Consider the following 42409-nt stretch of genomic DNA (forward strand, 5'->3'; position numbering starts at 1 on the left):
GCCCTGATGGGCCCGCCCTCTGTACTGGCCACGCGAGTGCCTAGCTTCGGCATGGCATTCCCCCTGCACATGCGCGGCGAGGGTGCTCCCCATGGGGAGGGAGCGGGCAGGTGGTTTCTGCTCCGCGCGGAGGGCGTGATGGCGACGGGCAAGGTGCTTCGGAGAGCAGTCAAGGCGGCGGCGGCGGGAGTGATGCACTACAGCGGACTGCGCAAGGCGATGGCGGCGTACCGCCGCTCGCAGTCGGGTGGGCGGCGCATCCTCATCGTCAGCTACCACCGCGTGGTGAGCGACTTCACGGGGGAGCTGCAGCGCTCCATCCCCGGGCTGCTCATCTCCCAGGAGACGTTCCGGCGTCACCTGGAGGAGGCCCACGCGGCGGGCTTCGAGCTGACCTCCATCGGTGACGCGGTGGACGTCATGGCGGGGCGGCGGGTGGCGAAGAAGGACCTGTGCGTCATCACCTTCGACGACGGCTACCGGGATGTGTACCGGTACGCCTACCCGGTCCTCAAGCAGATGGGCGTGCCGGCCATCACCTATCTGCCCACGGCCTTCATCGGGACCGAGAAGCGCTTCAACCACGACCGGCTCTTCCACCTGCTGCGGCGCATCCAGGAGCGGCGCTACCGGCCCGTCTACGACACGCTGCCCGCGCCGTCGCTGGAGCTGCTGGGGCCCATCCTCTCCGGACAGAAGACGGTGTCGGCCGCGCTGGACGACTTCATCGGCGACCACCCCGCGCGCACGCTGACGGACATCATCGACGCGCTGGAGAAGCAGCTCGGCGGCGGCGAGGACCTGGTGCCGGAGCAGGGTGACGTCATGAACTGGGAAGAGGTGCGCCGCATGGCGCGCGACGGCTTCGAGTTCGGCGCCCACACGCTGGGCCACACCGTGCTCACGCTGGAGCCGACGGAAGTCGTCGAGCGTGAAATCCTCGAGTCCAAGCACACCATCGAGCGCGAGGTGGGCATCACCGTGCGCGACTTCGCGTACTGCAACGGCTGGTACTCGGACGAAATCATCCGCGTGCTGTCGTCCAACGGCTTCCGCTCGGGCGTCACCACGGAGGACTTCCCCAACCGCATCGGTGGCGACCCGTTCACCCTCAAGCGCAAGGTGCTGTGGGAGAACTTCAGCCTGGGCATGACGGGCGACTACTCGTCGTCCCTCACCGCCTGCCAGTTCGACGACTGCTTCGGCGTGCTGGGCATGAACCACCCGGTGCCGGGCAAGCGGCCCCACATCACCCGCGGCGGCACGGCGGTGAACGAGCTGGTGGTGAGCGAGGCGGTGGCCAGCCCGGCCGAGCCGAACCCCGTCATCGTCCCGAGCGCGGAGGTGCCCGCGCCCGCGGTGGCGGCGAACGTGCTGAGCGATGAAGCAGTGTCGACGGTGAAGGAGGTTCCGTGAGCGGAAGTCCCACACCGGCCGCGTCCGGGGGTTCGTTCCTCGGGCGCGCCGGTCCCCTGGTGTTGGCCCGGCTGTTCACCGCCGGGCTGACGCTGTCCATTCCCCTCGTGCTCGCCCGGGTGCTGCACCTGGACGAGTACGGCACGTACTACCAGCTCTTCCTCATCGCCACGACGCTCTACTACGTGCTGCCGTTCGGCGTGGCGCAGAGCCTCTACTACTTCCTGCCTCGCGCGGAGGTGAAGCGGCCGTACCTCGGGCAGACGATGCTGTTCATGACCGCCGCGGGCCTGCTGGGCGCGGCGGGCGTGTACGGGCTGCTGGGGTACGTGGCGGGCTGGTTCTCCAACCCGGCGCTGGCCGGGTACCGGCTGCCGTTGGCCGCGTACACGGCCTTCCTGCTGGGGAGCCTCCCGCTGGAGCTGTCCCTCACCGCGCAGGGGCGCACACGCGCGTCCGCCGTCGTGTACCTGGTGTCCGACGCGGTGCGCGCGGGGGTGATGGTGATACCGCCGCTCTTGGGCGCGTCCCTGTACGGGATGATGGTGGCGGTGGCGGCCTTCACGGCGCTGCGCTACGTGGCCACGTGGGTGGTGTCGCTGCGCGGCGTCTCCGGTCCGCTGGTGAGCCGCGCGCTCTTCCGCGAGCAGCTGGCGTACGCGGCGCCCTTCGGCGCGGCGATGCTGCTGGCCATTCCCCAACAGAACGCGCACCTGTTCGCGGTGGCGGGCGCGGTGGCGCCGGCGCTGTACGCGCTCTACCGCGTGGGCTGCTTCCAGCTCCCCATCGTGGACCTGCTCTATTCGCCCACCAGCGAGGTGCTGATGGTGCGCCTGGGCGAGCTGGAGCGCGAGGGCCGCCTGGAGGAGGGCGTGGAGGCCTTCCGCGAGGCGGCGGGGAAGCTGGCCTACGTCTTCCTGCCCTTCGCGGCGTTCCTCTTCGCGGCGGCGCCGGAGTTCATCGCGGCGATGTTCGGCGAGAAGTTCCTGCCCGCGGTCCCCATCTTCCGGGTGAGCGTGCTGGGCGTGGTGCTGTCCATCCTCCCCATGGATGGGACGCTGCGCGCCCGGGGGGAGACGCGCGCCATCTTCGTTTCGTACGCGGTGAAGGCGGCGGTGACGGTGCCGCTCGTGTGGCTGGGCGTGAAGTACCTGGGGCTGATGGGAGGCATCGGCTCGTGGGCGGTGGCGGAGGTGGTGGGCAAGGCGACGCTGCTGGCGAGGGTGCCCGCGGCGCTGTCCACGCCCCGGCTCAAGCTGGGGGTGATGGACGTCATCCCATGGCGGGAGCTGGGCAAGGGCTCACTGGCCGCCGCTTCCGCCGCGGTGGGCGTCTTCCTGCTGCGATCCGCCGCGCAGGCCGCCTTCAGTCACCTGCCGGAGGGCTTCTTCTGGCGCGTGCTGCCGCTGGCCTCGGCCGGGGTGTTGTTCCTGACGGTGTACCTGGTGGCGCTGCATGCCACGGGTGTGAAGCCGCTGAGCGTGATCGGGGGACTGCGTTCCCGGAAGAGCAGCGTGAGCGTCGTGTAGCTGACGCGTGGGGAGCACTTCCCTCCCCACGGTGGGGTACCTAGTTTCCTGGCCGTCGGGAAATGGGGTGAGGGAGGCGTGATGGGTGTCGACGCGATGACGTTCTACCGGCTCGCGCGCGGGCTGAAGAAGCGGGGAATTCCCCTGCTGCCGGCGATTCTGCGCAAGGCCATCTACTATCTGCACAGCTCGTACATCCCCGAGGATGCCGAGATTGGCGAGGGGACGCAGCTGGGCTACGGCGGCATCGGCGTGGTCATCCACAAGGCGGCGAAGGTGGGGAAGAACTGCCTCATCTCGCAGCAGGTGACCATCGGCGGGCGCTCGGGGCTGGAGGGCGCGCCCGTCATCGGTGACTACGTGCGCATCGGCGCGGGGGCGAAGATTCTGGGCAACATCCGCATTGGCGACTTCGCGGTGATTGGCGCCAACGCGGTGGTGCTCAAGGACGTGGCGCCCGGCGCGGTGGTGGCCGGTGTCCCGGCGAAGGTGATCCGCGAGGACCCGGATCCGCTCACGACCTATCAGCGGGAGATGGGGCTGCTGCCCCAGCGCGCGCACCTGACGGCCGTGCCTCCCGCGGCCTCCATGCGGCAGTAGACGGGGGAAACGGATGAAAGTGCTCCTCGTCGGGGACTACCCGCCGCCCTACGGCGGTGTGGCCATCCATGTACAACAGCTTCACGGTTACCTGCGCGGCTGCGGGGTCGAAGCCAGGGTGCTGGACATTGGAAAGGGCGGCCGGCCGGCTCCGGACGTCCTTCCGATGCGAAGCCCCACGCACTTCGGCCTCCGGCTGGCGGGGTTCCTCTCCTCGGGGTGGACGGTGCACGTCCACACCAGCGGCAACAACCCGAAGTCGTGGGTGCTGGCGGGCATGGTGGGCGGGATGCCGGGTCTCCGGGCGTCTCGCGTCATCACGCTGCACTCGGGGTTGTTGCCGGACTATCTCGCGGCCTCGGGTGCACGGCGCAACTTCGCTCGCGTGGCGCTGGCCGGCTACGCGCGCGTGGTGGCCGTGTCCGGGGCGGTGAGGGATGCGCTGCTGAGCTGCGGCGTGCCCGAGGAGAAGGTCGTCGTCCTGCCGGCCTTCTGCGCCTCGCAGGTGCGGCCGGGCCCGGTGCCCGCCGTGGTGGACGCGGCGCGCGCCCGGCGCAAGCCGCTGCTGGCCATGGCGCACCACCCGTCGCCGGTGTACGGGCGCAAGCTGGCCTTCCGCGCGCTGCGGCGGCTGGCGGAGGCGAACCCCCATGTGGGGCTCGCGCTGTTCGGCCCGGGAACGGACTCGGAGGAGTTCCTCCGCGACGTGCGTGATTTGCACGTGGCGGGGAACCTGGAGGTGCTCGGGGAGCTGGAGCACTCCGCGGCGCTGGGGCTGATCGCCCGCAGCGACGCCTTCCTGCGGCCCACCACCCATGACGGGGACTCCATCTCCGTCCGCGAGGCCCTGGCCCTGGGCGTGCCGTGCGTGGCGAGCGACGTCTGCGCCCGGCCCGAGGGGACACGGGTGTTCGCGGCGGGCGACGCGGAGGACCTCGCCCGCGCCGTCACCGAGGCCGTGGCGGCGGGGCCGTCGCTGCATCCCTCGGTGGACGCGGGGCCGGAACTGCTCGCGCTCTACGCGGAGCTGGCCGGCACGGCCAACCCTTCCAAGCAGTCACACGAAGATTTCGACACGGGAGAGACGAGACATGCGGCGCAGTGATGACATGGACCTGGCGCGCCGGGCGCTTCGCGGACGCGACCTGGTGGTGTTCTCCAACGACTGGGATGGGGACCCGCTGTCCAAGGTCCACATCATGAAGATCCTCGCCCGGGACAACCGCATCCTGTGGGTGAACAGCATCGGCAACCGCGCGCCGCGCGCCAACGCGCACGACGCCAGGCGCATCATCAACAAGCTGGAGAAGTTCACCGAGGGCATCAAGGAGGTGCTGCCCAACCTCTTCGTGCTGTCGCCCCTGGCGATTCCCTTCTACGGCTCGGAGCTGGTGCGCAACGCCAACCGGCACCTCTTGCGGCTCCAGGTGCTTCGGGCCATGAAGCAGCTGAACTTCAAGCGGCCCATCTCCTGGAGCTTCCTGCCCGCTTCCGCGCCGGTGTCCGGCACGCTGGGCGAGGAGTTCGTCGTCTACCACTGCGTGGACGAGTTCTCCGCCTTCAGCGACACCAACGGCCGTCACATCGCGGAGCTGGAGGAGCGGCTGCTGCGCCGCGCGGACCTCTGCATCACCTCCGCCGAGCGGCTGCGGGACAACAAGTCGAAGCTCAACCCGCGCACGGTGCTGGTGCGGCACGGCACGGACTTCACGCACTTCGTGAAGGCGTGCGACCCGGCCACGCCCATCCCCGCGGACATCGCGAACCTGCCCAAGCCCATCATCGGCTTCTTCGGGCTGGTGGCGGACTGGGTGGACCAGGAGGCCATCATCGCCACCGCGCGCGCCCATCCGGAGGGCTCGGTGGTCATCATCGGCAAGACGACGCCGGACTGCGATGACTCGGCCCTGCGCAAGGAGCCCAACATCCACCTGCTGGGCCGCAAGCCGTACGCGGACCTGCCCGGCTACAGCAAGGCCTTCGACGTGGCGCTCATGCCCTTCAAGGTCAGCGAGCTGACGCTGAACGCCAACCCGCTGAAGGTGCGCGAGTACCTCGCCGCGGGCCTGCCGGTGGTGTCCACGGACCTGCCCGAGGTCCGCAAGGTGGGGCTGTGCAAGATCGCCTCGGACACCGAGGACTTCGTGCGCAAGGTGGACGAGTGCCTCGCGGAGGGGCCTGGCCCCAGCCGTGAGCGCGCGGAGAAGATCTTCAGCGAGAGCTGGGACGCGCGCGTCGAGGAGATCCGCCACCACGTCGGCGTGGCCATGACGGCCGCCGGCAAGCAGCTCTAGGCGCGCCCCGTCACGAGGCGCTCCAGGTGGGCGTAGCGGCGCACCACGCGCGCGTAGTCGGCCGGACGGATGGCCGGCTGCGCGTGCGTCTTCGTGAGGTCCGCCTTCGCGTCCAGGTAGTCGTTGCCCCCTCGCTCCATCAGGCGCGCGGCATCCGCGTCGGAGAGGGTGAGGGGGATGCCGAGCCGCTCCTGCATGAGCTGGCGCAGCGAGCGGTCCAGCTCCGGCAGGAGTTCGCGCTCCACCTTCGCGCGGCGCATCAGCCAGCCCATGCCGCGCACGTACTCCCGCGTGGAGCGGTGGCGTTCCACGCGCAGCGGGCGGGGCGCGCCGAAGCGCGTGCCCCGGGACACGGTATAGAGCAGCCCCACGGCCAGCACCTGCGCCACGAAGACCCAGATGCCGCGCGACAGGGGCGGCGGTGGCGCGAGCTGGTGGTGGAACTCGTCGAACACCAGCGGGCCCCGCGCGGAGAGGGCATCCCAGAAGCGCAGGTTGTCCACCAGCTCCAGGCGGCGGTTCTCAGCGAGGTCCGCGCCCGCGAGCACGTACACCTCGCCCGAGCCGAGCGGCCAGCGCCACACCGCCGTCGCGCCGCCCAGGCCCGCCAGGGGCACGGCGTCCTCGTGGCCCATGCGCACGCCCCTGTCTCGGGACACACGCAGCGCGGACAGACCTCGCAGCGGCCCGGAGGCAATCCACACGTCCAGCGTGGTGCCGCCCGCGTCCGCGAGGTTCGAGTCCAGGCCCCGGTTGCTGGCCGGCATCAGCGGGCCCGACTCCAGCCTCAACCAGTCCTCCAGCGCCGCCTGGTGCTGCCCCAGCTCGCGCGGGGACAGGTACACCAGCGTGCCGCCGCCGCGCACGAAGTGCTCCAGCGCGGCGACTTCCTCCTTCGACACCGGCTGTCCCTGCGGAGCGGCCACCACCAGCGTGCGCGTGGCCAGGGCGAGCGACTCCAGCGAGGTGGTGTGCGCGTCCACGGCGCGGCCGCCCTCGCGCAGGTAGAGGTAGAGGGCACGGAGGCCCTGCGGGCCGGTGTTCTCCACGGTGGGCACCAGGGACTCCGGTGCCTCCTCGCGCGTGGCGAGCCCCACCGCGAGGGCCAGCGCGATGAGCACGCCGAAGACGAGCGACGTCCGGAGGTTCTTCACCGGGGAGCCTCCACCGCCAGCGTGCCGTTCAGGCTCTCCACCGCCGCCACGAAGCGCGCCGCCTCGTCCGCGGGCACCGGGGCCAGCGAGTAGAAGGCCCGGTCATACCAGCCCACCAGCCGCTCCACCTCGCTCACCACCGGCGCGGGGGCGCCCCGGCCCGGCAGCTCCGCCGCCAGCTCGCGGTTCGTCTTCACGCGGTCCGGGCGCGCCAGCCGCCGCTGCTCCAGCGCGGACAGCATGCCCAGCAACCCCTCGCGGATGGCCTCGCGCGCGTCCGTCGTCAGGGCCTCCCTCGCGCGGCGCAGGTGCTCGCCCGGCGAGTCCAGCACCAGCGGCGCGTTGGCCAGGGGCGCCGCGCTGACGGCGGTGGCCTTCCGCCGGCGGCGCGCGCTCAGCGTCAGCACGCCCCACAGCACCACCGCCAGGGCCAGTCCCAGAATCAGCGCGCGCGTGGCCACCGCGAAGCCCTGGGCCCCGCTCGACTCGAAGAGCCCCTCCAGCCAGGACTCCAGCTCGCGCATCAGCCGCTTCAGCAGGTCCCCGTGGCGCTGCCGCGCGCGGGAGAACTCCGGCCGGTCGAGGATGGCGCGGAGCCGCTCCGGTTCGCTCGGAGGCAGCGCCTCGGAGGCGGTCCTCTCGGCCTCCGCCTGGAGCGCGCAGGAGCGCTCCAGGAACGCGGCCACCTGCTTCGCGCGCTCGGACGCGGAGGCGTCCTCATCGGCGGGGGGCAGCGGCATTCCGCCCAGGCGCGCGGCCAGCCCGTCCACCACCGAGGGGAGCTCCGAGGGACGGGACGTGGCCGTCTCCTCCATCAGCCGGGTGGTGGACTCGCGCTCGGCGCAGGGCAGGGCGGCGAGCAGCATCAGCAAAGACAGGCCAGGCACGGCGTCCTCTCGGTGCGGGGGGGCGTCAGGCGGCCTGGGGCGAGGCGGGCGGCGCTTCCATCCGCCGCTCCAGGTCGAGCGCCTCCCGGCGCACGCGCATGTCCAGATAGAAGAGGGAGCAGAAGACGAAGTAGATGGGCGTGAGGCCCGCCTGCACGAACACCTGCAGCAGCTCCACCGGCACCAGCACGTACTGCGGCGTGCGCGACATCGTCGCCGCGTCGAAGGGGCTGCCGTACTGCGCCATCACCACCCACGAGGGAATCTGAGACACGAGCTGCACCGAGATGAGGATGAGGCTCATCACGGTGTAGAGAATCATGGCGCGCACCACCACGCGGCCCAGGAAGCCCGGCTCCACGCGGCCGGACAGCAGCGCCCCGGAGCGGCGGAAGGCCTCCCACGCGCCCACGTCTTCGGTCGCCATCACCGGCGGGAGCAGCATGAAGCGCAGGAAGTACCAGAGCATCGCGGCGATGGCGCCGAGGCCCGCGAGCAGCGCCGCGATGATTCCGAGGGCGGCGCCCATGACGTTGGAGCCGTTGACGGCCGCGGCGAAGGCGAGGCCGCCGAAGAGGGCCCCCGGCACGAGGCACAGCACGGTGACGAGCGTCGACCAGCCCATCGAGATGACATACGCGCCCGTCATCGGCACCACGCGGGAGAAGGCGCGGCGCAGGGCGTCCGCCGGGCCCACGGGCTCGCCGAGGTGGACGGACACCACGTACTTCGACGCCGTCATGGTGGCGAGCCAGTAGCTCCAGAAGAGGAACACGAAGAGCACGCCCCACAGCGCCATGGCCACGCCGGCCTGGCCCATGAGCTGGGTCGGGTCCATCTGCCCGCGGGACTGCGCATCCCCCGTGTAGAGCAGCGGGGCCAGCCGCTGGGTGGTGAGCATCGCGACCTTCGTCACGATGTAGTTCACCAGCGAGAAGCCGAAGCTCATCACGAACAGCGGCTTGAGGTGGGCACGCCAGAAGGTGGCGGCCCGGTCGATCATCTCGCCCATGGCGAGGGGGCGAAGCTCGGGGACGGCGGGGGTGGGGCTCACGGTGCGCGCAGCATAGCCCGCGCCGCGGCCGCCGGGTCGTCCGCGTCCAGCACCGCCGAGATGACCGCGAAGCCCGCCGCGCCTCGGACCTCTCCCGCCCGCTGGGGAGTGATGCCGCCGAGCGCCAGCGCGGGACAGGGCAGGGCGGCCGCCAGGGCACGGAAGCCCTCGGGGCCGAGCTGGGGCCGCGTGTCCCCGGGCTTGGAGCCGGGAGCGAACACCGGGCTCACCAGCGCCAGGTCCGCCCCACGCGCGGCCCGCGCCTCCTCCAGGTCATGGACGGCCACGCTGACGAGCCGCCCGGCGGGCAGGTGGGGGCGCACGTCCTCGGGCGTGGGCCCCCGGGCGGGCAGGTGCAGGTGCGCGCCGACGAGCAGCGCGACGTCCAGGCGGCCATTGACGAACAGCGGGTTGCCGCGCTCGCGGCACAGGTCCGCGAGCAGGCGGGCCTCTTCCAGGAAGCGGCGCCCGGTGGCCTCGGGGTGGCGGTGCTGCACGGCCACCTCGGGGCCGGCCTCCAGTACCCGGCCGAGCGCGCCCAGCAGCCGCTCGGGCGGCAGGCGCCAGTCGGTGATGACGACGAGCCGGGGCAGGGCGGGCGGCGCCACCACGGTGGCTCCCGGGACTACTGGTGGACGAGCCCGTCGATGGGGCTGGACGCCGAGCCGTAGGCCTTCCGGGGAATGCGGCCGGCGAGGTACGCGTCGCGGCCGGCCTCGACAGCCTTCTTCATGGCCACCGCCATGCGGACCGGGTCCTTGGCCCCGGCGATGGCCGTGTTCATGAGGATGGCGTCCACGCCGAGCTCCATGGCGATGGCCGCGTCGGAGGCGGTGCCCACGCCCGCGTCGACGATGACGGGCACCTTCACCGTCTCCAGGATGAGGCGGATGTTGTGCGGATTGCGGATGCCCAGGCCGCTGCCGATGGGGGCGGCCAGCGGCATCACCGCCGCGCAGCCCGCGTCCTCCAGCTTGCGCGCGGTGATGGGGTCGTCGCTGGTGTAGGGCAGCACGGTGAAGCCCTCCTTCACCAGGATGCGCGCGGCCTTCACCGTCTCCTCGACGTCCGGGTAGAGCGTCTTCTCGTCGCCGAGCACCTCGAGCTTCACCCACTTGCTCATGCCCAGCTCCTCGGCGAGCCGGCAGGTGCGCACCGCGTCGTCCGCCGTGTAGCAGAGGGCCGTGTTGGGCAGCAGCCGCAGGCGGTTGCGGTCGATCCAGTTCATCAGCGACGCTTCGCCCGTGGCCTTCAGGTCCAGGCGGCGCACCGCCACGGTCACCATCTCGGTGCCTGAGGACTCGTGGCAGCGCTTCATCACCTCGTGGCTGGGGTACTTCCCGGTGCCGAGGATGAGGCGTGAGCCGAAGGTGACTCCGGCGATGGTGAAGGGCTTGTCCTGGATGCTCATGGCAATCTCCTAGCCGCCACCGACGAAGGTGACGATCTCCACGCGGTCGCCGGCCTGGAGGCGGTGCTCGGGGTGGCGAGCGCGGCGCACGACCTGTTCGTTGACCTCCACGGCCACGCCGGGACCGCCCACCTGGAGCGACTCCAGCAGCGACGCGAGGGTCATGCCCTCCGGCACCTCGCGCGTCTCTCCGTTGACCTGGACCTGCACGGCGTCGTGGCTCCTGTAGTTCCTGGTCAGATTCAATCGGTGAATCTGAAATCGGAACACGGACTATAAGGGGCACCTCGCGCTGTCAACGCGCTCTCCACTGGAAGCGTCCGCCGCGTCGCAGTGGTGCGGAAGAACCCGGAGCCAGGAAGTGGGAAACCGCGTTCCCACTGCCGGTGCGTGCCTTTCCATTCTTCCCCACCAAGCAGGCTGCCGGCCGGGCGCTCCGAGTCTGGGATGGAGCCCCTATGTCGTCCCGCGTCCCTGCCAAGCCCTGTTCAAGGTCCAGGGCGGGATCCACTTTCAACCCAACGCCGGGGGAAACGAACTCCTGGCCTACTGGAAAAGGAGCAGGACGACATGCGCAAGCTCATGATGGCGGTTACCGCGGTGGCGGGTCTGGCCCTGGTCTCCGGGTGCAAGCAGAACAACGTCGAGTCCGAGCGCCGAGACGTCGCCGAGGCCCAGCAGGAGGCCCAGCGCGAGACGGCGGAGGCCACGCAGAGCGCTCGTGAAGAGACGGCCAGCGCGCAGCAGAACGCGCAGGAGGACATCGCCAGCGCCCAGCGCAACGCGCAGGAAGACATCGCCAGCGCCCAGCAGGACGTCCGCGAGGAGGAGAAGGACCTCGCCGAGGCGCAGCGTGGGCAGCAGGAGGAGCTCGCCGAGAATCAGCGCGAGCAGCAGGAGGAGTTGCGCGAGGACTCGGCGCAGGGTGGCTCCGGCACGGCCGGCGCTGCCGCGGCGGCCACGAGCGTCAACGGCCGCGTGCTCTCCACGGGCGGGGACTCGCTGACGGTGGTCGACACCACCAGCAACAAGCAGCTCAAGCTGAAGACCAACGACCAGACCCGCATCATGCAGAACAACGCGCCGGTGAAGCTGGATGACCTCACCGAGGGCAGCCAGGTCCGCGCCTCCTACGTCATGGAGGGCAAGGACATGGTGGTCCGCGAGCTGACCGTCACCCAGCCGGCGCAGAAGAAGCAGTAGTCCGCACGGAGCAGTGGTCGGTCCGTTTCCTCGCGGGCCGGCTCGGACGGCTCCCGCTCCGGCGGGGGCCGTTCCCTTTTTTTCCTGAGTCCGTGCTGGGAGGTCGGGAGGGTGTGTCGGACGTGGGTGGTAGGAGGAACCCGTGAGGTTTTCTCACGCCTTCCCAACCCAGGGGAGGACTTCCCCCCCAGGAGGCTTATGCCCACCCACCACCCGGAGCACCCCACTTCGAAGCCCTTCATCCTCTTCACCGCCGGAGCCACGGCCTATGAGCTGGTGCGCTTCCTCGGGCCCCGGGGACCGGGGGAGATGCTGCTGGCGCGCCGGCACTACGCGGGGATGCCCGGTGACCTGGTGGTCATCAAGCGGCTGCAGGACTCCGGGGACGAGCGGGGGCGCGCGCGCCTGCGCGAGGAGGTGAAGCTGCTGATGCGGCTGAGCCACCCCGCCATCGCCCAGGTGTTCCTGGTGCGCGTGCACGAGGGCTCGCCGCACCTGGTGATGGAGTACGTGGAGGGCCACAGCCTGGAGACGCTCACCAGCTTCGCGGCGCTGCGGCGCAGGCCCTTCTCGGAGGCCTTCGCCGCCTACGTGGGCTCGGAGGTGGCGGACGCGCTCCACCACGCGCACACCCTGGAGGACGGGCGGGGGCAGCCCCTGGGCATCGTCCACCGGGACGTGTCCCCGCGCACGCTGCGCCTGGACGTGCACGGCCGCGTGAAGCTGGCGGACTTCGCCATGGCGTGGGCGAAGCTGCCGGGCCGCGTGGGCACGGAGGGCCATGTCGTCCGGGGAGACCTCGCGTATGCCTCCCCGGAGGCGCTCCTGCGGCGCCCCCTGGACGGGCGCTCGGACTTGTTCTCCCTGGGCGTGGTGCTGCTGGAGCTGCTCACCGGGCTGCACCTGTTGGACCTGGAGGACGTGGAACGCGCCGCGCTGGCCACGGGGCCCCTGCCGGAGGCGGAGTCGCTCCTCGCGGAGGTGCCCAGCTGGCTGCCCGCGCCCATGATGGCGGCGCGCATGGCCTGCCTCACCCCGGCGCACGTGGAGCACGCCACCCGGGGGCTGTCCGGGGCCATGCGCGCCATCCTCGGGCGGCTGTTGCGGCGCGAGCCCGCGGAGCGATTCCAGTCGGGGCTGGAGCTGCGGGACGCGCTGCGCGGCGTGCTGGCCGGAATGGGCTACACCTACGGGCCCCGCGAGGCGGAGCGCGAGGCGGCCCAGGTGCGGCGTGACGCCCGCTCGCGCCGCCGGGGCGCGGACGTGTTGCGGTGGGAGGACGTCCCCCGGCCGGAAGAGGCCCCCCAGCCGGCCGCTCCCGTGGAGCCGTGAGCGGGCGCGGTGTCGGGCATTGGCTTCCGGAGCGTGGGTTGCGCTTGTCTCGCGCTCCGGGCCGGGCAGACTGCCGCGCATGGTCGACGTGAAAGAGTTCCATCAGCGCTGGTGCATCGCGGACGGACACGCGGACTCCCTCATGTGGAACCGCGACCTGTGTGCCCGCTCCGAGGAGGGCCATGTGGACTTCCCCCGCCTGAAGGAGGCGGGGATGAAGCTGCAGTGCTTCACCATCGTCACGCGGGGCTTCCCCTTCATCGGCGGCTTCCCGGTGTTCGCCGCGTGGCGCGGGTGGCCCCGCGAGGCCCGCGCGAGCGAGTGGACGCGCGCCCTCTGGCAGATCGAGCGCATGGACGCGTTCTGTCAGGCCTCCGGGGACGCGGTGCGCGTCACCACCACCGGGGCGGCGCTGGAGGACAACCTCGCTCACGGCCGGCTGTCGGCGGTGCTGGGCATCGAAGGGGGCCACGCCATCGAAGGCCGGGTGGAGCGGCTGGCGGAATTGCACCGGCGCGGTGTGCGCTTCATGGGGCTCACCCACCTGTCCAACAACGACCTGGGCGGCTCCTCGTTCCCGATGATGGGCAACCGCGGGCTGACGCCGCTGGGACACGAGGTGATGGAGGAGATGGCCCGGCTGGGACTCAGCGTGGACGTGGCCCACGCGTCGGAGCGCACGCTGGAGGACCTGCTGGCTCACCCCACCGTGCGGTTCTTCTGTTCACACACGGGCGTGCGGGCGGCGGGCGGCGGCTGGCGCAACCTCACCGACGAGGCCCTGCGCCGCATCGCGGACCGGGGCGGGGTGGTGGGCATCATCTTCGCCCCCGTGTACCTGGGCGGGGACTCCGTGGACGACGTGGTCCGCCACATCGAGCACGCCGTGGACGTCATGGGCGAGGGCGGCGTGGGTCTGGGCTCCGACTATGACGGCATGGTGCCCCTGCCCAAGGGGATGAGGGACGTCACGGACCTGCATCTGCTCACCGCAGCGCTGTTACGACGGCATCCGGAGTCATGGGTGGAACGTGTCATGGGTGGAAACTTCCGGCGTTTCTTCCAGGAGACACTGGGTGGTTGACCGGGAGCGGGACGCTCGAAATATTGGCCGGAGCCCATGACACGCTCTCTCTTCGTCGCCGCGTCCCTTGTTGGTTCCTTCCTCCTCGCCGGCTGCGGCCAGAGCGCGGGAGACAGTTGTGAGGGGAGCGGTTTCGTCTGCCAGGAGGAGGTCCTCGCCCTGGAGTGCCGCAATGGTGTCTGGCGCGAGGTCCCCTGCCGCGGGCCGCTCGGCTGCCGCGAGACGGACGACGCCGTGCGCTGTGACACGTCGAACAACCGGGCCGGTGACGCCTGTGCCTCCAGCGCCGAGGGGCGGGGGCTGTGCCGCCCGGATGGGCTGGCCGTCCTGGAGTGCCGGCAGGGCGTGCTGGAGGAGACGGCCACCTGCTCCGCGTGCTCGGTGACGGGTGACCAGGTGACCTGTCAGCCCTGAGCCGTCAGGAATCCGCCGCTCCGGGCGTGTGGTAGCGTGGGAGTGCCGCTCGCGGGACTCCGATGCGACTTCCGATTCAAGCCTTTGGAGCCTGACCCGCTGGTCGTATCCCTCTTCCCCGAGCGGCGCTTCCGTCTCATGCCGGAAGCCTTGGGGAGGCAGTGCGAGCGATGGCAGCCGTCACGCAGGTCCGCATCGACCAGGTCGCCCGCGAGGACCTGGTCATGTTCGTCAACGCGTGCTTCTCCTGCACCGGGCAGCGCGAGTTCTACGGCGACGCGCGAGGCCAGTCCGTCTCCATCGAGTTCCTGCACCAGTACATCCTGGGCAACTACCGCCGCCTCTACGCGCGCACGCTCGCGGCCGGCATCAACCACTTCAACCAGGCGCAAATCATCCTCAACCTGCTGGCGGCCGGAAGCCCCGCCGCGGAGGAGGACCGGAGGGAGGAGGGCGCCCTCATCGCCGCCACGCTCCGCGCGCTGCCGCCGCCCCGCGCCTGGCGCGTCCTGGAGTCGCTGCGCGCGCGGCGCATCAACAACCGCCGCGCCCGCGCGATTGCCCGTGAGTATTTGGCGGGGCGCGCGGACCTGGCCTTCGACGCGGTGAAGTACCGCTCCAAGCTGCGCGCGGCGGTGGTTCACGGGCACGTGAAGCTGCCCGGCGAGCTGGGCCCGTTCCTCATCCACGGCTGGAAGAAGCGGACGTACACGCAGCCCCTGCTGGAGGCGTTCCGCCAGGCCCACTACACGCAGGAAGCCGTCTATGCGCTGCCGTACACCGTGGCCGAGGGGCTCGCGGCGAGGCACGGCATTCCCAGGGACGTGTTCCTCCAGCGCATCGAGCCGCGCCTCACCGCGGCGGAGCGCCTGCGCCTGCAGGAGTCCGCCGCGCGCGACAGCGGCCAGGCGCCGCCGGTGGACCTGGAGCGGGCCTCGCTGACGAAGCTGGCCCTGTACGCGTTGGCGCTGAAGCCGGAGGCCCGGCGCGAGCGGCGCGAGGCATTGCACACGGCGCTGGCGCGGGCCGCGGCACGCGTGTTGGAGCGGGCGCCCGTGTCGCTGGGCCGGGTGGCGGCGGTGCTGGACAACAGCTACTCCGCCTCCGGCTCGCTGGAGAAGCGCCGCCGGCCGCTGGGCGTGGCACTGGCCGCGCACTACCTGCTGTCCGCCGCGTCCCGCGACTACCGCGCCTTCTGGACGACGCCGGTGGAGGACGCCGTCCTCGTGGGCGCGCGGGGGCAGACGGACATCGCCACGCCGCTACTGGACGCACTGGCCTGGGGCGCGGACCTGGTGGTCATCGTGTCGGACGGCCACGACAACGACCCGCCCAAGGCGGTGGCCGAGCTGACGCGCGTCTTCCGGACGAAGCTGGACCCGGAGCGCCGCACCGCGTTGGTGCACGTCAACCCGGTGTTCGACGCGGAGGAGTACGCGCCGCGCTCCTTCGGGACGGCCGTGCCCACCGTGGGCGTGCGCGACGCGGAGGACCTGCCCACGGTGCTGGGCTTCGCGCGCTTCGCCGAGGGCGCGGCCGCGCTGGCGGAGCTGGAGCGCTACCTGTCCGCCCGCGTGCGGCAGTGGCTGGAGCGAGACGCCCGCCGGCGGCGGAGCGAAGCCCCCGGGACGTCCCCGGCGGCGGAGGAGGGCGAGTGATGGGCGACGCGCGACTGCTGAAGAAGCTGGAGCTCTCCGGGCTGCGGCTGGCGCCCTCGCAGGTGTGGGGTGGCCTCCGGCTGGTGCCCGTGCTGCGAGACAGCCCGCGAGAAGACCTGCGCTTCGCGCGGCGGACGTACGACGACGCCCTGTCCGTGGTGACGCTGAGCGGCGAGCTGACGGTGACCGGCCTCAAGTACGTCTCGTACATTCCCCACGGGCTGGTGATGACGTGGGGCCCTCGCCAGTCCGACGCCATCTACGGCACGCAGCTCCAGGTGCGGGACGGGAAGCGGGTGAAGGTGGGGCCGTTCTCCGTGCGCCTCCTGCACCGCATGGTGCGCCGCGAGGACAAGCAGCAGCTGCGGATGCTGCCGCTGCACGTGGCCATGGAGGGCTTCCTGGCCCTGCAGTTCGGCGGTCCGGACGTGGCCTGGGCCGAGTACTCGCGCGAGGCGCTGTCGCAAGGGCTGGACCCGCGCATCGAGACCTCCGTGCCGGGCTGGGCCAGCTCGGCCCTGGACGGCGCGCTGCGCACCTTCGAGCTCCACGAGCGGCAGGTGGGCATGCTGCTCTTCAACGCCGACGTGCTCCTGTCCGCCTTCATCGTCGCGCACCCGGAGGACTACCGCGCGCTGCACCGCACGCTGCTGGAGGACTTCTACGGCGAGCTGCTCCTCCAGTACGGCTTCCTCGGTGACGCGCCGGAGCTGGGGCTGTCCCTGGACGACAAGCGCATCGCCAGCCTGGAAGACCTGCGCACGGAAGTGACGCGCATGCGGCGCGACTGGGCGGACTTCCACGCCTTCATGGCGGGCGGCCTCTTCGGCGTGGAGGTGGCGTCCGAGCGCGTCTACGACGCCGGCCCCTTCCTCCTCCAGCGCTTCCGGACGGGCCTCGTCCCCTCGCAGGAGAACCACGTCGGCGAAGCCATCGTCCACGAGGACGGCACGCTGGACTACCTCAAGACGTACCGCCTCTCCGCGGCGCAGACGCGGCGGGCGTACCTCCTCCAGCAACTGGCCCTGTCCGGCTGGAAGCTGGACGCCACGGCGGAGCGCCTCGGCGCCACGCGGGATGACCTGGTGCTCCGCCTGCGCAACGCCGGCTTCGGCTACCTCCTCAAGGAGCACGTGTTGGAGGCGGCCACGCGGCGGCAGGCGCGCGGCCGCTGAGGCTCACGCCCCCGGCTGGAGGGACGACAGGAAGCCATCCAGCACCGCGTTGAACCGCTCCGGCTGCTCCTGATTGGGCAGGTGCGCGGCGCCGGGAATCACCTCCAGCCTCGCGCCGGAGATGAGGTCCACCATGGCCTTGGCCTTCTCCAGCGGGGTGATGGCGTCGTGCTCGCCCACCACCACCAGCGCGGGGCCCGCGTAGCGCGCCAGGATGTCCTTGCCGTCCGGCCGCAGCGCCATGCCGCGCTGGGCCGCGGCGATGCCCTCGCGCGAGGCCGTGCGCATCAGCGCCGCCACCTCGCGCCCCACCGGCGAGTCCGGCCCGGAAGCCACGAGCTTGGGCAGGAGCGTCTGGATGAGGGGCTCCACGCCCTTCTCCAGCGCCTCCTGGGCGGACGCCTCGCGGCGCTCCTTGCCGGCCGCGTCGTCCGCGCCCGCCTGGGTGTCCACCAGCACCAGCCCCGCCACCCGGCCCGCGTCCTCGCGCAAGAGCGCCATGGCCGCGTAGCCGCCCATGGACACGCCGCCCACCACCACGCGGTCCAGCTTCAGGGCGTCCAGTAGCGACAGCGCGTCCCGGGCGAGCAGTGACATCTCCGTGGGCCCGCTGCCCACCTTGCTCTGCCCGAAGCCCCGGTGGTCCGGGATGATGAAGCGGTAGCGCCCCGACAGTGCCTTCACCTGCTTGTCGAACGCGTCACCGCTGAGCGGGAAGGCGTGCAGCAGCAGCACCGGGGGCCCCTGGCCCACGTCGCGGTAGTGCAGGGGGATTCCATCCACGGACACCGTCAGCATCGTTCGCCTCCGTGCGACGTCAGAGCCAGCGCTTGTGCTTGAACCACAGGATGAGCGCCGCCGGGAACCCGATGATCGTCACCCACATGGCGTAGTAGTAACCCCTGGACGACAGCACCTCGAAGTTCTGCCCGAAGAACCCGACGATGAACGACAGGGGCAGGAAGAGGGTGGAGAAGATGGTGAGCTGCTTGGTGATGTCGTTCGTCTTGTTGGCCACCATGGACAGGTAGCCGTCCATCACGTTGCCCACGATGTCCCGGCCCGCGTCGATCTGCTCGTACAGCCGCACCAGGTGGTCATACACGTCGCGGAAGTAGAGCGTCGTCCGGTCCTCGATGTTCGTCATCCCCCGCCGGGACAGCATGCCCACCACATCCCGCTGGGGGGACAGCACCCGGCGGAACGTCACCAGCATCCGCTTCATCTCGAAGATGCGCTGCAGCTGGGTGGGCTCCACCTTGTCGAAGATGGCGACCTCCAGGTCCTCCAGCTCGTCGCTGAAGACATCCAGGATGGGGAACTGCGCGTCCACCAGTCCGTCCGCCAGCATGTAGAGGATGAAGTCCGTGCCCCGCCCCAGGGTCGCCTTCGGGTCGTCCCTCACGCGCCTCATCACCGCGTCCAGCCCCGCGAAGGGGAACTCGTGGACGCTGATGAGCCAGTCGCTGGCCAGGAAGAAGTGGTGCTCGTGGAGCGTCAGATCACAGACGTCCTTGCTGGCGGCGGTGAATCCCTGGAGGACGATGAACTGGTGGTTGGGGTATTCCTCCAGCTTGGGCCGCTGATCCAGGTGAAGGCAGTCCTCCACGGCCAGCTTGTGAAGGCCGAACCGCTCCGCCAGCCGGAGCAGGACCTCCTCGGTCGGTTGCTGCACGTCGATCCACTTCCGTCCCTCTTCCGCGAGGAGTTCCTCCCCCCCAGTCAGCAACTGACCGTCCTTCAGCAGACAGACCTGGATCATCCCGTAGCGCTCCCCAAGAGGCGGTCCCGCCTGAAACCGAGTGCTAGAACTCCCCCGCGCGGAAGTCGAGCGCTAGTAGAGTACCTCCCGTGTCCGAAGCCGCAGAGACCCCGCAGGCCTCGCTGTCGCCGAGGCTCGAAGAAATCCTGAAGTCCGTCCCCGACCGGGCGGTCGCCGGCCGGCTGCGCAAGGTGTACGCCGCCGCGGCCCAGGCCATCGCCCGGCTGAGCGACATGGACCTGGTGAAGTACGAGACGCCCGTCGTGGACTCGTCCCCGGACCTGTCGCTGTGGGAGGAGATGGCGCCCGTCATCCGCGACACGGTGATGGACGTGAACGCGCTGCTCAACGTCATCCGCGAGGAGTTCCCCGGCGGCGTGGCGGAGCCGACCGGCGTGCTCCACGAGGCCATGCAGCAGATCGCCCAGGGCGTCACCCAGCTGGGCGAGTCCATGCGCAACCCGTCCGTGGTGAGCGACCGGTGGACGCTGCTCTCGGAAATCCAGCGCTTCCGCGCCCGCTTCCGCGAGCAGATGAGCAACCTCGTGTTCGAGTCGGTGAGCACCTTCGGCGAGGTGACGCGCGCCCAGGTGGTGCCCGGCTACGAGGCCGAGGTGAAGGCCGCCGTCACGGTGCGCGCCATCACCTCGGACCTGGCCCGCATCATCGCCGCGCGGCTGAAGAAGGTGCGCGAGGCCGAGCCCGAGGACGTCCAGTGGAACGCGCAGCAGCTCCAGACGGAGCTGGACGCCTTCGGCCGCACCGCCGCGTACCGGAACCTGCGCGCGCAGGACAAGCGCCACATCGTGGAGATGCGCGCCGAGGTGGGCCGGCTGGCCATCCTGCCCAGCCCCTCCCGGGCGGAGCTGGTGGCGGTGGTGGAGCAGCTCGACGACTTCGTGCGCGGCCTGTCCGCGGTGAATCTGCGGCAGGTGCTCATCATCCATGACCGCGAGGTGTGGGCCTCCTGTGGTGTGCGGCTGGAGCGGGCCCTGTCGCTGGTGGGCTCGGACGTGCCGGGCGCCGCCCGCGCGCTGGCGGAGGCCGCCAGCAGCGCCCAGTCCCTCTACGGCCGGGACGGGGACCTGGACGCCTTCCTGCGCAAGGCGCGCAAGCTGCAGATTGGCCAGCTGCCCGCGCCCGAGCTGAAGAACACCATCGAGAACTTCCAGGGGCTGCTGGCCTCGCTGGACGTGATGTGATGGCGGCCCCCAGCAAGGTGGTGGCGCCGCGCCCGCTGCGCGAGGCGGACCTGTCCCGCGTGGAGGGCGTCTTCACGGACGTGGACGGCACCCTCACCACGGGGCACCGGCTGCGCGCGGACACGGTGCGGGCGCTCGAGCGCCTGTCCGCCTCCGGCCTGCGCGTGGTGCTGGTGAGCGGGCGGCCGGCGGGGTGGGGCGAGGCCTGGGCGCGGCAGCTCCCCGTGGACGGCGTCATCGTGGAGAACGGGGGCCTGTTCTTCCTGCGCGGGAAGCACGGGCGGCTGCGGAAGGTGTACGCGGAGGGGCCCGCCGAGCGGGCGGCCAACCGCAAGCGGCTCCAGGCCGAGGTGGCGCGGGTGCTGCGGCAGGTGCCCGGGGCGCGGCTGTCGCTGGACAGCGCGTACACCGAGGTGGACCTGGCCGTGGACTACAACGAGGAGGCCCGGCTGGGAGACGCGGGGGCCTCGCGCATCGAGGCGCTGCTGACGGCGCGCGGGGTGACGGCGGTGCGCTCGTCGGTGCACGTCAACTGCTGGCTGGGCCGCTTCGACAAGCTGAGCGCCACGCGGCGCTTCGCGAAGGTGGCGTGGGGCGAGCGGTTGGAGCCGGGGGACGGGCGGTACGTGTACTCGGGGGATTCTTTCAACGACGCCCCGATGTTCGCAGCATTTGCACTGGGCGTCGGCGTGGCCAACGTGAGGTCCGTGCTGGACCGGATTGACGCGCCGCCGGCCTTCATCACCCGGGCGGCGGAGGGACGGGGCTTCGAGGAGCTGGCGCGCGCCATCCTCGCCCGTCGGGGCCGCCTGGGCTTGTGAGGAGTGACACCGTGAATGTCGTGAAGCTGGAGCTGGCGCGGGGACTGGGACGCCACCTGCGCGCGGGGCACCCGTGGGTGTTCCGCAAGGCCCTGGAGCATGTCCCCAAGATTCCGCCCGGCTGCGTGGTGGACCTGACGGAGAATGGGAAGTTCGTGGCGCGCGGGTACTACGACCCGCACTCCGCCATCGCCGTGCGCGTGCTGACGCGGGACCCGCGCGAGACGGTGGACGCCGCCTTCATCACCCGGCGGGTGCGGCAGGCGCTGGCCGAGCGCCAGTCCCTCATCGACCTGACCGACACGGACAGCTACCGCCTGATTCACGGCGAGGGGGACGGCCTGCCAGGCGTGGTGGTGGACCTCTACGCGGGCTGGGCCGTCATGAAGCTGTACTCGGCGGGCCTGACGCCGTACCGGCCGCTCATCCTGGAGGCGCTGAAGGCGGGCGTGCCGGGGCTGAAGGGCATCCTCGGCCGCGACGAGGTGGGCCGCGACGACGTGGACGAGGACGAGGGCCGCGGCTCCGGGAAGATGCTCTTCGGCCAGGAGGCGCCGGAGCAGATTCCCATCCGCGAGCGCGGGGCCACCTTCCTCGTGGACGCGTGGCGCGGACAGAAGACGGGCTTCTTCCTGGACCAGCGGGAGAACCGCTACCTCATCCGCCGGCTGGCGAAGGGCCGGGACGTGCTCAACTGCTTCAGCTTCAGCGGCGGCTTCTCCGTCAACGCGGCGCTGGGCGGGGCCAACAGCGTGTTCAGCGTGGACCTGGACCCGGACGCCATCGCCCTGGCCCGTGAGAACTTCACGCGCAACGGGCTGCCGGCGGAGAAGTACGACTTCCTGGCGGCGGATGTCTTCAAGATCATCCAGTCCTTCAAGGAAGAGGGCCGCACCTTCGACCTCATCATCCTGGACCCGCCGGCCTTCGCGAAGAGCCAGCGCGCGGTGCAGGCGGCCATCGACGGCTACGCGTCCCTCAACCGGCAGGCGCTGGGCATCCTCCGCCCGGGGGGCCTGCTGGCCACGGCGTCGTGCTCGGCGCGCGTGAGCCCGGGGGACTTCATGGGCGCGGTGCGCGAGGCGAGCTTCAAGGCCGGCGTGGACCTGGCGCTCGTCGAGGAGCGCTACCAGCCGCCGGACCACCCCGTGCGCCTGCAGTTCCCGGAAGGGAAGTACCTCAAGTTCTACGTGCTGCAGTCGGTGTAGCCCGTGGACACGGGCCCGGGGGCGGACACCGCGCACCCGGGCCTTCGCGTCACTTCTTTCCGGCGTTCACCTTGTCGGCGACGCGGTCGAACACGCCCTCGCCCCAGGCGAGGCTCGCGTTCATCAGCCGCGTCATGTCGTCCTTGAAGGCCTCGTTGGACGGGGCCGCCGTGTACGTGCGGCTGAGGAAGAGGCTCTTGCTCTCCTGCTCGAAGTCCACCGCGCCGCCGCCGGTGTCGGTGCCCGCCTTCTCCTCCTCGCGGAAGCCCTCGAGCACGCCGGGACGGGGCGCGTCGCGGAAGCGGTAGATGAGGGCGCTGCACTTCAGCTCGCCCGTATTGGGGACGAACTCGAAGTAGAGCTGCGCGTCACCGATGGCGGCGCCGCCGAAGCCCTGGGGGTTGAGGCCCGGGCTCAGATTCTCGCCGTGGGCCCGCATGAAGGACTGCACCAGCCACTGCGCCTCGTCGATCTTCATGGGGCCTGTTTAGCACGCACGTCCCGCCGCTCAGAAGCGGCCGGCGCGGGCCTCGTCGAAGGGCACGCGGTGCTTCATGTACGTATCGGCCAGCGCGTGCGCGCCGCTGAACATGTTCTTCTCGGAGAAGTAGTGCACCTGGGCGCCCTTGCCCGCGTCGCGCAGGAAGTCCATCGGGCTCTTGCCGCTGCCGCCCAGGCCGAAGAGGGTGGGGACGATGTCCTTGTCGTTGACGTAGTGCACGTACTTGGGGCCGTCCGGGTACTTGCAGGCGGCCGCGCCGAACGTCTCCACGTTGAGGCGGCTCATCGTCTTCTCGACGTCCGCCTTGGACATCCCATCTTCGATGCGCAGCCGCTTCGCCACGTCGTTGAGCGCGCGCGAGGTGATGAGCCCGCCGTGGCTGTAGCCCATCAGGTGCACGTCCCGGCCCGCCTTCAGCTCGGAGTAGAGGGTGTCCGCCAGCGTGTCCACGGCGGGGTTGTGGCCCTTGTCCAGCTTGTCCTTCACGGTCTGGAACAGGTCGGAGACGATGCCCTCGGTGGCGTTGTGGATGCCGATGGCCTTCATGCCCGTGCGGTCCGCGATGGCCTGCAGCTCTCCGGACTGGCCGTTCTTGTCCGTGGCGATGCCGTTGACGTAGATGACCGTGGCCTTCGCGTTGGGGTTGTCGCGCGGGGTAACGGCGGGGAGCTGGCTCAGCGGCGTGCCGGGCTCGAACGTCTGGCCCCCCGCGCCCACCAGCTTGCCGTCGTAGGCCTTGTCCTTCGCGCCCTTCGGCGCGGTGAACACGCCGGCCACGGTGTTGGTGGCCTTCGCGTTCTGGGTGTCGAAGCCGTCCGCCACCCTGCCGGGCTGCTGGGGCACGGGGGCCTTCACCGTGTTCGCGGCCTGCGCCGTCCCCGTCGGGGCCTTGGCAACGGGGGTCTGCGTCCCAGTGCCGACCTTCGGGAGGAGGGTCCGGTTGCGATCGATGAGGCTCATGGTGGGGGCTCCTGCGGAAGAAGGGCGCGAGGGAGGACTTCGGACTCCGTTTCCGCATTCTCACCTGGAACCCGCGAAAGTTGCGTGGGGGGCGAAGATTCCAGGGTGACGCAGGACGTCATCAGAAGGGCCCCCATGTGCCCTATACTCGGCGCTCATGCGCAAGCTCGTGCTCCTGGGCGGTGTGATGCTGTGTGCCTGTGCGGCGAAGACGCCCGGGTCCGGTTCAACGCCCTCCGGTACCGGAAGCGTGCACCAGGTGAGGCGGGTCACCGTCGCCGACGGTGTCGAGCTCGAGGTCCTCGACTTCGGCGGACGAGGGCCGGCGCTCGTGTTCCTGGCGGGGCTGGGCAACACCGGCCATGTCTTCGACGAGCTCGCGCCGCGCCTCACGTCCCAGCGGCATGTCTGGGCCCTCACGCGGAGAGGGTTTGGCGCGTCGAGCTGGCCCGAGCAGGGCTACGACACCGCCACGCTGGGGGCGGATGTCATCCATGCACTCGACGGCCTGGGAATCGAGAGGGCGACGCTCGCCGGCCACTCCATCGCCGGGGGGGAGCTCACCTGGGTGGGCCTCCACTTCCCCCAGCGCGTCGAGAAGCTCATCTACCTCGACGCGGCCTATGCGCACGCGGAGGTGGATGACCTGCTGAAGGACCTGCCGTCTCCGCCAGTGCCGGAGCCCGCCCCCGAGGACCAGGCGTCGCGCGCCGCCGTGTCGGCGGCGGTGGCGCGCGAAGTGGGTGGGCGCTTTCCCGAGGAGGAAATCGAGCAGGCCCACGTGTTCGATGCCACGACCGGGCGCTTGCTGGGCGAGCGCAGGTGGCCCGGGGCCCTGAGGCGGATCCGCGAGGGCAGGGCCTCGCTGGACTTCTCCTCGCTGCGCGTGCCCGTGCTCTCCCTGTACGTGGCGTACGAAGGTACCCGGAGAGAAGAGGCCTTCACGGGCCTGGAGCTGATGTCCCCGGCCGAGCAGGAGAAGGTGCGCGCCGTCTTCCCTCGACTGAGCCAACTGCTGCTCGCGCCCCAGGAAGCCATCCGGAAGCTGCCCGGCTCGAAGGTCGTGGGACTGGAGGGCGCGGAACACTACCTGTGGCTGACCCATCCCGAGCAGGTGGTGCGCGAGATGACGGACTTCCTCGGGCCATAGTGCCCCCGGGCGCCGGTGAAGGCGCCGCCCACGTGCCCGAACCGCGTGGAGGGGTGTCCGGAGGCTCACGGACGGGGAGGCCGCCGTCCACCCGAGGCATTAAGGTGGGAGCATGGTCCAGAAAGGTCAGTTCCTGGAGCGCGCCACCCTGGTCCCCGTGGGCCGCGAGGTGATGGAGGGTACCTGGCACCGGGGGACGAAGGCGCCGCCGTTGCTGGTGATTCCGCCCCGGCCGGACGAGGGGGGCGGCATGGACCACGTCATCGCCGCGGAGCTGGTGTGGGCGGCGGCCAACGCGGGCTTCCCCACGCTGCGCTTCAACCACCGGGGCGTGGGGGCCAGCCAGGGCCAGCGGGGCAAGGACCTGGCGCTCCTGGAGGACGCCGAGGCGGCCATGCGGATGTTGATGGAGAACACGGGCGCCTCGGCGGCGGCGGTGGCCTCGTTCCACGGCGGCTCCCAGGTGGCCCTGGCGCTCCAGGCGAAATACGCCTCGGTGGGAGGCCTCTGCCTCGTCGCGCCGGCGGACATCGCCCCGGAGGTGCTGTCCCGGGTGACGTGTCCGCTCCTGGTGGTGCAGGGCGAGGAGGACGCCCGCCTGCCGCGCGCGAAGGTGTCGGCCGCTATCGTCCAGGCGGGGGGCGATTTAGAGGTCATCGACGATGCCGGCCCGACCTTCCAGCGCAACCTCCCCCAGGTGGGACGGGCCGTGGCCGCCTGGCTGCGCCGGCTCTCCGGCGGATGACGGATGCCCATGCAACCCCATGGACTTCTTGACGTTTCTTCACCCCCGCCGCCTTGCACGCAGGGAGAGGGGGGAAGCAGACTGTGGGTGCAGACCCAATCGTTCCGCCGTTCGTTCGTAGGGGTCTTTTGAAGAGCCCTGTTCCCAAGGAGTAGGCCGATGCGGATGGTGCGAAGGACCCTGGGTGGCGCGGTACTGGCCGTGACGCTGGCGACCGCGTGCGCATCCCCCTCGCGTGAGCAGGAGCCACCCGTGGCCGGGGCGGAGTCCGCGGACGTGCTCTCCTTGGACCCCGCGGACGTGGTGGAAGGCGCCATCGTCGTCGACTTCAAGGACGGCACGACCAAGGCGGAGTTCGACGCCTGGGAGGCGGACTGGGGCGTCGACCTGGAGCTCAACTCCGTGGAGAGCGCCGACGAGGCCCTCACCCTGGCGGTGGGCGTGGACGACGTGGAGGGCGTGCTCGCGCGCATCCGTCAGCACCCGGCCGTGGAGGCCGCCGAGCCGCTGATGGAGGTCCGCGCCAGCTTCACGCCGAACGACCCGCGCTACGCCGAGCAGTGGAACCTGAAGATGATCGACATGCCCAAGGCCTGGGAGCGCAACCGGGGCAAGGGCGTGGTGGTGGCGGTGCTCGACACCGGCATCGCGTACGAGGACTACGACGACTTCAAGCAGGTGCCGGACCTGAAGGGCGTGAAGTTCGTGAAGGGCTTCGACTTCGTGAACGACGACGAGCACGCCAACGACGACCACGGGCACGGCACGCACGTGGCGGGCACCATCGCCCAGGCCACCAACAACAAGGAAGGCGTGGCGGGCGTGGCCTTCGAGGCGACGCTGATGCCGGTGAAGGTGCTCAACCACTTCGGTGGCGGCACCACGGCGGACATCGCGGACGCCATCCGCTTCGCGGCGGACAAGGGCGCCAACGTCATCAACATGTCCCTGGGCGGTGGTGGGTACTCGCAGGTGATGGCCAGCGCGGTGGAGTACGCGCGCAAGAAGGGCGTCACCGTGGTGGCGGCGGCCGGCAACGGCGGCCGGGCCCGCGTGGAGTTCCCCGCGGCCTACCCGGGCGCGGTGGCGGTGTCGGCGGTGGGGCCGGACGGCACGCTGGCGCCGTACTCGTCCTACGGCAAGGAGCTGGATATCGCCGCGCCGGGCGGTGACAAGCGCCGCGGCGACCAGGGCGGCGTGCTCCAGAACACCATCGACCCGAGGGACCCCGCGCGCTCCGTCTACGCGTCGTACCAGGGCACGAGCATGGCCACCCCGCACGTGGCCGCGGTGGCCGCGATGCTGTACGCGGCCGGCGCCAAGGGGCCGGACGAGGTGGAGAAGGCGCTGTACGCGGGCGCGAAGAAGGTGGCGGACCAGGCGTGGAGCGAGCAGTACGGCCATGGCCTGCTGAACGCGGAGGCGTCGCTGGCGGCGGTGCGCGGGGGCCTGTCGCAGTGGCCTCCGCTGTACTGGGCGCTGGCGCTGCTGGCCTTCATCCTGCTGACGCTGCGCGGGCGTGCGCGGCCGGGCTACTTCAACGTGCTGCTGAAGCCGGCCTTCCTGGTGCCGCTGCTGCTGTCCACGGTGGGAGCCTTCTTCCTGCGCAACTGGTTCGGCGGCGCGGACGGCGCGGCGGGCGAGGTGGTGCAGGTGGCCTCGCTGCCCATCCCCGACTGGGAGCGCATCATCTTCGGGCGTGGCAAGACGGTGAGCCCGCTCTTCTACAGCGCGCTCATCCCGCTCGTGCTGTCGCTGCCGGCCATCAAGTGGCGGGGGCTGCGCGCGGCCACCGGCGGCCTGGCGCTCGGCTTCGCGGGCTTCCTGGCCTACTCGGCGTGGGCGGGGGCTCCGGCGCTGGCGTGGATGCCCTTCACCTTCCTGGCGAAGCCGTGGCTGGGCTTCAACACCGTCATGTGCCTCGTCATCGCCCGGGCGATGCTCAAGAAGGAGGACGCATGAAGCTCACCGGCCGCGTCGTCTTCCGCGACATCGAGACGGGCGTCTGGGTGCTGGAGGGAGACGACGGCACCACGTACCAACTCGCTGGCGGTGACCGGAAGATCAAGAAGGACGGCCAGCGCATCGAGGCCGAGGGCCACGTGGACCGGGACATGCTCACCAGCGCCATGGTGGGCCCCGTGTTCCACGTCAGCTCGTACCGCTTCGTCTGAGCGGGCGGGCGGGGTGCCGCCGGGTCAGGGCTGCTTCTTCGGCAGGCCCAGGGCCCGGCGGTGCGCTTGAATCTGCCGCTGACGCTCCTCGTAGTAGGCCTCCATGGGCGCCTCTCCCCGGCGCGCGGCGGCGCGGAGCGAGTTGAGCGCCTTGCGCTCCGCGTGGAGCGCGGGGGCCGCGTCCTTCTCCAGCGCGGGCAGCGGGTGCTCCGCGTCGTGGAAGTTGAGGGAGATGCCGCGCGCGTCCACGGCCCCCAGCACGCCCAGCGACACCGTGGCTCCCACCACCCAGGGCAGCAGCAGCCTCACCAGGGGGACGGGAGGGCCCGACTCGCGCGCCTCCTGGTCCGACGCCTGGGCGGCCCCGGGGCCCCAGACCGAGGGGAAGTGGCGCGCGGCGGTCATCAGCCCCATCAGCCCCACCCAGCCCAGGGCCGCCAGCGCGAGCACCGCGCGCGGGTCCGTCTGCTCGTCGGTGGCGTCCTGGCCCATGGCCCTCGCCGCGAGGAAGAGGGCGGAGGACACGAAGTTGTTGGCCGCGTGCGCGCCGATGCTGGGCCACAGCGAGCCGGTGCGCAGGTAGAGCCACCCGAAGAGCAGCCCCAGCTCCACGCGGGCCGCGAAGCCCACCGGGTCCAGGTGGAACGCGCTGAACACCACGGCGGACACCACCAGCGTCCGTGTCGGAGAGGCCGGGGGCCGGGGCGTCAGGCCTTTCTGGAAGATGCCCCGGAAGAAGAACTCCTCACACAGGGGCGCCGCCACCGTCACGCCCGTGAGGATGAGGACCAGCTCCACCGTCGTCTGTTCCTCGAACAGGCGCGAGCCGTCGAACATCTCCGTCAGCCATTCGGGCGCGATGAGCTGGGCCGCGTACTGGATGGGCACCACCAGCGCGAAGAAGTTCGCCACGCCCAGCAGGAAGCCGAAGAGCAGGGGCAGGCGGCGCACGGGCATGAGCCCCGTGAACACGGCGGGCCGCCATCCGGCATAGCGCAGCATCACCCAGCCCAGCGCCAGGAAGACGAACAGCTCCGTGAACCAGATGCCGAAGGCGGGGTTGATGAACTGCGCGAAGCCGCCCACGGTCATGAAGAGCGCCAGCGCGAGCGTCGCTCCACCCAGGGCCAGCGTGCGCCGGTTCGTCCTCCGGACCCGAGCGGCTGGCTCGGGCGGGGGTGAGGCGCTGGGCGCGGAATCTTCCACCGGTGGGTCTCCTTGCCGCGAAGGCTGAACTGCCCGCACTTCAGCCTTCTATCTACACTGTCGGCATCTCGACGTCCTTCATCCTGGCGCGCACGGCGCGGCGGACGTGGCGGAGCTTCCTTCCGGTCCCTGAGCCGCGGGCCTCACGCCCGCTTGAGGTACTCGCGGATGTCCTCGACGAGCTGCTGGCGTGCCGCGGCGTCCTGCGCGGCTGGCCCGAGCTCGAGCTTCTTGTCCTTCTCGGCGAGGAACTTCTGGTCCTGGAGGTACGCCACCGCGTTCTCCAGCGTCACCTTGGCCAGGGACTCGGCGGCGGTGATGCGGCCCGCGTGGTACTCGGCGCGGCCCGTCTCCAGGGCCAGCTTGATGAAGCTCTTGCGGTCCTCGGCCACGCCCGTGGCCACGTCCTGCAGCGTGAGGGCGGCCAGCAGGTACGTCTCCAGGTAGTCGCGCAGCAGGTCCGCCAGGAACTCCAGGTCCGGACGGGCGTGGGCCTCGGGCGCCAGCGTCAGCGTGTCACCCTGGTGCATGAGGATGCCCATGCGCACCAGCCGCTCCACGGTGTCGGCGAAGATGGAGTCGAAGGTGGTGCCTACGCGGTAGATGAACTCCACCTTGAAGAGGCGCGACAGGAACAGCGCGCGCGCCTTCACCGTGTCGTACGGGGCGGGGGTGCCGCTGGCCAGCATCGCGTTGGCCACGAGGCTGCGCGCGGCCACCAGGTTCATCAGCGTGTTCTTGTAGAAGGACATCTCCGGGCGGCGCGAGTCCTCCACCTGGTAGATGACCTCGCCGCGCGCCTCCTGCGTGCGCACCATCTCGTCGCCGATGAAGGTGCGCATGGCCTCCTGGATGGGGCCCAGCGACTCGGGGTTGCTCGGCGCGTTGCGCAGCTCCACGGACAGCGGGGCGCCGTCCTCCAGGGCGATGCGGCGAAGGATGCCGATGCGGTCCGCCAGCTCCCGCTGGCCGATGCCGCGCCGGCGGTGCGCCAGCAGCGCGGTGCTGACCAGCGCGTGCGGCGTCACCGTGGACACCTTGCTGATGCCGTACATCACCCGGTTGCCCAGCGCGCGCACGAGGCTCTTCTTCTGCTCGTCCGTCACCGGCTCTTCGGGGTTGAGCCCGCGCGCCTTCATGAACTGCTGGAGCGAGATGGGCTCGTCGAAGCTCAGGTGGATGCGCCCGTAGCGGGCCGCCAGCACCTTGGGCGTGCTCAACAGGGCCTTGAGGTCCTCCGGCTTCTTCTCCCCGCCGGCCAGCTCCTTCGAGTAGCTGCCGGACTCCACGACCTTCTCGTAGTCGATGGACACCGGCACGAAGAGCAAATCGTTGCGCGCGCCCTCCAGCACGGACTCCACCTGCCAGGTGAACATGCCCAGCTTGGGCGTCAGCAGCTTGCCCGTGCGCGAGCGGCCGCCCTCGGGGAAGAACTCCTGGTGGATGCCGTCGTGCACCAGCTTGCGCACGTAGGCCTTGAAGGACGCGGCGTAGACCTTGTCGCCCTTGAACGAGCGGCGCAGGAAGAAGGCGCCGCAGCGGCGGAAGAGGGGGCCCAGCGGCCAGAAGGAGAGGTTGGCGCCCGCGGCCACCAGCGGCACGGAGAAGCCGCGGTTCCACAGCACCCAGCTCATCACCAGGTAGTCCACGTGGCTCTTGTGGCTGGGGCACAGGACGATGGGGGCGCGGCCCGCCTCCTTGAGGGCGCGGTGCAGGCCCGCCTCGTCCACGTGCATGCCGTCGTAGATGCGGTTGAACACCCACTCCAGCACGGGCGAGATGAACGCCAGCGTGGTGGGGCTGGGCCGCGCGGCGATGGCCTCCAGGTTGCGCCGCGCCTCGCGCAGCACGCTCTCCGGCTTGCGGCCCGTCTCGGCCGCGACCTCGTCCAGCGCCTTGCGCAGCTGCCTGTCGCGCAGCGTCTCGTCGATGACGCGCGTCGCGGGCTTCACGGGCGGCCCGAACACCGCGCGCGTCTCGCGGGCCAGGTGGACGTGGAGGGCGCCGCGCACCTTGCGCGCCAGCACCTCGTCCGAGTCGCGCGGGTTCTGCTCCACGAAGCGCCGCAGGTCCACGGGCTCGCCGATGCGGAACTGCGCGCGCTTGTAGTTGCGGAAGAAGGCCAGCATCGAGTGCAGGAAGCCCGGGGCCTCGGGGCTGCCGAACACGATGTCCACCCAGTTGGGCTTGAGGCGCGCCGGGCGCTTCTCCCAGACGAACAGCTCCGGCACCAGGTACACGGGCCGGTCGGACTGGCGCGCCATGGCCACGAGGGCGGGGAAGGGGTCCTCCCGCGTCTCCTTGCCGGACGGATGCAGGAGCGCGGTGCGGCGCAGGAAGATGAGCCCGCTGCCGCCATTCTTGCGCGCGTACTCGAAGCGCTCCGCGTAGTCGCCACGGTGCTTCGTCTGCCGCCACGGGCGGGTGAACCACGGCCGCAGGTTCACCACCGCGCGCACGGGCGGCAGCGAGCGGCGCACCATGGCCCACGCCAGGTACAGGAAGTTCACCCACGCGGTGGTGCGCATGACGTGCACCACGAAGCCCCGCGCGTGCAGCGAGCGCAGCTCGTCTTCCGTCTCGGGCGCGAAGTGCACCCCGTCCAGGTAGCGGGCCCCGAGCGCCCGGCCCATGGGGCCGAACTCCTCCTTCAGCGAGGCCTCTCCCTGATTCCCAGTCTGAGTCAGCACGGTATCCACGAGAGCCCCCCGGCTACATGTTGTCCGGCGTCGGAATGCCCAGCAGCGTCAGGCCCGCGGCGAGCGTAACCCGGGTCGCGTCCGTGAGGGCGAGCCTCGCCGCGCGCAGCGCGTCATTGCCCTCCAGGACGATGCGTTTGTCGCGTTCCTGATTGCCCAGCGTGTAGTAGCGGCTGAAGGCGGCGGCCAAGTCCAGCAGCAGCCGCGCGATGAGGCTCGGCTCGTACTGCTCGGCCGCGTCGCGCACCACCTCGGGCAGGCGCATGAGCTCGCGCAGCAGGGCCTGCTCCTCGGGGAGCGTCAGCAGGGCCGCGTCGTACGCCGTGGGAGCGCCGCCGCCCTTGCGCAGCACGTTGACGGTGCGCGCGTGCGCGTACTGGAGATACGGGCCGGTGTGGCCCTCGAAGCTGAGCACCTCGTCCCAGTCGAAGGTGTAGTCGCTGGCGCGCTTGTGCTTGAGGTCGCCGAAGACGATGGCGCCCAGGCCAATCTGCTCGGAGAGCTGGTCCGCGTCGCCCGTCTGGATGCGGCCGTCCTCGATGTTCTCCCGCACCTTGGCGGAGGCGCGCTCCTTCGCCTCGTCCAGCACGTCGTTGAGCTGCACCACCTGGCCCTTGCGCGTGCTCATGCCGTGGATGCGGCCGAAGGCCACGTGCACCGCGCGGTCCGCCCAGGGCAGGCCCATCTCCTTCAGCGTGCGGAACACCTGCCGGAAGTGGAGCGCCTGGTCCTGCGCCACGACGTACAGCGACTTGTCGAAGTGGAAGCGCTCGTACCGGTCCTGCGCCGCGGCCAGATCCCTCGTGGCGTACAGCGTGCTGCCGTCGTTCTTCTTCAGGAGGATGGGCGGCTCGTTCTCCGCGTAGGGCAGGTCCACCACCAGCGCGCCCTGTGACTCCTTCACGCCGGGCTTCTGGGCAATCTGGTCGATGACCGCGTCCATCTTCCCCTGGTAGCGGCTCTCGCCCTCGATGTGCTCGAAGTGGATGCCCATGCGGGCGTAGATGGCACGGAAGCCCTTGAGGCTCGTCTCTCGGAACTGGTTCCACAGCTCGAGCGCCTTGGTGTCACCGGCCTCCATGCGGCGGAAGAACTCGCGGGCCTTCTCGTCGAAGGCGGGCTCCGCCTCGGCGCGCTTGTTGGCCTTGACGTACACCTCCACGAGGTGCGCCATGTCGTCGATGCGCGCCGGGTCTCCGTACTCCTGGAAGCCCACCGCCACGAGGCCGAACTGCTTGCCCCAGTCGCCCAGGTAGTTGATGCCTTCCACCCGCCAGCCCAGCGCCCGGTAGATGTTGGCGATGCAGTGCCCGAGGAACGTGGTGCGGATGTGGTGGAAGCCAATGGGCTTGGCGATGTTGGGCGACGAGTAGTCGATGACCACCGTCTTCCCGCGCCCGAGGTCCGCGTCGCCGCCGTACGCCAGCCCCGCCGAGCGCGCCGCGTCGATGACCTCCGACGTGAAGGGCAGGGGAGTGAAGCGGGCGTTGACGTAGGGGCCCACCGCCTTGATTTCCAGGCCCGGCACGCTGAGCGCCTGGGCGAGCCCGGCGGCGATGGCGGGCGGCGCCTTCTTCTGGGCCTTGGCCAGCGGGAAGGTGGCGAAGCTCAGGTCGCCATGGGCGGGCTCGGCCGGCTTGACCTGGGCCTCGACCTCGGAGGCCGGCATGCCCAGGGCGCTGGCGAGCGCCTGGGCGAATGCGGCTCGGTATCGGGAGTAGACGGAGGAACTCATGGGAACGCGCGGGATACTAGACAATCCAGGGTGGCTTCCGGCCACCCTTGTTCGCGCCCGAGTTTCTTCCGTCACTCAGGGTACGGCTGGTGCCCGGCGGCTGGGGCGCACCACCGCGGCCACGGTGTCCAGCAGCTTGGGCAACTGGAGCGGCTTCTCGAAGAAGCCATCGATGCGCTCCAGGCCCTCGCCCGAAGTGAGGGACGCCACCTCGCTGGCACCCGAGATGATGTACACGACGATGTCGGCGAGCGACTCGTTGCCGCGGATGAAGCGCAGCACGGAGCGTCCGTCCTCCTCGCTCAGCCGCAGGTCCAGCAGCACCATGGCCGGGCGGATGTGGGAGAGGATGGAGCGCGCCTCCGAGGCCCCCGACGTGGCCATCACCCGGTAGCCCTCCTGCTCCAGCACCTGCTGGAGGACCTCGCGGCAGTCGGCGTCGTCCTCCACGAGGAGGATGCCGCCGGACTTGGGCGCCGTCTGCGCGATGTCCGGCGCGGCCACGGCGCCAGCGAACATGGGAAGCACCATCTGGAAGGTGCTTCCCTCGCCGAGCACGCTGGAGGACTCCATGCGCCCACCGTGCAGGGCGACAATCTTGCCCACCAGCGGCAGCCCCAGGCCCGCGCCCGGCGGACGCGGCATGCCTGGCTGCGCCCGGTAGAAGGCGTCGAACACGTGCTCCAGCGCCTCGGCGGACATGCCCGGGCCGCTGTCCTTCACCGTGAGCGTGGCGAGCCCGTCCTCGGCGGACACGCGCACCTCGACGGTGTCGTCCGCCTCGCTGTGGTGGATGCCGTTCTCCACGAGGTTGTGGATGGCTTCCGCGATGCGCTCACGGTCGCCGCGCACGAAGACCTCGGAGCAGGGCGGGATGATGACCCGCACCTTGCAGTGCTCCGCGAGCGCGCCCAGGCCCCGCACCACCTCTTCCGCCACGGCCTTGAGGCCGAAGGGGCGCTGGTTGAGCTGCATCTTCCCGGACTGGAGCCGGGACATGAGCAGCAAGTCATTCACCATGCGCAGCATGCGGTCCGAGTTCCGGTCGCAGATCTGCACCGCGCGGCGCTGGGAGTCCGTCAGGGGCCCCAGCTTCTCGCGCCCCATCATGGCCAGGTAGGACTTGATGGTGGTGAGCGGGTTCTTCAAGTCATGCGAGACGTTGCCGAGCAGCTCCTCGCGGTTCTGCTCCAGGCTCTTGAGGCCGGCGATGGCCGTCTGCAGGTCCTTGTTGCGGCGGGCGCTGTCGTCGCGCAGGCGCGCCACCTCGTAGGCGGCGGTGAGCTGGGCGGCCAGCGACTGGAGCAGGGTGTCCGAGGGCTCGCGCCGCGCGCCAAGCACCACCAACACGCCGGTGACGCCCTGGGGGCCCTCCAGCGGCACGGCCACGGTGTCGCCCTCACGCAGGAGCGCTTTCTGGGAGAAGGCGCGTCCCACCACGCCCTCGCCCGGGACGGCGGCGGTGACGCGGTCGTCATAGCGGCCGCGCACGTGCTCGACGTGGAGCTGCTCGCGGGAGGGGAAGTGGCGGGCCACGTAGCAGACCTTCGGCTTCAAGAGCGCGTGGATGGTCTGCAGGTGGGAGCGCAGGGCCTCGGTGGGCCCCGCGTTGTCCGTCAGGTGCCGCGCCATCTCGAGGAGGGCACGGCTGGCGGTGTCCGTATCCACCGCCGGGGCTGGCTTCACCGCCCGCCGGGCGGGCTTCTTCGCGACGGGACGCAGCGGCACGACCTCGGCCAGCGTCCCCTTCTTCTTCGAGCGCACGTTTGAATCCTGCTTCATGTTCCGCGCGCGTGGGAACGGCCCCCGCTGAAGAGGCCTTCCGGAGGACAGTGGCCGTGTCGCCTGTCCGACAGCCCGGCCTCAGGCCCGGCGTTGGAGGCGTCCGTCCGGACCCAGGGCGTACGGCTCCACGAGGAGCGGCTGCACCTTCTCGTGGTAGCCGTCCACGCTGAAGCCCGCCTCGGCGATGGCGGCCAGGGCGGCCGTCTGGACGCGGCGGGCCGTGTCGTCGGCGGTGAGCAGCTTCAGCATGGGCTCGCGCGCCGGCTCGTACTTGAAGGTGCCGAGCGCCTTGAGCGCGGCGATCTTCACGTCATCCCCCATGTCCTCCAGGAAGGGCATGACGGCCGGGGGGATGCGCGGGTCCTGCTTGCCGGTGAGGTGGTGGAGCAGGACGACCTTCTTCTCCGGGTTGCGCGTGTAGTACGCGGACAGGTGCTGGAGCGCGCTCACGCAGGTGGCGATGACCTGGTCCTCGGGGATGAGGTCGCCCAGCAGGCGCAGGGCCCAGGACGCGGCCTGCTCGCTGGTGCGCAGGAAGTCGACGATGGGGGGCACGGCGTCCTGGCCGAAGCCCTTGATGAGGTCGAACGTGCGCTCCTTCTCGTCCGCGTCCGTGGTGAGCGGGTCCACGGTGATGGTGAAGCGGCTGAGCAGCACGCCCACGGCCTCGGGGATGCGCATCTCCCCGAGCTGCTCGATGGCCTTCTGCCGCGTCGCCGGGTCCCCGTACTTCTGGGTCACCTTGGGCTTGAGCTTGAGGGCTTTGTCGGGGCCCGAGCCGCCCGTGAAGATGTCGAAGAGGCCCATGTGCGCGTCTGCTCCGTTTCCTGCGAAAGAGCGTGGAGGGTGGAGGCGCCGTCTATGACGGGGCGGCGCCCGGGACAAGAGACATTAGGGTCAGAGCGTCAGCTCGCGGCGGACATCGCCCCGGTACGCCCGGGAGAGCGCCTCGGCGGCCGCCCGGGCCTCGGCGGTGGCCTCCTCGGGCACCTTCACCTGGAGGTGCAGGTAGAGGTCGCCCGGCGCGCCGCCCTTCAGGGAGGGCACCCCGCGCCCCTTCAGCCGCATGCGCCGGCCGGACTGCGAGCCGGGGGGCACCTTCACCGTCACCTCGCCCTGGAAGGTCGGCACGCGCACGTCGGCGCCCAGGAGCGCCTCGGGCACCGTCACCGGCAGGTCGATGTGCAGGTCGTCCCCCTCGCGGCGCACCAGCGGGTGCTCGGTGACATCGGTCTCGATGTAGAGATCGCCCGGAGGGCCGCCCCGGGAGCCTGCGGCGCCCTGGCCGGCCAGCCGCACCTTGGAGCCCGTGCTCACGCCCGCCGGAATCTTCACCGTCAGCCGGGTGGCCTCCTCCTTGACACCGGTGCCGCCGCACTGGGGGCAGGGCTCCAGGGCCCGCCCGGTGCCCTGGCAGTTCGGGCACACCCCGTTGCCGCCGAACAGACCCGCCCGGCGCGAGCGCCCCGAGCCACCGCAGGTGGGACAGGTGCCCATGCGTCCGGAGTCGCCCCGGCCGCTGCACGCCGAGCAGCGCCCCGGCCGGCTGATGGAGAGGGTGCGCTCGGTGCCCGCCACGGCCTCCCCGAGGGAGAGCTGGACGCGGGCCGTCAGGTCTTCACCCCGTTCCGGGCCCGCGCTCCGGCCCCGCCGGGCGCCGAAGAAGTCGTTGGGGTCCACTCCGCCCGCGCCGCCGCGCCCGCCGAAGAGGTCGTTGAAGAGGTCGCCCAGGTCGAAGCCCTCGGCGCCAAAGGGGATGCCCCCCGCGCCACCGCTCGCGGCCGAGGACCGGTAGGCGCGGTACGCCTCCGCCTTCTTCTCGTCGAAGCCGATCTTCTCCGCGTCGGGACCGAACTCGTCGTACAGCTTGCGCTTCTTCGGGTCCGACAGCACCTCGAAGGCCGAGCTGACCTGCTTGAACTTGTCCTCGGCGGCCTTGTTCCCGGGGTTGACGTCCGGGTGATACTTGCGCGCGAGCTTGCGGTAGGCCTTCTTCACGTCCTCCGCGGAGGCCGTCCGGTCCACGCCAAGAATCTGGTAATAGTCATCCGCCATTTGTTCCCGCCCTGATGTACCTGACTGAACGTAACCAGCCGGTGGGAGCGCGCCAGCACGGAGTGTCCGGTTGGCGGGGGATGTATAAAGTCGCCGGAAGATGAGGGAGGCCATGTCAGCGCCGCGCCAGGCTGGAGCGGGTACCCTGTGGCTGGCGGGCTGGCTCCTGCTCGTGCCCGTGTTCGGGGCCCGGGCCGAGCCTCCCCCCGAGGCCGAGGGCCGGGTCGTCGACCGTGTGGTCGCCGTCGTCGAGGGGCAGGTGCTCACCCTGAGCGAGCTGCGGTTCGAGGCCCGGGTGGCGCTCGTGCAGCGAGGGGGCGTGCAGGCCCTGGACGTCCCGCTCGACGAGGACACGCTCCGCAACGCCCTGGACTTCATCATCAACCAGCGCGTCCAGGTGCTCAACGCGGACCGCCTCCAGGCGTTCCCCGCCGAGCCCGCCGAGGTGGGGGCGCGGCTGGCCACGTTCCAGCAGCGCGTGGGCGGAGAGGCCGCGCTGCGTCGCTTCCTCGCCGCGCACGCCGTGTCCCAGGAGGAACTGGAGGCCGTGCTGGCCCGGGGCTTGAGGGCCGAGCGCATCCTGGACAGCCGCATCCGGCTTCGGGCCCAGGTGGGTGAGACCGAGGTCCGCCGCTACTACGAGCAGCACGCGAGCGAGTACCCGCAGGGCTACGAGTCGGTGCGGGCCGCCATTCGGGAGAAGCTGGTGCGGGAGCGTTACGGGACGCTGGCGGCGGAGGAGCTGGCGCAGGTGAGGGCCTCGGCGCAGGTGCGTCGCGTGGCCCCCTTCACGCGGGAGGCGCGGCGATGAGGCGGATGCGCGAGGATTCGCCGCCGGGGCCGAAGCACGGTTTCAGCATCCGGCAGATGATGGTGGAGGACCTGCCGGCGGTGATGGCGCTGGAGAAGCAGGCCTTCAAGAACCCCTGGTCGCCGGAGCTGCTCCAGCGCGAGCTCCAGCACGAGTGGTCCACCATCCTCCTCGTGGAGGAGGAGGTGCCGGGGCAGGGGAGTCCCGTGCTCCTGGGGCTGGCCATCTTCTGGATCGTCCACGACGAGGTGCACGTGCTCAACGTTGCCACCGCGCCCGCGCACCGGCGGCGTGGAGTGGCCCGGGCCGTCATGGACGAGGTGCTCGCCCGGGGCAAGGCCCGCCGCTGCACGCTCGCCACCCTGGAGGTCCGCCGGAGCAACGAGCCGGCCATCCAGCTCTACCGCTCGCTGGGCTTCCGCCCGGTGGGCATCCGGCCGAACTACTACGTGGACGAGGGCGAGGACGCCATCGTGATGGTCCTCGACTTCTAACCGCACCCGGAGTAGAGCCGCGCCCCGCTGTAGACCAGCCGTGTTCCGGGGCGGTGAGTCCTGGGGAATGGACCCATGGACCTCTGCCGGTTCATAGGCAAAGGTCAGGCCGTGCTTGACACGGAGGGGTCCCTTCCTATACTCGCGGCCCTTTCCGTAGTCCTGTAGGTAGATATGCGCCGCTTGGTGTGTCCAGGCGGCGGCCAAACCCGAAGAAGAGGTATCAGTTGCCGACCATCAGCCAGCTGGTTCGCAAGGGCCGCGAGAAGCTCGTCATCAAGGGCAAGAGCCCCGCGCTCAAGGAGTCTCCCCAGAAGCGTGGCGTGTGCACCCGCGTGTACACGACGACCCCGAAGAAGCCGAACTCGGCCCTCCGCAAGGTGGCCCGTGTTCGTCTGACCAACGGGATCGAGGTCACGTCCTACATCCCCGGCGTGGGTCACAACCTCCAGGAGCACTCGGTGGTGATGATCCGCGGTGGCCGTGTGAAGGACCTCCCGGGCGTCCGCTACCACATCGTCCGTGGCACGCTGGACTCCGTGGGTGTGGCGGGCCGCAAGCAGAGCCGCTCCAAGTACGGCGCCAAGCGTCCGAGCTGATCGCTCGTCACGCGGACCACCTTCGTTTCTGGAAGTTTCGTCGGACGCCTCGCCCCGCACCCTGGGGAGCGTCCCTGGGCAGTTCCTCACAGCGGTTCATGAAGCCCCGTTGAAGACTCTCCAAGTGGGAGTGGGGCGTAAGGGAAGAGAGAAGAGATGCCTCGCCGTCGCGTAGTCGCCAAGCGCAAGATTCTCCCGGATCCGAAGTTCCAGGACCGGCTCGTCACCAAGTTCGTCAACGACCTGATGCGGAAGGGGAAGAAGTCCATCGCGGAGGGCGTGTGCTACGGCGCCTTCGCCCTCATCGAGGAGCGCGCGAAGGAAGACCCCCTCAAGACCTTCAAGAAGGCCCTCGACAACGTCAAGCCGGTCCTCGAGGTGAAGAGCCGCCGCGTCGGTGGCGCCACCTACCAGGTCCCCGTCGAGGTCCGTCAGGACCGCCGCGTCGCCCTCGGCATGCGCTGGATCATCAGCTACGCCAAGGCGCGTGGTGAGAAGACCATGCAGGAGAAGCTGGCCGGCGAGATCATGGACGCCGCCAACAACCGCGGCAACGCGGTGAAGAAGCGTGAAGACACGCACAAGATGGCGGAGGCCAACAAGGCCTTCGCTCACTACCGCTGGTAGGCCTTCGAGGCTTCGCGGTTGCCGCCCGGATGCAGATGCTGCATCCGGGCGGTTTTGTTAGGTGAAGCAGGTTCTCTGAAATCGTCCGGCCGGTTGGGTGAGAAGGCCTGAAGGCCCGCCCGCCTCCCCTGGAAAGGTATTGAGTCATGGCCCGTGAGCATCCCCTCGAGCGCTACCGCAACATCGGCATCATGGCGCACATCGATGCCGGCAAGACGACGACCACGGAGCGCATCCTCTTCTACACCGGCGCCATCCACCGGATGGGCGAGGTGCACGAGGGGAACACCACCACCGACTGGATGGTCCAGGAGCGCGAGCGCGGCATCACGATTACGTCCGCCGCCATCACCGCCTTCTGGCAGCGGCGCGACCAGCGCTACCGCGTCAACATCATCGACACGCCGGGACACGTGGACTTCACCATCGAGGTGGAGCGCTCGCTGCGCGTGCTCGACGGCGCCATCGCCGTGTTCGACGGCGTCAACGGCGTGGAGCCGCAGTCCGAGACGGTGTGGCGCCAGGCGGACAAGTACAAGGTCCCCCGCATCTGCTTCATCAACAAGATGGACCGGGTGGGCGCGGACTTCGAGATGTCCGTGGGCACCATCAAGGAGAAGCTGGGCGCGCGCGCGGTGCGGATGCAGCTGCCGCTGGGCGCGGAGGACAAGCTCCGCGGCGTCATCGACCTGGTGAAGATGAAGGCGCTGGTGTTCCACGACTCGGAGCAGGGCAGCCGCTACGACGAGGTGGACATCCCCGAGGAGTTCCGCGAGGCGGCGGAGGCCGCCCGGGGCGAGCTGCTCGAGGCCGCGGCCGAGCAGGACGACGCGCTCACGGAGAAGTTCCTGGAGGGCCAGGAGCTGACCGAGGACGAGATTCGCGGCGCCATCCGCAAGGGCTGTGTGGGGCTGAAGCTGTTCCCCGTGTTCTGCGGCTCGGCGTTCCGCCACAAGGGCGTGCAGCCGCTCCTGGACGCGGTGATTGACTACCTGCCCAGCCCGCTGGAAATCCCGCCCGTGCACGGCAAGACGCCCAAGGGCGAGGACGCCATCCGCGAGACGCGGGACGACGCTCCGTTCAGCGCGCTGGCGTTCAAGATCATGAACGACCCCGCGTTCCAGTCGCAGACGCTGACGTTCCTCCGCGTCTACTCCGGCCGCCTGGAGGCGGGCACGGCGGTGTGGAACTCGGTGAAGGGCAAGCGCGAGCGCGTCAGCCGCCTGGTGCAGATGCGCGCGGACAAGAAGGACGAGCTCACCGAGTGCTTCGCCGGCGACATCTGCGCGGTGGTGGGCCTCAAGCTGGCGACCACCGGCGACACGCTCTGCGACGACAAGCAGCCCATCGTCCTGGAGCGCATGGAGTTCCCCGAGCCGGTCATCGACATCGCGATCGAGCCGAAGTCGACGGCGGACCAGGACAAGATCATCCAGTCGCTGCAGCGCCTGGCCATGGAGGACCCGTCCTTCCGCGTGAGGACCAACGAGGAGACGGGGCAGACCATCATCGCCGGCATGGGCGAGCTGCACCTGGAAATCATCGTCGACCGCCTCCTGCGCGAGTTCAAGGTCGACGCCAACATCGGCAAGCCCCAGGTGGCGTACCGGGAGACCATCACCACCCAGGTGGAGCAGGAGGGAAAGTTCATCCGCCAGACGGGAGGCAAGGGCCAGTACGGCCACATCTGGCTGCGCGTGATGCCCAACGAGCCGGGCAAGGGCTTCTCGTTCGAGAACAAGATCACCGGCGGCGTGGTGACGAAGGAGTTCGTCGAGGCGGTGAGGGAGGGTGCCGCCGAGGCCATGCAGAACGGCCCCGTGGCGGGCTACCCCATGGTGGACGTGAAGGTGGAGGCCTACGACGGCTCCATGCATGAGGTGGACTCGAGCGAGATGGCGTTCAAGATCGCCGGCTCGATGGCCTTCAAGGACGCCGTGCGCAACGCCGCCCCGGTGCTGCTCGAGCCCATCATGAGCTGCGAGATCCTCACCCCCGAGGACTTCATGGGCGACGTCATCGGAGACCTGAACGGCCGCCGCGGGAAGGTGCTGGGCATGGTGCCCCGGGCCGGCCGGGTGCAGGCCATCCAGGCGCAGGTGCCCCTGGCGGCCATGTTCGGCTACTCCACGGACCTGCGCAGCCGCAGTCAGGGAAGGGCGACGTACACCATGCAGTTCAGTCACTACGCACCCGCGCCGAAGTCGGCGCTCAACCGGTGACTCGGGCCGCCTGGCGGCAGTCCGGCCGGGCGATTTCAGTTGACGTTGCTGCAGGTTTGGAGCAGGACGCAGCACCTTCGCAGTTGTTTTCCGGATTTTGAAACGCGCCGGGTCGCTGACCGGCTGCCCCGCGAGGAGAGGTCATGGCCAAGGAGAAGTTCGACCGTAGCAAGCCCCACGTGAACATCGGCACGATCGGACACGTGGACCACGGCAAGACGTCGCTGACCGCCGCCATCACCAAGGTGCTGGCGAAGTCCGGTGGCGCCACGTTCATGGCGTACGACCAGATCGACAAGGCGCCGGAGGAGCGTGAGCGCGGCATCACCATCTCCACCGCGCACGTGGAGTACCAGACGAAGAACCGTCACTACGCGCACGTCGACTGCCCGGGCCACGCCGACTACGTGAAGAACATGATCACGGGCGCGGCGCAGATGG

Annotated in this window: 40 protein-coding genes; 24 read left to right on the forward strand and 16 right to left on the reverse strand. The window is 70.5% G+C overall.

Annotated features, from left to right (window positions below; all coding sequences use genetic code 11):
- Positions 1–219 precede the first annotated feature (219 nt).
- The 5 genes from exoL to exoP all read left to right on the forward strand — a co-directional run bounded on the left by exoL (position 220) and on the right by exoP (position 5839).
- On the forward strand, positions 220–1416 hold the full coding sequence (gene exoL, locus HG543_RS17820; RefSeq protein WP_169346025.1) for a spore coat polysaccharide deacetylase ExoL: 1197 nt from the start codon (positions 220–222) through the stop codon (positions 1414–1416).
- Complete coding sequence (gene exoM / locus HG543_RS17825) at positions 1413–2945, forward strand: spore coat polysaccharide flippase ExoM (protein WP_169345992.1); 1533 nt, start codon at positions 1413–1415, stop codon at positions 2943–2945. Before exoL ends, exoM begins: the two co-directional genes overlap by 4 nt.
- Before the next feature lie 81 nt (positions 2946–3026).
- Positions 3027–3545 carry a serine O-acetyltransferase gene (locus tag HG543_RS17830; RefSeq protein ID WP_169345993.1) on the forward strand — a complete coding sequence of 173 codons (519 nt, stop codon included), beginning with the start codon at positions 3027–3029 and terminating at the stop codon, positions 3543–3545.
- Positions 3546–3558: 13 nt separating this feature from the next.
- Complete coding sequence (locus tag HG543_RS17835; protein ID WP_169345994.1) at positions 3559–4650, forward strand: glycosyltransferase; 1092 nt, start codon at positions 3559–3561, stop codon at positions 4648–4650.
- Positions 4637–5839 carry a spore coat polysaccharide biosynthesis glycosyltransferase ExoP gene (gene exoP, locus HG543_RS17840; RefSeq protein WP_169345995.1) on the forward strand — a complete coding sequence of 401 codons (1203 nt, stop codon included), beginning with the start codon at positions 4637–4639 and terminating at the stop codon, positions 5837–5839. Before HG543_RS17835 ends, exoP begins: the two co-directional genes overlap by 14 nt.
- Here the strand turns inward: exoP and HG543_RS17845 are convergent.
- Genes HG543_RS17845 through thiS form a run of 6 tightly spaced genes read right to left on the reverse strand, consistent with a single transcriptional unit; the run spans position 5836 to position 10555 of the window.
- On the reverse strand, positions 5836–6993 hold the full coding sequence (locus tag HG543_RS17845) for a DUF4350 domain-containing protein (protein ID WP_169345996.1): 1158 nt from the start codon (positions 6991–6993) through the stop codon (positions 5836–5838). The two genes, exoP and HG543_RS17845, sit on opposite strands and share 4 nt — an antisense overlap.
- Entirely contained in the window at positions 6990–7880 is an 891-nt protein-coding gene (locus HG543_RS17850) for a DUF4129 domain-containing protein (RefSeq protein ID WP_169345997.1), read from the reverse strand. Before HG543_RS17850 ends, HG543_RS17845 begins: the two co-directional genes overlap by 4 nt.
- Before the next feature lie 25 nt (positions 7881–7905).
- Complete coding sequence (locus HG543_RS17855; protein ID WP_169345998.1) at positions 7906–8934, reverse strand: hypothetical protein; 1029 nt, start codon at positions 8932–8934, stop codon at positions 7906–7908.
- Positions 8931–9545, reverse strand: a complete 615-nt coding sequence (locus HG543_RS17860; RefSeq protein WP_371876521.1) for a thiamine phosphate synthase — start codon at positions 9543–9545, stop codon at positions 8931–8933. The genes HG543_RS17855 and HG543_RS17860 overlap by 4 nt, the downstream gene beginning before the upstream one ends.
- Positions 9546–9559: 14 nt before the next feature.
- The gene (locus tag HG543_RS17865) at positions 9560–10345 is read right to left on the reverse strand and encodes a thiazole synthase (protein WP_169345999.1); all 786 of its coding nucleotides are present in this window, start codon (positions 10343–10345) and stop codon (positions 9560–9562) included.
- 9 nt (positions 10346–10354) lie between these two features.
- A complete protein-coding gene (thiS, locus tag HG543_RS17870) occupies positions 10355–10555 on the reverse strand; it encodes a sulfur carrier protein ThiS (protein ID WP_169346000.1) in 201 nt (66 codons plus the stop codon).
- 360 nt (positions 10556–10915) lie between these two features.
- On the opposite strand from thiS, the gene HG543_RS17875 reads away from it, so the two are divergent.
- From HG543_RS17875 to HG543_RS17900, 6 genes are all read left to right on the forward strand, one after another.
- Positions 10916–11548, forward strand: a complete 633-nt coding sequence (locus tag HG543_RS17875; RefSeq protein WP_169346001.1) for a hypothetical protein — start codon at positions 10916–10918, stop codon at positions 11546–11548.
- A gap of 198 nt (positions 11549–11746) precedes the next feature.
- Positions 11747–12880 (forward strand): serine/threonine-protein kinase, encoded by a 1134-nt coding sequence (locus HG543_RS17880; RefSeq protein WP_169346002.1) that lies wholly within the window; start codon positions 11747–11749, stop codon positions 12878–12880.
- A gap of 79 nt (positions 12881–12959) precedes the next feature.
- Positions 12960–13964, forward strand: a complete 1005-nt coding sequence (locus HG543_RS17885; RefSeq protein ID WP_169346003.1) for a dipeptidase — start codon at positions 12960–12962, stop codon at positions 13962–13964.
- 36 nt (positions 13965–14000) lie between these two features.
- Positions 14001–14378 carry a hypothetical protein gene (locus HG543_RS17890; RefSeq protein WP_169346004.1) on the forward strand — a complete coding sequence of 126 codons (378 nt, stop codon included), beginning with the start codon at positions 14001–14003 and terminating at the stop codon, positions 14376–14378.
- A gap of 170 nt (positions 14379–14548) precedes the next feature.
- Complete coding sequence (locus HG543_RS17895; RefSeq protein WP_169346005.1) at positions 14549–16036, forward strand: hypothetical protein; 1488 nt, start codon at positions 14549–14551, stop codon at positions 16034–16036.
- Positions 16036–17211: an ARPP-2 domain-containing protein gene (locus HG543_RS17900; RefSeq protein WP_169346006.1), complete on the forward strand. Its 1176-nt coding sequence runs from the start codon at positions 16036–16038 to the stop codon at positions 17209–17211. The genes HG543_RS17895 and HG543_RS17900 overlap by 1 nt, the downstream gene beginning before the upstream one ends.
- Before the next feature lie 3 nt (positions 17212–17214).
- Here HG543_RS17900 and HG543_RS17905 read toward each other — a convergent pair whose 3' ends face one another.
- Together HG543_RS17905 and corA are read right to left on the reverse strand one after the other, a co-directional pair.
- Positions 17215–18009, reverse strand: a complete 795-nt coding sequence (locus tag HG543_RS17905) for an alpha/beta fold hydrolase (RefSeq protein WP_169346007.1) — start codon at positions 18007–18009, stop codon at positions 17215–17217.
- A 19-nt stretch (positions 18010–18028) separates the two neighbouring features.
- Positions 18029–18973, reverse strand: a complete 945-nt coding sequence (gene corA / locus HG543_RS17910) for a magnesium/cobalt transporter CorA (RefSeq protein WP_169346008.1) — start codon at positions 18971–18973, stop codon at positions 18029–18031.
- 89 nt (positions 18974–19062) lie between these two features.
- Between corA and HG543_RS17915 the strand changes: the two genes are divergently transcribed.
- Genes HG543_RS17915 through HG543_RS17925 form a run of 3 tightly spaced genes read left to right on the forward strand, consistent with a single transcriptional unit; the run spans position 19063 to position 22204 of the window.
- Entirely contained in the window at positions 19063–20175 is a 1113-nt protein-coding gene (locus tag HG543_RS17915) for a hypothetical protein (protein WP_169346009.1), read from the forward strand.
- Positions 20175–20996 (forward strand): HAD-IIB family hydrolase, encoded by an 822-nt coding sequence (locus tag HG543_RS17920; protein WP_169346010.1) that lies wholly within the window; start codon positions 20175–20177, stop codon positions 20994–20996. Before HG543_RS17915 ends, HG543_RS17920 begins: the two co-directional genes overlap by 1 nt.
- 11 nt (positions 20997–21007) lie before the next feature.
- Complete coding sequence (locus HG543_RS17925) at positions 21008–22204, forward strand: class I SAM-dependent methyltransferase (RefSeq protein WP_169346011.1); 1197 nt, start codon at positions 21008–21010, stop codon at positions 22202–22204.
- Between the two features lie 49 nt (positions 22205–22253).
- Here HG543_RS17925 and HG543_RS17930 read toward each other — a convergent pair whose 3' ends face one another.
- Both HG543_RS17930 and HG543_RS17935 read right to left on the reverse strand, forming a co-directional pair.
- Entirely contained in the window at positions 22254–22682 is a 429-nt protein-coding gene (locus tag HG543_RS17930; protein ID WP_169346012.1) for a type III secretion system chaperone, read from the reverse strand.
- 30 nt (positions 22683–22712) lie between these two features.
- Positions 22713–23666, reverse strand: coding sequence for a hypothetical protein (locus HG543_RS17935; protein WP_169346013.1), 954 nt, complete (start codon positions 23664–23666; stop codon positions 22713–22715).
- A 157-nt stretch (positions 23667–23823) separates the two neighbouring features.
- Between HG543_RS17935 and HG543_RS17940 the strand changes: the two genes are divergently transcribed.
- The 4 genes from HG543_RS17940 to HG543_RS17955 all read left to right on the forward strand — a co-directional run bounded on the left by HG543_RS17940 (position 23824) and on the right by HG543_RS17955 (position 27735).
- Positions 23824–24816 carry an alpha/beta fold hydrolase gene (locus tag HG543_RS17940; protein WP_246357118.1) on the forward strand — a complete coding sequence of 331 codons (993 nt, stop codon included), beginning with the start codon at positions 23824–23826 and terminating at the stop codon, positions 24814–24816.
- A gap of 112 nt (positions 24817–24928) precedes the next feature.
- On the forward strand, positions 24929–25561 hold the full coding sequence (gene sglT, locus HG543_RS17945) for a type IV pili motility protein SglT (RefSeq protein ID WP_169346014.1): 633 nt from the start codon (positions 24929–24931) through the stop codon (positions 25559–25561).
- Between the two features lie 159 nt (positions 25562–25720).
- On the forward strand, positions 25721–27523 hold the full coding sequence (locus HG543_RS17950) for a S8 family serine peptidase (protein ID WP_169346015.1): 1803 nt from the start codon (positions 25721–25723) through the stop codon (positions 27521–27523).
- The gene (locus HG543_RS17955) at positions 27520–27735 is read left to right on the forward strand and encodes a DUF5818 domain-containing protein (protein ID WP_169346016.1); all 216 of its coding nucleotides are present in this window, start codon (positions 27520–27522) and stop codon (positions 27733–27735) included. Before HG543_RS17950 ends, HG543_RS17955 begins: the two co-directional genes overlap by 4 nt.
- Before the next feature lie 24 nt (positions 27736–27759).
- On the opposite strand, the gene HG543_RS17960 is transcribed toward HG543_RS17955, so the two are convergent.
- The 6 genes from HG543_RS17960 to dnaJ form a co-directional block, all read right to left on the reverse strand.
- Positions 27760–28941: a CPBP family glutamic-type intramembrane protease gene (locus tag HG543_RS17960; protein ID WP_343073387.1), complete on the reverse strand. Its 1182-nt coding sequence runs from the start codon at positions 28939–28941 to the stop codon at positions 27760–27762.
- Positions 28942–29084: 143 nt separating this feature from the next.
- Positions 29085–31574 (reverse strand): 1-acyl-sn-glycerol-3-phosphate acyltransferase, encoded by a 2490-nt coding sequence (locus HG543_RS17965; RefSeq protein ID WP_246357122.1) that lies wholly within the window; start codon positions 31572–31574, stop codon positions 29085–29087.
- 79 nt (positions 31575–31653) lie between these two features.
- The gene (gene argS / locus HG543_RS17970; protein ID WP_169346018.1) at positions 31654–33375 is read right to left on the reverse strand and encodes an arginine--tRNA ligase; all 1722 of its coding nucleotides are present in this window, start codon (positions 33373–33375) and stop codon (positions 31654–31656) included.
- Positions 33376–33450: 75 nt separating this feature from the next.
- The gene (locus HG543_RS17975) at positions 33451–35139 is read right to left on the reverse strand and encodes an ATP-binding protein (RefSeq protein ID WP_169346029.1); all 1689 of its coding nucleotides are present in this window, start codon (positions 35137–35139) and stop codon (positions 33451–33453) included.
- A gap of 99 nt (positions 35140–35238) precedes the next feature.
- On the reverse strand, positions 35239–35967 hold the full coding sequence (locus tag HG543_RS17980; RefSeq protein ID WP_169346019.1) for a HEAT repeat domain-containing protein: 729 nt from the start codon (positions 35965–35967) through the stop codon (positions 35239–35241).
- A 90-nt stretch (positions 35968–36057) separates the two neighbouring features.
- Positions 36058–37215: a molecular chaperone DnaJ gene (gene dnaJ, locus HG543_RS17985; protein ID WP_169346020.1), complete on the reverse strand. Its 1158-nt coding sequence runs from the start codon at positions 37213–37215 to the stop codon at positions 36058–36060.
- A gap of 112 nt (positions 37216–37327) precedes the next feature.
- Here dnaJ and HG543_RS17990 point away from each other — a divergent pair, with 112 nt between their 5' ends.
- The 6 genes from HG543_RS17990 to HG543_RS18015 form a co-directional block, all read left to right on the forward strand.
- Positions 37328–38026: a hypothetical protein gene (locus HG543_RS17990; RefSeq protein WP_246357119.1), complete on the forward strand. Its 699-nt coding sequence runs from the start codon at positions 37328–37330 to the stop codon at positions 38024–38026.
- Positions 38023–38520, forward strand: coding sequence for a ribosomal protein S18-alanine N-acetyltransferase (gene rimI / locus HG543_RS17995; protein WP_169346022.1), 498 nt, complete (start codon positions 38023–38025; stop codon positions 38518–38520). The genes HG543_RS17990 and rimI overlap by 4 nt, the downstream gene beginning before the upstream one ends.
- Positions 38521–38747: 227 nt before the next feature.
- On the forward strand, positions 38748–39119 hold the full coding sequence (gene rpsL / locus HG543_RS18000; RefSeq protein WP_169346023.1) for a 30S ribosomal protein S12: 372 nt from the start codon (positions 38748–38750) through the stop codon (positions 39117–39119).
- Positions 39120–39275: 156 nt separating this feature from the next.
- Positions 39276–39746, forward strand: coding sequence for a 30S ribosomal protein S7 (gene rpsG / locus HG543_RS18005; RefSeq protein ID WP_044191600.1), 471 nt, complete (start codon positions 39276–39278; stop codon positions 39744–39746).
- 146 nt (positions 39747–39892) lie between these two features.
- On the forward strand, positions 39893–41968 hold the full coding sequence (gene fusA / locus HG543_RS18010; protein WP_169346024.1) for an elongation factor G: 2076 nt from the start codon (positions 39893–39895) through the stop codon (positions 41966–41968).
- 143 nt (positions 41969–42111) lie between these two features.
- Positions 42112–42409: GTP-binding protein (locus tag HG543_RS18015; protein WP_246357120.1), on the forward strand; the 298-nt coding region annotated here is incomplete at its 3' end.

This window comes from Pyxidicoccus fallax, assembly GCF_012933655.1.
Lineage (GTDB): Bacteria > Myxococcota > Myxococcia > Myxococcales > Myxococcaceae > Myxococcus > Myxococcus fallax.

Coding starts and splice junctions, on each gene's coding strand:
- HG543_RS17885 (WP_169346003.1), top strand. CDS start 12,960: ATGGTCGACGTGAAAGAGTTCCATCAGCGCTGGTGCATCGCGGACGGA.
- HG543_RS17955 (WP_169346016.1), top strand. CDS start 27,520: ATGAAGCTCACCGGCCGCGTCGTCTTCCGCGACATCGAGACGGGCGTC.
- HG543_RS17865 (WP_169345999.1), bottom strand. CDS start 10,345: ATGAGCATCCAGGACAAGCCCTTCACCATCGCCGGAGTCACCTTCGGC.
- HG543_RS17940 (WP_246357118.1), top strand. CDS start 23,824: ATGCGCAAGCTCGTGCTCCTGGGCGGTGTGATGCTGTGTGCCTGTGCG.
- rimI (WP_169346022.1), top strand. CDS start 38,023: ATGAGGCGGATGCGCGAGGATTCGCCGCCGGGGCCGAAGCACGGTTTC.
- HG543_RS17980 (WP_169346019.1), bottom strand. CDS start 35,967: ATGGGCCTCTTCGACATCTTCACGGGCGGCTCGGGCCCCGACAAAGCC.
- HG543_RS17835 (WP_169345994.1), top strand. CDS start 3,559: ATGAAAGTGCTCCTCGTCGGGGACTACCCGCCGCCCTACGGCGGTGTG.
- corA (WP_169346008.1), bottom strand. CDS start 18,973: ATGATCCAGGTCTGTCTGCTGAAGGACGGTCAGTTGCTGACTGGGGGG.
- dnaJ (WP_169346020.1), bottom strand. CDS start 37,215: ATGGCGGATGACTATTACCAGATTCTTGGCGTGGACCGGACGGCCTCC.
- fusA (WP_169346024.1), top strand. CDS start 39,893: ATGGCCCGTGAGCATCCCCTCGAGCGCTACCGCAACATCGGCATCATG.
- HG543_RS17890 (WP_169346004.1), top strand. CDS start 14,001: ATGACACGCTCTCTCTTCGTCGCCGCGTCCCTTGTTGGTTCCTTCCTC.
- HG543_RS17950 (WP_169346015.1), top strand. CDS start 25,721: ATGCGGATGGTGCGAAGGACCCTGGGTGGCGCGGTACTGGCCGTGACG.
- sglT (WP_169346014.1), top strand. CDS start 24,929: ATGGTCCAGAAAGGTCAGTTCCTGGAGCGCGCCACCCTGGTCCCCGTG.
- HG543_RS17875 (WP_169346001.1), top strand. CDS start 10,916: ATGCGCAAGCTCATGATGGCGGTTACCGCGGTGGCGGGTCTGGCCCTG.
- HG543_RS17830 (WP_169345993.1), top strand. CDS start 3,027: ATGGGTGTCGACGCGATGACGTTCTACCGGCTCGCGCGCGGGCTGAAG.
- HG543_RS17900 (WP_169346006.1), top strand. CDS start 16,036: ATGGGCGACGCGCGACTGCTGAAGAAGCTGGAGCTCTCCGGGCTGCGG.
- rpsG (WP_044191600.1), top strand. CDS start 39,276: ATGCCTCGCCGTCGCGTAGTCGCCAAGCGCAAGATTCTCCCGGATCCG.
- HG543_RS17935 (WP_169346013.1), bottom strand. CDS start 23,666: ATGAGCCTCATCGATCGCAACCGGACCCTCCTCCCGAAGGTCGGCACT.
- argS (WP_169346018.1), bottom strand. CDS start 33,375: ATGAGTTCCTCCGTCTACTCCCGATACCGAGCCGCATTCGCCCAGGCG.
- HG543_RS17905 (WP_169346007.1), bottom strand. CDS start 18,009: ATGCTGACGGTGTCCGTGGATGGAATCCCCCTGCACTACCGCGACGTG.
- exoP (WP_169345995.1), top strand. CDS start 4,637: ATGCGGCGCAGTGATGACATGGACCTGGCGCGCCGGGCGCTTCGCGGA.
- exoL (WP_169346025.1), top strand. CDS start 220: ATGGCGGCGTACCGCCGCTCGCAGTCGGGTGGGCGGCGCATCCTCATC.
- HG543_RS17930 (WP_169346012.1), bottom strand. CDS start 22,682: ATGAAGATCGACGAGGCGCAGTGGCTGGTGCAGTCCTTCATGCGGGCC.
- HG543_RS17895 (WP_169346005.1), top strand. CDS start 14,549: ATGGCAGCCGTCACGCAGGTCCGCATCGACCAGGTCGCCCGCGAGGAC.
- HG543_RS17990 (WP_246357119.1), top strand. CDS start 37,328: ATGTCAGCGCCGCGCCAGGCTGGAGCGGGTACCCTGTGGCTGGCGGGC.
- HG543_RS17880 (WP_169346002.1), top strand. CDS start 11,747: ATGCCCACCCACCACCCGGAGCACCCCACTTCGAAGCCCTTCATCCTC.
- HG543_RS17920 (WP_169346010.1), top strand. CDS start 20,175: ATGGCGGCCCCCAGCAAGGTGGTGGCGCCGCGCCCGCTGCGCGAGGCG.
- HG543_RS17965 (WP_246357122.1), bottom strand. CDS start 31,574: ATGGGCCGGGCGCTCGGGGCCCGCTACCTGGACGGGGTGCACTTCGCG.